Source organism: Siccirubricoccus deserti (genome assembly GCF_014283215.1).
GTDB classification, from domain to species: domain Bacteria; phylum Pseudomonadota; class Alphaproteobacteria; order Acetobacterales; family Acetobacteraceae; genus Siccirubricoccus; species Siccirubricoccus deserti.
The window spans coordinates 113647-168838 of the sequence record NZ_JACOMF010000009.1; the positions used below are offsets into that span (position 1 = coordinate 113647).

At 70.7% G+C, this 55192-nt stretch carries 56 protein-coding genes and 3 riboswitches (1 of these 59 cut by a window edge); of the genes, 31 read left to right on the forward strand and 25 right to left on the reverse strand.

All coding sequences use genetic code 11. The features are described from left to right. Nucleotides 1-285 precede the first annotated feature (285 nt). Nucleotides 286-1818, reverse strand: a complete 1533-nt coding sequence (locus H7965_RS10370; RefSeq protein ID WP_222440549.1) for a UxaA family hydrolase — start codon at nt 1816-1818, stop codon at nt 286-288. A gap of 61 nt (nt 1819-1879) precedes the next feature. Then, nucleotides 1880-2224 (reverse strand): phage holin family protein, encoded by a 345-nt coding sequence (locus H7965_RS10375; protein WP_186770501.1) that lies wholly within the window; start codon nt 2222-2224, stop codon nt 1880-1882. Between the two features lie 65 nt (nt 2225-2289). Here H7965_RS10375 and yddG point away from each other — a divergent pair, with 65 nt between their 5' ends. Further along, complete coding sequence (yddG, locus tag H7965_RS10380; protein WP_186770502.1) at nt 2290-3162, forward strand: aromatic amino acid exporter YddG; 873 nt, start codon at nt 2290-2292, stop codon at nt 3160-3162. 91 nt (nt 3163-3253) lie between these two features. Then, entirely contained in the window at nt 3254-3748 is a 495-nt protein-coding gene (locus H7965_RS10385) for a hypothetical protein (RefSeq protein WP_186770503.1), read from the forward strand. Nucleotides 3749-3838: 90 nt separating this feature from the next. Here H7965_RS10385 and H7965_RS10390 read toward each other — a convergent pair whose 3' ends face one another. Both H7965_RS10390 and H7965_RS10395 read right to left on the reverse strand, forming a co-directional pair. Next, entirely contained in the window at nt 3839-4678 is an 840-nt protein-coding gene (locus tag H7965_RS10390; protein WP_186770504.1) for an NADPH-dependent oxidoreductase, read from the reverse strand. Between the two features lie 71 nt (nt 4679-4749). Next, nucleotides 4750-5736 (reverse strand): Bug family tripartite tricarboxylate transporter substrate binding protein, encoded by a 987-nt coding sequence (locus H7965_RS10395; protein WP_186770505.1) that lies wholly within the window; start codon nt 5734-5736, stop codon nt 4750-4752. Between the two features lie 474 nt (nt 5737-6210). Between H7965_RS10395 and H7965_RS10400 the strand changes: the two genes are divergently transcribed. Next, complete coding sequence (locus tag H7965_RS10400) at nt 6211-6921, forward strand: transglycosylase (RefSeq protein ID WP_229682571.1); 711 nt, start codon at nt 6211-6213, stop codon at nt 6919-6921. Nucleotides 6922-6937: 16 nt separating this feature from the next. Here the strand turns inward: H7965_RS10400 and H7965_RS10405 are convergent, their stop codons facing one another. Beyond that, nucleotides 6938-8404, reverse strand: a complete 1467-nt coding sequence (locus H7965_RS10405) for a PAS domain-containing protein (RefSeq protein WP_186770506.1) — start codon at nt 8402-8404, stop codon at nt 6938-6940. Nucleotides 8405-8537: 133 nt separating this feature from the next. Between H7965_RS10405 and H7965_RS10410 the strand changes: the two genes are divergently transcribed. Continuing rightward, nucleotides 8538-8963 (forward strand): response regulator, encoded by a 426-nt coding sequence (locus H7965_RS10410; protein WP_186770507.1) that lies wholly within the window; start codon nt 8538-8540, stop codon nt 8961-8963. A gap of 134 nt (nt 8964-9097) precedes the next feature. Here the strand turns inward: H7965_RS10410 and H7965_RS10415 are convergent, their stop codons facing one another. After that, entirely contained in the window at nt 9098-9316 is a 219-nt protein-coding gene (locus H7965_RS10415; protein ID WP_186770508.1) for a hypothetical protein, read from the reverse strand. Nucleotides 9317-9741: 425 nt separating this feature from the next. Between H7965_RS10415 and H7965_RS10420 the strand changes: the two genes are divergently transcribed. From H7965_RS10420 to H7965_RS10440, 5 genes are all read left to right on the forward strand, one after another. Continuing rightward, entirely contained in the window at nt 9742-9966 is a 225-nt protein-coding gene (locus H7965_RS10420) for a hypothetical protein (RefSeq protein WP_186770509.1), read from the forward strand. A gap of 3 nt (nt 9967-9969) precedes the next feature. Beyond that, entirely contained in the window at nt 9970-10374 is a 405-nt protein-coding gene (locus H7965_RS10425) for a hypothetical protein (protein WP_186770510.1), read from the forward strand. A gap of 66 nt (nt 10375-10440) precedes the next feature. Beyond that, nucleotides 10441-11112 carry a glutathione S-transferase family protein gene (locus tag H7965_RS10430; RefSeq protein ID WP_186770511.1) on the forward strand — a complete coding sequence of 224 codons (672 nt, stop codon included), beginning with the start codon at nt 10441-10443 and terminating at the stop codon, nt 11110-11112. Between the two features lie 188 nt (nt 11113-11300). After that, on the forward strand, nt 11301-12104 hold the full coding sequence (locus H7965_RS10435) for an SDR family NAD(P)-dependent oxidoreductase (RefSeq protein ID WP_186770512.1): 804 nt from the start codon (nt 11301-11303) through the stop codon (nt 12102-12104). Then, complete coding sequence (locus tag H7965_RS10440; protein WP_186770513.1) at nt 12101-13093, forward strand: Bug family tripartite tricarboxylate transporter substrate binding protein; 993 nt, start codon at nt 12101-12103, stop codon at nt 13091-13093. The genes H7965_RS10435 and H7965_RS10440 overlap by 4 nt, the downstream gene beginning before the upstream one ends. Before the next feature lie 3 nt (nt 13094-13096). Here the strand turns inward: H7965_RS10440 and H7965_RS10445 are convergent, their stop codons facing one another. Then, nucleotides 13097-14263: an acyltransferase family protein gene (locus H7965_RS10445; protein WP_186770514.1), complete on the reverse strand. Its 1167-nt coding sequence runs from the start codon at nt 14261-14263 to the stop codon at nt 13097-13099. Between the two features lie 287 nt (nt 14264-14550). Then, nucleotides 14551-15264, reverse strand: coding sequence for a class I SAM-dependent methyltransferase (locus H7965_RS10450; RefSeq protein ID WP_186770515.1), 714 nt, complete (start codon nt 15262-15264; stop codon nt 14551-14553). Nucleotides 15265-15381: 117 nt separating this feature from the next. Here H7965_RS10450 and gloB point away from each other — a divergent pair, with 117 nt between their 5' ends. Together gloB and H7965_RS10460 are read left to right on the forward strand one after the other, a co-directional pair. Then, nucleotides 15382-16110 carry a hydroxyacylglutathione hydrolase gene (gloB, locus tag H7965_RS10455; RefSeq protein ID WP_186770516.1) on the forward strand — a complete coding sequence of 243 codons (729 nt, stop codon included), beginning with the start codon at nt 15382-15384 and terminating at the stop codon, nt 16108-16110. Further along, complete coding sequence (locus H7965_RS10460; RefSeq protein ID WP_186770563.1) at nt 16107-16583, forward strand: cupin domain-containing protein; 477 nt, start codon at nt 16107-16109, stop codon at nt 16581-16583. The genes gloB and H7965_RS10460 overlap by 4 nt, the downstream gene beginning before the upstream one ends. Before the next feature lie 91 nt (nt 16584-16674). Here the strand turns inward: H7965_RS10460 and H7965_RS10465 are convergent, their stop codons facing one another. Beyond that, complete coding sequence (locus H7965_RS10465) at nt 16675-18246, reverse strand: ABC transporter substrate-binding protein (protein ID WP_186770517.1); 1572 nt, start codon at nt 18244-18246, stop codon at nt 16675-16677. A 52-nt stretch (nt 18247-18298) separates the two neighbouring features. Beyond that, nucleotides 18299-18406: riboswitch (TPP riboswitch) on the reverse strand. Between the two features lie 147 nt (nt 18407-18553). Between H7965_RS10465 and H7965_RS10470 the strand changes: the two genes are divergently transcribed. Both H7965_RS10470 and H7965_RS10475 read left to right on the forward strand, forming a co-directional pair. Continuing rightward, the gene (locus H7965_RS10470) at nt 18554-19423 is read left to right on the forward strand and encodes a TauD/TfdA dioxygenase family protein (RefSeq protein ID WP_186770518.1); all 870 of its coding nucleotides are present in this window, start codon (nt 18554-18556) and stop codon (nt 19421-19423) included. A gap of 88 nt (nt 19424-19511) precedes the next feature. Further along, nucleotides 19512-21182 carry a Na/Pi cotransporter family protein gene (locus H7965_RS10475; RefSeq protein WP_186770519.1) on the forward strand — a complete coding sequence of 557 codons (1671 nt, stop codon included), beginning with the start codon at nt 19512-19514 and terminating at the stop codon, nt 21180-21182. Nucleotides 21183-21289: 107 nt separating this feature from the next. Here H7965_RS10475 and H7965_RS10480 read toward each other — a convergent pair whose 3' ends face one another. Next, nucleotides 21290-22063 carry an SDR family NAD(P)-dependent oxidoreductase gene (locus H7965_RS10480; protein WP_186770520.1) on the reverse strand — a complete coding sequence of 258 codons (774 nt, stop codon included), beginning with the start codon at nt 22061-22063 and terminating at the stop codon, nt 21290-21292. Nucleotides 22064-22357: 294 nt separating this feature from the next. On the opposite strand from H7965_RS10480, the gene H7965_RS10485 reads away from it, so the two are divergent. Beyond that, a complete protein-coding gene (locus H7965_RS10485) occupies nt 22358-22819 on the forward strand; it encodes a GNAT family N-acetyltransferase (protein ID WP_186770521.1) in 462 nt (153 codons plus the stop codon). A 165-nt stretch (nt 22820-22984) separates the two neighbouring features. On the opposite strand, the gene gcvP is transcribed toward H7965_RS10485, so the two are convergent. From gcvP to H7965_RS10505, 4 genes are all read right to left on the reverse strand, one after another. Next, the gene (gene gcvP / locus H7965_RS10490; protein WP_186770522.1) at nt 22985-25882 is read right to left on the reverse strand and encodes an aminomethyl-transferring glycine dehydrogenase; all 2898 of its coding nucleotides are present in this window, start codon (nt 25880-25882) and stop codon (nt 22985-22987) included. After that, nucleotides 25879-26256 carry a glycine cleavage system protein GcvH gene (gene gcvH, locus H7965_RS10495; protein ID WP_186770523.1) on the reverse strand — a complete coding sequence of 126 codons (378 nt, stop codon included), beginning with the start codon at nt 26254-26256 and terminating at the stop codon, nt 25879-25881. The genes gcvP and gcvH overlap by 4 nt, the downstream gene beginning before the upstream one ends. Before the next feature lie 13 nt (nt 26257-26269). Beyond that, the gene (gene gcvT / locus H7965_RS10500; RefSeq protein WP_186770524.1) at nt 26270-27376 is read right to left on the reverse strand and encodes a glycine cleavage system aminomethyltransferase GcvT; all 1107 of its coding nucleotides are present in this window, start codon (nt 27374-27376) and stop codon (nt 26270-26272) included. A gap of 47 nt (nt 27377-27423) precedes the next feature. After that, nucleotides 27424-27530, reverse strand: a riboswitch (glycine riboswitch). A 2-nt stretch (nt 27531-27532) separates the two neighbouring features. Beyond that, nucleotides 27533-27622: riboswitch (glycine riboswitch) on the reverse strand. Between the two features lie 294 nt (nt 27623-27916). Next, nucleotides 27917-28450, reverse strand: coding sequence for a hypothetical protein (locus tag H7965_RS10505; protein WP_186770525.1), 534 nt, complete (start codon nt 28448-28450; stop codon nt 27917-27919). Between the two features lie 107 nt (nt 28451-28557). Here H7965_RS10505 and ispH point away from each other — a divergent pair, with 107 nt between their 5' ends. The 6 genes from ispH to H7965_RS30340 all read left to right on the forward strand — a co-directional run bounded on the left by ispH (nt 28558) and on the right by H7965_RS30340 (nt 32937). After that, the gene (gene ispH / locus H7965_RS10510; protein WP_186770526.1) at nt 28558-29538 is read left to right on the forward strand and encodes a 4-hydroxy-3-methylbut-2-enyl diphosphate reductase; all 981 of its coding nucleotides are present in this window, start codon (nt 28558-28560) and stop codon (nt 29536-29538) included. A 154-nt stretch (nt 29539-29692) separates the two neighbouring features. Further along, complete coding sequence (locus H7965_RS10515) at nt 29693-30868, forward strand: DUF2235 domain-containing protein (RefSeq protein ID WP_186770527.1); 1176 nt, start codon at nt 29693-29695, stop codon at nt 30866-30868. A gap of 146 nt (nt 30869-31014) precedes the next feature. Continuing rightward, nucleotides 31015-31995 carry a homoserine kinase gene (locus H7965_RS10520; RefSeq protein WP_186770528.1) on the forward strand — a complete coding sequence of 327 codons (981 nt, stop codon included), beginning with the start codon at nt 31015-31017 and terminating at the stop codon, nt 31993-31995. Between the two features lie 19 nt (nt 31996-32014). Next, nucleotides 32015-32443 carry a ribonuclease HI gene (gene rnhA, locus H7965_RS10525; protein WP_390624560.1) on the forward strand — a complete coding sequence of 143 codons (429 nt, stop codon included), beginning with the start codon at nt 32015-32017 and terminating at the stop codon, nt 32441-32443. 86 nt (nt 32444-32529) lie between these two features. Further along, nucleotides 32530-32718 (forward strand): cupin domain-containing protein, encoded by a 189-nt coding sequence (locus tag H7965_RS30335; RefSeq protein WP_222440551.1) that lies wholly within the window; start codon nt 32530-32532, stop codon nt 32716-32718. Between the two features lie 39 nt (nt 32719-32757). After that, nucleotides 32758-32937, forward strand: coding sequence for a cupin domain-containing protein (locus H7965_RS30340; protein WP_222440552.1), 180 nt, complete (start codon nt 32758-32760; stop codon nt 32935-32937). A gap of 48 nt (nt 32938-32985) precedes the next feature. On the opposite strand, the gene cofH is transcribed toward H7965_RS30340, so the two are convergent. Next, nucleotides 32986-35340 (reverse strand): 5-amino-6-(D-ribitylamino)uracil--L-tyrosine 4-hydroxyphenyl transferase CofH, encoded by a 2355-nt coding sequence (gene cofH, locus H7965_RS10535; RefSeq protein ID WP_186770530.1) that lies wholly within the window; start codon nt 35338-35340, stop codon nt 32986-32988. 219 nt (nt 35341-35559) lie between these two features. Between cofH and H7965_RS10540 the strand changes: the two genes are divergently transcribed. Both H7965_RS10540 and H7965_RS10545 read left to right on the forward strand, forming a co-directional pair. Beyond that, complete coding sequence (locus H7965_RS10540) at nt 35560-36513, forward strand: LLM class F420-dependent oxidoreductase (protein ID WP_186770531.1); 954 nt, start codon at nt 35560-35562, stop codon at nt 36511-36513. A gap of 4 nt (nt 36514-36517) precedes the next feature. After that, the gene (locus H7965_RS10545) at nt 36518-37546 is read left to right on the forward strand and encodes an LLM class F420-dependent oxidoreductase (protein ID WP_186770532.1); all 1029 of its coding nucleotides are present in this window, start codon (nt 36518-36520) and stop codon (nt 37544-37546) included. Between the two features lie 264 nt (nt 37547-37810). On the opposite strand, the gene H7965_RS10550 is transcribed toward H7965_RS10545, so the two are convergent. Further along, on the reverse strand, nt 37811-38956 hold the full coding sequence (locus H7965_RS10550) for an LLM class flavin-dependent oxidoreductase (RefSeq protein ID WP_186770533.1): 1146 nt from the start codon (nt 38954-38956) through the stop codon (nt 37811-37813). A gap of 108 nt (nt 38957-39064) precedes the next feature. Further along, a complete protein-coding gene (locus H7965_RS10555) occupies nt 39065-39916 on the reverse strand; it encodes an LLM class F420-dependent oxidoreductase (RefSeq protein ID WP_186770534.1) in 852 nt (283 codons plus the stop codon). A gap of 124 nt (nt 39917-40040) precedes the next feature. Here H7965_RS10555 and H7965_RS10560 point away from each other — a divergent pair, with 124 nt between their 5' ends. From H7965_RS10560 to H7965_RS10580, 5 genes are all read left to right on the forward strand, one after another. Then, a complete protein-coding gene (locus tag H7965_RS10560) occupies nt 40041-41543 on the forward strand; it encodes an acetyl-CoA acetyltransferase (RefSeq protein WP_186770535.1) in 1503 nt (500 codons plus the stop codon). Between the two features lie 65 nt (nt 41544-41608). Continuing rightward, nucleotides 41609-42673 carry a ketopantoate reductase family protein gene (locus H7965_RS10565; protein WP_186770536.1) on the forward strand — a complete coding sequence of 355 codons (1065 nt, stop codon included), beginning with the start codon at nt 41609-41611 and terminating at the stop codon, nt 42671-42673. 232 nt (nt 42674-42905) lie between these two features. Beyond that, complete coding sequence (locus tag H7965_RS10570) at nt 42906-43874, forward strand: tripartite tricarboxylate transporter substrate-binding protein (protein ID WP_186770537.1); 969 nt, start codon at nt 42906-42908, stop codon at nt 43872-43874. A gap of 24 nt (nt 43875-43898) precedes the next feature. Further along, complete coding sequence (locus H7965_RS10575; RefSeq protein ID WP_186770538.1) at nt 43899-44879, forward strand: Bug family tripartite tricarboxylate transporter substrate binding protein; 981 nt, start codon at nt 43899-43901, stop codon at nt 44877-44879. Nucleotides 44880-44904: 25 nt separating this feature from the next. Further along, nucleotides 44905-45495 carry an HD domain-containing protein gene (locus tag H7965_RS10580; protein ID WP_186770539.1) on the forward strand — a complete coding sequence of 197 codons (591 nt, stop codon included), beginning with the start codon at nt 44905-44907 and terminating at the stop codon, nt 45493-45495. Nucleotides 45496-45544: 49 nt separating this feature from the next. Here H7965_RS10580 and H7965_RS10585 read toward each other — a convergent pair whose 3' ends face one another. Both H7965_RS10585 and H7965_RS10590 read right to left on the reverse strand, forming a co-directional pair. Next, entirely contained in the window at nt 45545-47566 is a 2022-nt protein-coding gene (locus H7965_RS10585; RefSeq protein ID WP_186770540.1) for a BTAD domain-containing putative transcriptional regulator, read from the reverse strand. A 44-nt stretch (nt 47567-47610) separates the two neighbouring features. Further along, the gene (locus H7965_RS10590; RefSeq protein ID WP_186770541.1) at nt 47611-47970 is read right to left on the reverse strand and encodes a hypothetical protein; all 360 of its coding nucleotides are present in this window, start codon (nt 47968-47970) and stop codon (nt 47611-47613) included. 286 nt (nt 47971-48256) lie between these two features. Between H7965_RS10590 and H7965_RS10595 the strand changes: the two genes are divergently transcribed. Next, nucleotides 48257-48457, forward strand: a complete 201-nt coding sequence (locus H7965_RS10595) for a hypothetical protein (protein ID WP_186770542.1) — start codon at nt 48257-48259, stop codon at nt 48455-48457. Nucleotides 48458-48575: 118 nt separating this feature from the next. Next, nucleotides 48576-49391 carry a DUF6065 family protein gene (locus H7965_RS10600; RefSeq protein ID WP_186770543.1) on the forward strand — a complete coding sequence of 272 codons (816 nt, stop codon included), beginning with the start codon at nt 48576-48578 and terminating at the stop codon, nt 49389-49391. Between the two features lie 65 nt (nt 49392-49456). Here H7965_RS10600 and H7965_RS10605 read toward each other — a convergent pair whose 3' ends face one another. The 4 genes from H7965_RS10605 to H7965_RS10620 form a co-directional block, all read right to left on the reverse strand. Further along, entirely contained in the window at nt 49457-50065 is a 609-nt protein-coding gene (locus H7965_RS10605) for a tripartite tricarboxylate transporter substrate-binding protein (protein WP_268239716.1), read from the reverse strand. Further along, entirely contained in the window at nt 49948-50436 is a 489-nt protein-coding gene (locus H7965_RS31710) for a tripartite tricarboxylate transporter substrate-binding protein (protein WP_268239715.1), read from the reverse strand. The genes H7965_RS10605 and H7965_RS31710 overlap by 118 nt, the downstream gene beginning before the upstream one ends. Before the next feature lie 72 nt (nt 50437-50508). Continuing rightward, nucleotides 50509-51468 carry an LLM class flavin-dependent oxidoreductase gene (locus tag H7965_RS10615; RefSeq protein WP_186770545.1) on the reverse strand — a complete coding sequence of 320 codons (960 nt, stop codon included), beginning with the start codon at nt 51466-51468 and terminating at the stop codon, nt 50509-50511. 132 nt (nt 51469-51600) lie between these two features. Then, nucleotides 51601-52488 carry a LysR family transcriptional regulator gene (locus H7965_RS10620; RefSeq protein WP_186770546.1) on the reverse strand — a complete coding sequence of 296 codons (888 nt, stop codon included), beginning with the start codon at nt 52486-52488 and terminating at the stop codon, nt 51601-51603. Nucleotides 52489-52579: 91 nt separating this feature from the next. Here H7965_RS10620 and H7965_RS10625 point away from each other — a divergent pair, with 91 nt between their 5' ends. Both H7965_RS10625 and H7965_RS10630 read left to right on the forward strand, forming a co-directional pair. Further along, nucleotides 52580-52816, forward strand: a complete 237-nt coding sequence (locus H7965_RS10625) for a DUF1127 domain-containing protein (protein WP_186770547.1) — start codon at nt 52580-52582, stop codon at nt 52814-52816. Nucleotides 52817-52866: 50 nt separating this feature from the next. Continuing rightward, nucleotides 52867-53709 carry a CmcJ/NvfI family oxidoreductase gene (locus H7965_RS10630; protein WP_186770548.1) on the forward strand — a complete coding sequence of 281 codons (843 nt, stop codon included), beginning with the start codon at nt 52867-52869 and terminating at the stop codon, nt 53707-53709. A gap of 83 nt (nt 53710-53792) precedes the next feature. Here the strand turns inward: H7965_RS10630 and H7965_RS10635 are convergent, their stop codons facing one another. Further along, nucleotides 53793-54926, reverse strand: a complete 1134-nt coding sequence (locus tag H7965_RS10635; RefSeq protein ID WP_186770549.1) for a CaiB/BaiF CoA transferase family protein — start codon at nt 54924-54926, stop codon at nt 53793-53795. A 3-nt stretch (nt 54927-54929) separates the two neighbouring features. Continuing rightward, nucleotides 54930-55192, reverse strand: the end of a protein-coding gene (locus H7965_RS10640; protein ID WP_186770550.1) for a malate/lactate/ureidoglycolate dehydrogenase. Its footprint extends 811 nt past the window's final position; 263 of the gene's 1074 nt are visible here — the last part of the coding sequence; its start codon lies beyond the right edge, outside the window; it ends in the stop codon at nt 54930-54932.

Below are 55192 nucleotides of genomic sequence, written 5' to 3' on the forward strand. Positions count from 1 at the left end.
CTGCCGCTGGCCGCTGTTCACCATGACCGCAGCCCCAGTCAGGCGGAAGCCGGCGTCCGGCTTGCGCTGGATCTGCCCTCCGGCTCCGCGAGGGTAATGCGAGCCATGACCAAGGGCTCCACGAGGTGTCAATTCCCGGAATGCCGGCGGCTTCCTGGTCGAACTCGACTACCGCGCCACCGACCAGGATGGGCAGTGGCCCTCCGGCCTGCTTCAGCATCGCGCAGGCGCGTGCCAGAAGTTCGAGTGCAGTGACGAATTCCACCTGATAAGGCAGCGCCTCCGTCACATCGTCGCGCCAAGCACCCAGGGCGCGAATTCCGCCGCGCCGAAATCGAAGCTCTCGCTCTTGGTCCGCTGGCCGCTCGCTGTCGCCAGCATCTGCCGGAAGATCCGCTCGCCCACCTGCTGCACGCTCTCCTCGCCGGTGAGGATGGTGCCGCAGTTGATGTCCATGTCGTCCTCCATCCGCTCATACATCGGCGTGTTGGTCGCCAGCTTGAGGGAGGGGGTCGGCTTGCAGCCGAAGACGCTGCCGCGACCGGTGGTGAAGCACAGCAGGTTGGCGCCGCCCGCCACCTGGCCGGTCGCCCCCACCGGGTCGTAGCCCGGCGTGTCCATGAAGACGAAGCCCTTGGCGGTGACGGGCTCCGCATAGCGCACCACATCCACCAGGTTGGTGGTGCCCGCCTTGGCCATGGCGCCGAGCGACTTCTCCAGGATGGTGGTCAGCCCGCCGAGCTTGTTGCCCGGAGACGGGTTGGCATTCATCTCGGCACCCTCGCGCTCGCAATAGGCTTCCCACCAGCGCATCACATCGACCAGCTTCTGGCCGACCTCGCGGGAGACCGCGCGGCGGGTCAGCAGATGCTCAGCGCCATAGGTCTCGGGAGATTCGGAGAGGATCACCGTGCCGCCGTGCCGCACCACCAGATCGCTCGCCGCGCCCAGCGCCGGGTTGGCGGTGATGCCGGAATAGCCGTCCGAGCCGCCGCATTGCAGGGCGACGCAAAGCTCGCTCGCCGGCACCGTCTTGCGCCGCACCTTATTGGCGTCGGCCAGCACCTCGCGCACGAAGTCGATGCCGGCGGCGACGGTCTTCCGCGTGCCGCCCATCTCCTGGATGTCCATGTTGCGCAGCCGTCCGGACAGCCGCTGCTCATCCAGCAGCCCGCCGATCTGGTTCACCTCGCAGCCGAGGCCGATGGCGATGACGTTGCTGAAATTCGCATGCCGGGCGAAGCCGCCGAGGGTCCGCCGCAGCAGCCGCAGCGGCTCGCCCTCGGTCATGCCGCAGCCGGTCTTATGGGTCAGCGCCACCACGCCATCCACATTGGGCCATTCGGCCAGCGGATCGTCGCCGGTGATCGGATTGCGGCGGAAGGCCTGGGCGATCAGCTCCGCCACATGCGCCGAGCAATTCACGCTGGTGACGATGCCGATGTAGTTGCGCGTGGCGACACGGCCATCGGCGCGGCGGATGCCCTCGAAGGTGGCTGGCTCGGCGACCGGCTCGGTGGGCCGCGCATCGACGCCCCAGGCGTAGTCGCGGGAGAAGTCGCCCATCGCCAGGTTATGCGTGTGCACCCATTGGCCGGGCGAGATGGCCTCCGTGGCGAAGCCGATGATCTGGCCGTAGCGGCGCACCGGCTCGCCCTGCGCATGCGCCACCACCGCCACCTTGTGCCCGGCCGGGATGCGCGCCGTGGCCAACACCTTCGGCGCCACCGGCGTGCCCGGCGGCAAGACCTGGCGGGCAATGACCACGCCATCCTCCGGGTGCAGTCGGATCACGGGCGGCTGGGTGATGGCGTCCATCGGGGTTCTCCCTGTCCGGCGGCATCCTAATCGGTTCCAGCCCCGCCGCGAGCCCCTGGAATCAGCGCTCCGCGGTGAACAGCCGTGCCGCCGCCCAGCTCACGATGGAGACGGCGATGGCGCCGAACAGCGCCGACCAGAAGCCCTCCACCCGGAAGCCCGGCAGCAGCAGCGCGGTCAGCCCGAGCATCGCCGCATTCACCACCAGCAGGAACAGCCCGAGGGTCACCAGGGTCAGCGGCAGTGACAGGATCACCGCCACCGGACGCACCACCGCATTCACCACCCCGAAGACCAGCGCCGCCAGCAGCAGGGTGCCGAAGCCACGCACCTCGAGGCCCGGCACCAGCTCCGTGGCGATCCAGAGCGCGAAAGCGTTGATGAACAGCCGTGCCAGAAACCCCATCCGTTCCCCTCCGCAATACCGCCGTGTCACCATACTCTGCCGCTTCCGTCCGGGAGCTGCATGAATTGTCGCCGAACCGCGCCACCCTCGCCGGCTGCGTCGCGCTGGCACTCTGGGCTTTTCTCGCCCCGCTGGCCCGGCTTGCCCAGCCACTGCCGCCGCTGCTGATCACCGCCCTCGGCTTCGCCGCGGGCGGACTGCTCGGACTGGCGGTGGTGGTGGCGCGCGGGCGGCTCGGGGCGCTGCGCCAGGATGCGCTGGCCTGGGCCCACGGCGTCGGCGGGCTGGCGGGCTTCCACGCCCTCTATTTCGCTGCCCTCGCCCTGGCGCCGCCGGTCGAGGCCAATCTGCTGAACTACACCTGGCCACTGCTGATCGTGTTGCTCTCGGCGCCGCTGCGCGGGCTGACGCTCGGGCCGCAACGGCTGGCGGGGGTGATGTTGGGGGCGGCGGGGGCGGCGCTGCTGCTCGGCGGCGGCGCCCGCTTTCCGGCGGAGGCAATGGCCGGCTTCGCCTGCGCCCTGGCGGCGGCGCTGACCTGGGCGCTGTATTCGGTGCTCTCCGCCCGCTTCACGAGGGTGCCGACCGAGGCGGTGGCCGGGTTCTGCCTGGTCTCCGCCCTGCTCGCCGGGCTTGGCCATTGGGCACTGGAGCCGGCCGCCACGCTGACGGCGCGCCACTGGCTGGCGGTGGCGCTGCTGGGCGCGGGGCCGATGGGGGCGGCCTTCTTCTTTTGGGATATCGGCATGAAGCGCGGCGACCCCAGGCTGCTGGGAACCCTGGGATATGCGACGCCGGTTGTCTCCACGCTGCTGCTCGTGGCCATGGGTGAGGGACGGCTGAGTTGGCAGGTGCTGGCGGCGACGGCGCTGGTGGCGGGCGGCGGGCTGCTGGCGGCGCTGGCCGGTGGCGGCGCATCTGCCGAACCATCGAAATAGCGATATTTTGTACCATTTTTTTAACAATTCGGAATAATTTTGCGCATTTGTGAATGAAGAGCAATCGGGTATCACAGCGTCCGGCTTCGCTGTGAAAGACCTTCGCCTGTCCTCCACCCCACCCGATGAGCTGCCCGCGCCCGGCAGGGGTCGCTTCGACATCCTGCCGCTGCCCGCCGATCGGCTGTTGCTGCTACGCTATCTTGGCGAGGTGAGAACCGATCAGGTGATGGACCTCCTGGGCGCCGCGTTGCGCGAGCAGCCGGAGATCGCCACCTGGGGTGTTGTCAGCGACCTGCGCCGCCACATCGGGCATCTGCCGGCGGCGGGGCTCAACGCCATCAGCGCATTGCGCCGCAACGCCTGGCCGGACCCGCCGCCGGCACGGGAGGTGCTGCTGTCCTTCGACCCCGGCATGATCTTCATCGCCCGCTACCTGGACCACCTGCTGCCGCACATCGCCCACAGCGTCGGCACCGACCCTGCGGCAGCCTGCCGGCTGGTGATGGGACCCAGCCGGGCGGTGCCGGAGGCGGCGCTGAAATTCCTGGCGACCGGCGCACCCTCCGGCACTGGCCACGGCTGATGCAGCGGCCTGAACCCCTGCAGGTTCAGGCCCCGGATACCGCTGTAGCTCGTTGCCGTGGAGCGGATTCAGGCCGCTCCGCGATCCGCTCTATTTCAACGGGAAGCCAAGCGTCCGCAGCGCCGACTTCAGCAGGTCCCGCCCGCGCAGTGCCTTCACCGTGCCGTTGCGGCTGACCACCCGCTGCGTCCAGGTGTCGGCCGACATCTCATTCCGCCGTGAATACGCGCCGAGCAGGGCGTCATAGGCGGCGCGATGCGCCGGCTCCTCCGACGCATCATAGGTGTCGTGGTGCAGGATCGCCGCCTGCGACAGCCGCGGCTTCACCTCGCTCTCCGCCCCCGGCAGCGCATAGCCGATGCACAGGCCGAAGACGCCGACTGCGCCGGGCGGCAGGCCGAGCGTCTGCGCCACCCGCACTACGTCATTGCGCAGCGCGCCGATGTAGACGGTGCCGAGGCCGAGCGTCTCCGCCGCTACCACCGCATTCTGCGCCGCCATCGCGGCATCGATCGACGCGACCAGGAAGGTTTCCAGATAGGGCAGCCCCTCCAGCGGATGGCCCGCCGCGATCCCCAGCCGCTCGTTGCGCGACACATCGGCGAGGAACACCAGGAACAGCGGGCATTGCAGGATGTGCTTCTGGTTGCCGGCGATCTCCGCCAGCACCGCCCGCTTCGCCGGATCCTCCACCACCACGACCGACCAGGTCTGCAGGTTGGAGGAGGTGGCGGCGGATTGCGCCGCGGCCAGCAGCGTCTCCAGCGTGCCGGGCGGCAGCGCATCCGGCCGGTAGCCGCGCACCGAGCGGTGGTCGAGCATGCCGGCGATCGCCGCATTCCACGGCCCCGCCGCCGGCACCGCATCGGTGCCGTAGCGGGCGATCAGCGCCGCCGTCTTGCCGCTGTCCGTCTGGGTGGTCCCGTCCATGCGTCTGTCTCCGTTTCGCCGGCAGGCTAGCTATCGCAGCGGTGATGACAAGCCAGAGAAGCGGGACCGGCTCAGATCAGCCCCAGCCGCCGCGCCAGGTCGCGGTACAGCGCCACCTGGGCGCGGACATAGTCCCGCGTCTCCTCGGGCGGCAGCAGCCGGGGGAAGGAGCCGACGCGGCGGGTCGCCGCCATCCAGCCCTGGTCCTGCCGCAGCGCCGCCAGCGCCTCCGCCCAGGCATCGATCAGCGGCTGCGGCAGCCCGGCGGGGGCGTAGAGCGCGTTCCAGCCGGTGATCTCGGCCAGCGCCTCGAACTCCGCCTCCCGCGCGGTGGGCACCTGGGGGATGGCGGCGTGGCGGTCCCGTCGCGTACCGACCACCAGGGCGCGCAGCCCGCCCTGGCTGATGGCGCCGATGGTATCGCTCAGGTTATTGCCGATGAATTGCACCTGGCCGGCGAGCAGCGCCGCCACCGCCTCCCCGCCGCCGCGGAAGGGCACCGCCACCCCGGCATCGATCGGCAGCCCGGCCGAGGCGAAGATGTGCCGTACCCCGAGGTCGAGGATCGTCGCCGGCCCGGTGGTGGCGAAGGTCAGCCGCCCGGGGTTCTCGCGCAGCGCGCCGAGCAGGTCGGACAGGCTCCGCCATGGCGCGTCGGCGCGGACGCAGACGACGAAGGGGTTCTCGTCCAGCAACCCGAGCATGGTGAAGCTGTCCCAGGCATAGGGCGTGCGCGGGTCGATCGCCGGCAGGATGGCGGCGGCGCTGACCCGGGCGATCAGCAGGGTGAACCCGTCCGGCGCTGCCCGCGCCACATATTGCGTGCCGATGGCGCCGGAGGCGCCGCTGCGGTTCTCCACCATGATGCTGGCGGCGGGGTTGGGCAGGTGGCGCGGTGCATACTGGGCCAGCGCCCGCGCCGCCAGATCCGCCGCGCCGCCGGCGGAGAAGGGCGCGACCAGGGTGATCGGGCGGTCGGGATAGACGGTCTGGGCCCGGGCGGCGCCCGCCAGCAATGGCAGGGTGGCCAGCAGGGCGCGGCGATGAGGGCGGCGCATGGCGGATTGTCCGGCGACGGTCTGGTACGGAGGTCTGGCGCGATGGGGTGAGGCAGGATGCGACGAGCAGGGGCCTGCCGCTCCGGCGTCCCGGCAGTGTGCCGGGCGCGGCGCCGCGCCGCCACCCCTTTCGGCCGAATGAATCCCGCTGGCGGGCGGAATGTCGCCGTCACGGCTTCGATACCTGAAGGCCAAGCATAGGCCTCGAATTCGTAAGATGAACTGGTCGATGGAACCGGGCGTATTGCCGGGTTTACTGTCGCGGCGCGGAGATCCGGCTGGCAATGCCGGCCGCACCCGGCCTGCCGCCCGCCGCATCGCCTCACGCCAGGTTGCAGGATTTTTCAGAACCGTGCTAACGCCAGCGGCATGACGTCCGCGAACGGCACGCCGGTGGGCAACCCCCGGCTACCCTCAGCGGCGTTCCTGCGCGTTGCGCGGGGCGCCCTTCACCCGGGGCAAGGAGCCAAGGCCGTGGTTACGGCCCGGCGTCGCCGGCCTGCCTGGATGGCAGCGCTGCTGGTGGCGCCACTGCTCCTGGCATCCGGGATCGCCAACGCCGCCTCCCCGGCAGCGAGTGGGGAAGCCGCGCGCCAGCCCCGTCTGCCCGATGCGCCGCAGGAGCTGTTGCCGCCGGCCCTGGCCGAAACCGGGCCAAAGCTCGGCCCGCGTGCCGCCTGCCTGGCCGCCGCACGCCGGGCGGAATCGATTCACGGCCTGCCGGACGGGCTGCTGGTGGCGATCGCGCTGTCGGAGAGCGGGCTGCATGCCCATGCCCTCAACATCGGCGGTCGCTCCTATTTCCCGGAGGAGCGGGCCGCCGCCCGGGCGCTGCTGCTCGGCGCCGGCTCCGGCCGCTCGGTAATGGCCGGCTGCGTGCAGGTGAATGCGCGGGTTCATGCCCGCGGCGCCGACTGGCCGCTGGACCCGGTGCGCTCGGCCGACTGGGCCGGCGGGCTGCTGCGCCGCTGGCACACCGAGACCGGCAGCTGGGCCGAGGCGCTGCGCCGCTGGCACGGTGGCTCCGCCGCCAGCACGCGGCGGGTCATGTGCCGGGTCAGGGCCAAGCTGGAGGTCACCGCGCCGGGGTCCGACCTGCTGCACGATCAGGGTTGCAGCCAGGGTGAGATCGCCCGGGTCCGCCGCAGCGGCACCACCTTGCTGGAGGTCGCTGAGGCGCCTTGAGGCGCTGCTGGCGAGGCTACTTCGCCGCGCCGTCCAGCGCCTGCCGTACCTGCTTCGGCAATGCCGCCAGCCCGCCGGGCCGCAGCAGCGCGGCCGCTTCGGTGATGAGCAGCCGCGGCCCGGGCTGACGCCCGGCCAGCGCGCCAGCCAGGCTGGCCCCGGCGCCGCCGTCGGCCACCACGGCAACGACCAGATCGACCGGCGTCGCCTCCAGCAGCGCCGTCGCCTCCGCCACCGAGGCCGCCGCCAGGGTCCGGTAGCCGAGGCCGGCGAGCAGCGCCCCAGCGGTGTCCAGCGCCTCCGGCGCATCGGCGAGCAGCAGCACCGTCTCGCCCCCGGGGGACGGCGGCGCGGCCTCCGGGCCGAGCACCGGCAACAGCAGCCGCGCCGTGGTGCCGCGCCCTGCCTGCGAGCTCAGCCGCAGTTGCCCGCGCGACTGCCGGGCGAAGCCGTAGACGGTCGCCAAGCCGAGGCCGACGCCGACGCCGGTCGATTTGGTGGTGAAGAAGGGTTCAGGGGCGCGGTGCAGCACCGCCGGGCTCATGCCGAGGCCGGTGTCGCGCACCTCGATCACGGCATAATCGCCGGGTGCCAGCCCATCTGGCGCGCCCGGCGGCACCATGGCACGGGCGGTGCAGACGCTCAGCGTTCCACCCTGCGGCATGGCCTCCGCGGCATTGGCGACGAGGCTGGCCAGCGCCTGCTCGATCCCGGTTGGATCGCCGTGGCAGGGTGCCAGCCCTTCGTCGAGCTGCTGTTCGAAGGCGATCCCGGGCGGCAGCGAGGGCCGCAGCCGCTCCGCCACCGCAGCGACCAGCGCGTTGAGGTCGACCGGCCGCGACTGCAGCGTCTGCCGTCGCCCGAAGCTGCGCAGCTGCCCGGTCAGCCGCTTCGCTCGCGCCACCGCTTCCTGTCCGCGCTCGATCAGCCGCTTGCGCCGCAGCCCGTCTTCCGCATGGCCGAGCATGTCAAGGCTGCCGGCGATGACCATCAGCAGGTTGTTGAAGTCATGCGCGATGCCGCTGGCGAGCTGGCCGAGCGCCTCCAGCGTCTGCGCCTGGCGCAGTTCCGCCTCCACTTCCCGCCGCTGGGTCACGTCAAGTTGGCTGCCGAGCATCCAGCGCGCCGAACCCTGCGCATCGAGCACCGGCGAGATGAACAGCGCATTCCAGAATGGCGAGCCGTCGCGGCGATAGTTCAACAATTCGGTGGCGATGCTGCGGCGTTCCTGCACCGCCTGGCGCAACGCCGCAACGGTTGCCGCATCCGTTGCCGGACCCTGCAGGAAGCGGCAATTGCGGCCGAGCACCTGGCTCGGCGGATAGCCGGTCATCGTCAGGAAACTGCGGTTGGCGAAGATGATCGGATTGTTCGGCTGACCGGGATCGGTGACGGTCATCGCCATCGGTGAGGCCGCGACCGCGGAGAACAGCAGCCCATCGTGCCTGAATTTCCCGACAGCAGCGACATCGGCGGTGGCCATGCGGCGCACCTCAGTCGCCGAATGCCACGATCGATGCGCCGGCGTGCCGGCGCGTCACGGAGTCGTCACGCCGGCCCACGGCAACGACCACCCCGATTGGTGATTGGAGGTGGCGGGGCAAGGAAGTTTGGTCATGCAGGGTGAAGTTCCGGTACTGCTTGTCGTTGAGGATGATTTCTTGGTGCGGCTGACGCTCGTCGATGCACTGAGCGACGGCGGGTTCGAAGTGCTTGAAGCGGCGGATGCGAAGGAAGCGCTCGGCCTGGTGTGCGACCGCGGCGACATCGCGGCGATGTTGACTGATATCAACCTGCCCGGCGGCTCGGACGGCTTCGCGCTCGCCCGCGCGGTGCGCGTCGTGCGGCCCGAGATGCCGGTGCTCTACGCCTCCGGCCGTTACTCCGGCGTCGAGGCCGGGCAAGCGGTCGATGGCGCGCGCTTCCTTGCGAAGCCCTTCACCCCGACCCTGGCGGCCACGATGATCCGCGAGCTGATGGCCGAAGGCACCCCGGCGCAAGCGGCTCCGCAACCGCCACCCAAGGCCGATCGCCACATCTGATGCAGCGATCCCGGCACCCGGTGTCAAGGTGCCGGGTGAAGTGTCCCGGCAGAGCAACCGCTGCCGTGCGGAGGTCACGCCAGGGCGTGCTCCGCCGGTGCGAGCGGGGATCGCTTCGGCATTCGCTTCGGGGCTTAGTTGACCGCCCGATCCACCGAGCGGCCGAGCCGCTCGACCGGCCCGCGCGGCGGATCGACGGCATCTCGCACGTTCTGCCCGGCGCGATCGAGGCTGCGACCGGCGCGCTCCGCCGGGCCTTCGCGCTCGCAGCCGGCGAGCCCGATCAGCAAGGCGGGCACCAGGGCGAGAAGGATCGGACGCATCATGATCTCCGGTTTCGGCTTCGCTGCCATCCCCATCGCGCGGCGAGGAGAATAGTTCGTTCACGGCATTGCTCATCCCTGGTCAGGCGCCGGCCCGCGTATCGGCCCGGCACGCCAAACAGCCTCCATCACCATCTGGTCCCGTAGCCCTTCCTCGCTTCGGCAGCTGCGGCTGCGGCCATTACGCACGCAGCGGGCCACGTGGTCGATCTCCAGGGCGGATTGGTGACGCGTCTGGATCTTCAGCACCTCCTGCACAACGCGATGGAAGAGGTGCCGCCGGTGGCGAACCGCGCTGCCACGATTCCGCCGGCCTGCACGATGCCGCACTGCCCAACGCGAAGCTGCGGCGCCTGTTGCTTGCGATGTTGACGCGATTTCCCGCAGGGAGGACGCTGCCGCTCGCCGCGCGCCAAAGGAAGCATCGAGCCGCCACAGTTTCGGGAGGAACCGCAATGTTCGAGTTGCTCGGTCGCCAGGAGGCGCTCGCCAGAAGCCAGAAGATCATCGCCGCCGCGGTCCTTGGCGGCATGCTGGTGTTCTCGGACTGGCTCGTACTGGCGGGCGCGGTCTACCTGTTCCTCGGCATCGAGCCCAGGGGCCGCTCGATCGAGCGGATAAACCGCGCGCTGCATGTCAGTGCGACTGTGCCGCGCGCGGCGCCGGTCGCGAGGGCATAGCGCGTGGAGGATGCAAGCCAGGCGGCGCCGGATGCCGCAGCGGTGGCAGCGTCGATGGCGGTGCTCGACCGCTTCATGGCGGCGCTGAATGCGCGCGACCAGCGGGCACTGGCGGCGACGATGCATTTCCCGCATCACCGTCTGGCCGGCAGCCGCTTCCAGGTGTGGGAGCGGCCGGAGGACTACACCATCGAAGGCTTCGTGGCGCGCGCCGGCGACGGCTGGGCGCGCTCCGACTGGGATTTCCGGCGGGTGGTCGCGGCCGGTCCGGCGAAGGTGCATCTCGACGTGCAATTCACCCGGCGGCGGGCCGATGGCAGCGCCATCGGCAGCTTCCGCTCGCTCTGGGTGGTCGCCTGCCTGGATGGCGTCTGGGGGGTGCAGGCGCGGTCGAGCTTTGCGTCCTGAGCCCGCCATGCCGCTTGCCGGGCCACGGCAAACCGGGTCCACTCCACCTCATCAAGGAGGAACGCCATGCTGAAATTCTACTACCACACGGCGCCGAACCCGATGAAGGTCGCGCTGTTCCTGGAGGAAAGCGGCCTGCCTTATGAGGCGGTGCCGGTCGACACCCGCAAGGGCGAGCAGCACACCCCGGAATTCCTCGCCATCAACCCCAACGCCAAGACGCCGGCGATCGATGATGACGGGGTGAAGGTCTTCGACAGCAACGCCATCCTGCTCTACCTCGCCGAGAAGACCGGCAAATTCCTGCCGCCCGCGGCACTGCGCGGCGAGACGCTGTCCTGGCTGATGTTCATCGCCAGTGGCATCGGCCCCTATTCCGGCCAGTCGGTGCATTTCGCCAACCATGCGCCGGAGAAGCTGGCCTACGCCATCAAGCGCTACGACTTCGAGGCGAAGCGCCACTGGGACATCCTGAACGACCGGTTGGCGACGCGCGAATGGCTGGTCGGCGACAGCTACTCCATCGTCGACATGGCGGCCTGGGGCTGGGAACGCGCCGCCGCCTATGTGCTTGGCGCCGAGGGCTGGGCGGCGGTGCCGCATGTGCAGCGCCACTTCGCCGCGATCAACGCCCGCCCGGCCGCGGCCAGGGCCACGGCGATCAAGGACCGTCATGCCTTCAAGACGGAGATGGATGACGAGGCGCGCCGAGCGATGTTCCGGCACATGGCGGCTTAGGCCGGTTCGACGGGAGCGCTGCCCCCGCCCCCCACCGGGCCAAGGCTTGGCCCCGGACCCGCCGTGAGTCGGCTGCTGGGACAACCTGACCCAAACTCACGCCGGAGCCGGGGAGACGCTTGTCTCCCCGATGGGGGCTCGGGGGCAAAGCCTCCGTGGTTCCGAATTTTCAAGACGGAGGGAAACGCATGTTCAGCCTGGCGGGCAAGGTCGCCGTCGTCACCGGCGCGGGGTCGGTGGGACCGGGATGGGGCAATGGCAAGGCGACGGCGGTGCTGCTGGCGCGGCAGGGCGCTTCGGTGTTCGGCATAGACGTGGTGCCGGCCGCGGTCGAGGAAACCCGCGGGCTGATCGAGGCCGAGGGCGGCACCTGCGTCGCCCATGCCTGCGACATGCTGGATGCCGCCGCGGTGGAAGCCGCGGTCGCCGCCTGCATGCAGCGCTTCGGCCGCATCGACATCCTGGTGAACAACGTCGGCGGCTCCGCCCCCGGCGGTCCGGCCGACATGCCGGAGGAGGTCTGGGACCGGCAGATCGACACCAATCTGAAAACCCCCTTCCTCGGCTGCAAATACGTGCTGCCGGTGATGGAAGCGCAGGGCAGCGGCGCGGTGGTGAACATCTCCTCCGTCGCCGGGCTGCGCATGGGCACGGGGCGGGTCCACACCGCCTATTCGGCCAGCAAGGCCGGCGTCATCGCCTTCAGCAAATCGGTCGCCATGGGCTATGCGAAGAAGGGCATCCGCTGCAACACGGTGGTGCCGGGGCTGATGCACACGCCGCTGGTCGAGCACCGGCTGGTCCGCCAGCTCGGCGCCAATGATGCCGAGGCGCTGATCGCCCGGCGCAACGCCAGCGTGCCGGTCGGCCACATGGGCACTGGCTGGGACATCGCCCATGCGGTGCTCTACCTGGTCTCCGACGAGGCGAAATATGTGACGGCGACGGAGATCGTCGTCGATGGCGGCTTCACCGCGGCGGGGCCGGTATGAGCGCGCCCGCCCGCGCGCTGCTGCGCCGCCGCGCGCTGCTGGCGGCGCCGGCGCTGCTGCCGGCGGCGCGGGCCGGGGCGCAGGAGGCCGCCTTCCCCTCGCGCGCCGTCACCATCATCGTCGCCTCGCCGGCTGGCGGCGGCACGGATTTCTCCGCCCGGCTGATCGCGGAGCCGCTGTCGCAGCGGCTCGGCGTGCCGGTGGTGGTGGAGAACCGTCCCGGTGGCAACGGCAGCATCGGCTTGCTGGCCACCGCCCGCGCCCGGCCGGACGGGCATACGCTGACGGTCGGCTATTCCGGAACGATGACCGGCCGGCCGGCGGTGGAAGGCATCGCCGACTTCGACCCGCAGAAGGATTTCGCGCCGATCGCGCTGCTGACCGACACGCCGCAGGTGATGATGGTGCACCCCTCGGTGCCGGTGCGGACGATGCAGGAGTTCATCGCCTATGCGAAGCAGCGGCCAGGGCAGCTCAACTACGCCTCGGCCGGCAATGGCTCGCTGCACCATCTGGGCACGGAGCTGCTGAAGCGGCGCACCGGGATCGATCTGGTGCATGTGCCGTACCGCGGCACCGGCGAGACCATCAGCGACCTGCTGGCCGGGCGGGTGCAATTCTACATGAACAGCCCGCCGCCGGTGATCGGCTTCATCCGCGACGGCAGGCTGCGCGGCATCGCCACCACCGGCCGGACCCGCCATCCCGCGCTGCCGGATGTGCCGAGCCTGCCGGAAAGCGGGCTGGACGACATGCCGGTGAACGTCTGGTACGCGCTCTACGCCCCCGCTCGCACGCCAGCGGCGGTGCAGGCGCGGCTGGCGCGGGAGGTGCAGGCGGTGCTGGCCGAGCCGGTGGTGCAGGCCCGCGCCGCCGAGGCCGGCACCTTCGTCAGCCACGCCGATGCCGCCACCGTCGCCGCCCGGCTGGCACGGGAGACGGCGGCGTGGTTCGAGGTGGTGCGGGCGGTCGGCATCAAGCCGGACTGACGCTCAAGCCCCGGCCAGGCCGCCCGGCTCGCCCGGCAATTTCCCCAGCGGCGACGCAACCGCCGCGGCCGGCTGCCGCTCCGCCGGCAGGATGGAGAAGGGCCGCTCGACGAACAGGTACAGCGGCACCGATCCCACGATCGTCACCAGCAGCGCCGGCAGCAGCAGCACCCAGTAGGATGCCTCGCCCGCCGCCTGCAGCAGCGGCCCCGCGCCACGCAGCGCGACGAAGAACAGCATCAGCATGAAGCCGTGCAGCAGGTAGTAGGAATAGCTCATGTTCCCGAGCCACCGCAGCGGTGTCAGCCGCAGCCCCCGCGCGACCGGCCCCTCACGCCCGAGGGCGGCGGCGCAGAGCAGGAAGCAGGCGATGAGGACGGCACTATCGGACACCACGGGCGGCACCTCGGCCAGGACCGCGGCAGCCATCAGCGGCAGCGCCGCCAGCGCCAGCCCATCAAGCCACGGCGCGTGCCGCAGCCTCTCCAGCAGCAGCCCGAGTATCTCGACCAGCAGCATGCCGCAGAGGAACATCCCCATGCGGCGATGCGCCCATTCCAGCAGCTGCATCAGCACCAGCGCCGCCAGCAGCAGCGCGATGCGGCGCGCCGGCGGCCATCGGCGCAGCCGGAGGCCGGTGACGACCAGCGGCACCACCAGATAGAAGGCCATCTCATAGCTCAGCGACCAGGCGACGACGACAATCCCCTGGATGTCGAATAGGCCAGGCAGCAGCAGCACGTTCGCCGCCACCAGCAGCAGCCGCTCCCGCATTCCGCTCGGCAGCCCGCCGCCGGAGGAGGAGAGCATCGCCGCCAGCAGGTGCAGCGCCAGCACCACCAGGAAGGCCGGATACAGCCGCTGCACCCGCCGTAGCAGGAAGCCGATGTAGGGCCGCGGCCGCTGGATCAGGGCGCCGTAGATCAGGTAACCGCTGAGCACGAAGAACAGGTCGACGCCGACATGGCCGATGTGCTCGAGCGCCGCCCCTACCGCCGGCAGCGGCAGGTGGAAGGCCTGCGCCAACTGGGAGGAGTAGTGGACGAAGAACACCAGCAGCACGGCCAGGCCACGCAGGCCCTCCATCGGCAGGAGCCGGCCGGCCTGGGCACGGCCGGACTCGAACTGGTCGGCGAATGCTGCGATCGACCCGAAACAAGGCGCTTCCATCTGCATTCCGCAACCGTGGTCATTCTGAAATGGGTAGGAAGACCATGCCAGGGTAGAGTGCCGGCCAGATAACCAAGAAGGCGTGACCGGCAGGCCAGGGCGATGCACGGCGGCTGCTGTGGCATGGAAGTTACACGCCACTCTACGGCCGGGTCATGTCAATGGCGGTTGATCACAACCGATCAACCGTCCCTCGGTCCTCGGGCGGTTTGCTCCTTGGCTACCCGCCCTGCGGCGCGGCGTCCCTGCGGGCGCTCGGCATGAACGGACTATTCATGCCGTTGGCATCAGACGCCCTCGGCCACCACCACCCGCCGCCGCTTCTTCAGCGCGCCGGCCGGGATCAGTTCGGAGAAATCCTTCACCGCCTCCATCAGCGTCACCCCGGCGAAGCGCGGAAACAACCCGCTGCCCACCCGTTCCCAGCCGCCGGCGCCGCGCAGCAGCAGCCTTGTCCGAAAGGGTGGGATGAACAGCGCCGCGTCGCGCCGCTCCACCTGGAACATCTGCCGCCGCAGCAGCGTCTCCAGCTGCCCGGAGGAATAGGGCTGGCCGTGGCCGAAGGGCGTGCGTTCCAGCTGCGCCCAGAGGCCCAGCCGGTTCGGCGCCACCACCAGGAGCCGTCCGTCATCCTTCAGCACACGCCACACCTCGCGCAGCATGCGGCGGGTGTTCTCGGAGTGCTCCAGCCCGTGCACCAGCAGGATGCGGTCGAACAGCAGGTCGGGGAAGGGCAGCGCATCCTCCGGCGCGACCGCGGTGCAGGAGGCGCGGCCGCGGGGCCAGCGCCAGCGCGGCAGCTGGTCCGGCACCATGGCGACGCAGCGGGTCGCCTCCGCCTGCCACAGCCTGAGGAAGGGGCTGGCATAGCCGAGGCCGAGCACCGCCTGCCCCGGCAGCCTCGGCCAGAGCGCGCGCAGCTTCGCCCGCAGCAGCCTGGCGGTCACCAGGCCGGCCGGGGTGGCGTAGAAATTCGCCAGACCGTGGACCTCGTGGCGCATGCGGGGGATATAGGGCGGCAGGCCCGGGAATGGATGGGCCGTCGCCGTCCGCGCCGCTTTTCCCCACCGGCGTTGCCGGGCGGCAGCACCCGCTTCATGTGATCGGAGGAGTTCCCCATGCCGGTAACCGCCACCGCCATCCCCTGCCTGTCCGACAACTATGCCTGGTTGCTGAAGGACCAGGCGACCGGCACGGTCGCGCTCTGCGACCCTGGTGAAGCGCCACCGATCATCGCCGCCCTGGAAGCGGCCGGTGGCCGCTGCGACCTGATCCTGCTGACCCACCACCATGGCGACCATGTCGGCGGCGTCGCCGAGGTGCAGGCGCGGTTCGGCGCCAAGGTGGTCGGCGCCGCCGCCGATGCGCACCGGCTGCCGAAGCTCGACATCGTGGTGAAGCCGGGCGAGAGCATCGCCGTGGGCGAGACGCGCGGCACGGTGATCGACACGCCCGGTCACACCGTCGGGCACATCGCCTTCCACTTCGCCGATGGCGGCGTGCTGCTATGCGGCGACACGCTGTTCTCGCTGGGCTGCGGCCGGCTGATCGAGGGCGACGCGGCGATGATGTTCCACTCGCTGGCGGCGCTGGCGGCGCTGCCGGATGCGACGCTGGTCTGCTGCGGCCATGAATACACCGAGAGCAATGCCCGCTTCGCCCTGACGGTGGAACCGCAGAACCCGGCGCTGATCGCCCGCGCCGCCGAGGTGAAGGCGCAGCGCGCCGCCGGACGCTTCACGGTGCCGACTACCATTGCCGAGGAGAAGGCAGCGAACCCCTTCGTGCGCGCCCCGGATGTGGCGCGGCTTGCGGCGGTGCGCAGCGCCAAGGACAGCTTCCGCTGAACCTGCGTGACCCGGGGCTCGACGCGGCGGCGCTGATCGCCGCGCTCGGGCTGCGGCCGCATCCGGAAGGCGGGCATTACCGCGAGTTGTGGCGGGACGCGCCGGCGAATGGCGGGCGCGGCGCCGGCACGGCGATCTACTTCCTGCTGGCCGCCGGGGAACGCAGCCACTGGCACCGGGTGGATGCCGCCGAGGCCTGGCACTGGTACGGCGGCAGCGGGCTCGAACTATCGCTCTCGCCGGATGGCCGGGCGATGGAAACCCGCCGCCTCGGCCCCGACCTCGGCGCCGGGGAGCAGCCTTTCGCCCTGGTCCCGGCCGGGGTGTGGCAAGCGGCACGGCCGCTGGGCGCCTGGGTGCTGGTGGGCTGCACCGTCAGCCCGGCCTTCGAGTTTGCCGGCTTCGAGTTGGCACCGCCGGGCAGGCTTCTGGACCCCGCCCGGGCCGAAGCTCGGCCCCTGCCCCCACCATGAGGCGGCCATTCGAACGGGTACACCCAAAACCCAGACCCGGGCCTGGAGGGACGCTCGTCCCCAACGGGGGTTTGGAGGCTGGGCCCCAACCTCACCCCCGTTTGAGGTTCCAAAGGAACGGGTTCGGCCCCTGCAACACACCCGATAGGTCGCTGCGGAAGGCGGTCCGCAGGCGGAACAGGCCAGTGGGTGCGAAGGGCACGCTTTCCCATGCGGCCTCCTGCAAGGCCGCCATGGCGTGCGCCTGGGCCGCCGCGTCGGGCGCGGCGATCCAGGCTTCCACCTGCGCCTCGCTGGCCGCATCGGTCGGCCAGCCGAACCAGGCGCGCTCGCCATTGCCGCGGATGATCGGGCTGACCGCCGGGTTGGCGATGGCGGCGGCGGGGAAGTTGGTGTTGTGCAGGTTCCAACCGCCCTGCGTCGGCGGTGCCTTGTTGGCGCGGCGGGCGATGGTGGTGGCCCAGTCGCTTTCCACCAGCTGGATGTTCACGCCGAGGCGCTTCATCAGATCCGCCGTCACCTGCCCCTGCTGGGTCACCGCGGGGAAGTCGGTCGGGTTGACATGGATGATCGGCTCGCCGCGGTAGCCAGCCTCGCGCAGTGCCGCGCGGGCACGCTCCATCGCCGCCGCGCCGCGCGGCGCGGGAGGGAATTCCTTCACCCCCGGCAGGCCGCAGGGGAACATGGCGTGGCATTCGCGCCAGTCGTCCGGCAGGGCGACCGCGGCCATGAAGTCGGGCTGCACCAGCACGTCGCGGATGGCGCGGCGGACCTCCACCCTGTCGAATGGCGGGTGCAGATGGTTGAAGCGCAGGAAGCCGAGGAAGCCGTTCGGGTCGTAGACCTGGGTGGTGACGTGGCGGTCGCGCGCCAGCACCGGCACAAGATCGGGCAGCGGGTATTCGATCCAGTCGATCTCACCCGTGCGCAGCGCCGCCGCGGCGGTGCCGCCATCCGGGATCCAGGTCAGTTCCAGCCGGTCGAAATGCACCCGCTTGCCGCCCGAGGCCGCCTCGGCCGGTTCGTCGCGCGGCCGGTAGTCGGGGTTGCGGGCATAGGCGGCGCGGCTGCCCTGGACGAACTCATCGGCCAGGAAGCGCCAGGGACCGCTGCCGGTCATCTCGGTGATCGGCTTGTCGGCGGGTGCCCGCGCCAGCCGTTCCGGCATGATGAAGGCAGGGCTGGCGGCGGGCTTGGCCAGGGCATCGACCAGCGCCGGAAAGGGCCGGTGCAGCCGGATCAGCAGGGTACGGTCGTCCGGCGCCGCCCATTCCGCCACGGCGCGGGCCAGCACCTGGCCGAAGCCGTCCCTGACCGCCCAGCGCTGCAGGGAGGCGACGCAATCCTTCGCCCGCACCGGCTCGCCGTCATGGAAGCGCAGCCCCTCACGCAGCCGGATGGTCCAGGCCAGGCCATCGGCGGAGACGCTGTGCCCCTCCGCCATCTGCGGTTTCGGGCGAAGCTGTGAATCGCAGCCATACAGCGTGTCGAAGACGCAGAAGCCATGGGTGGTGATGATGGTGGTCGGATTGAACACCGGGTCCAGCACCGCCAGCGCCGCCTGCGGCATGAAGCGCAGGGTGCGGGCGCGGGCGGTCTGCGCCAGCGCGGGTATCGGCAGCAGCGGCAGCGTGGCGGCAGCAAGCAGCGCGCGACGGCGCATAACGGTCCTCCCCAAGCAACGGCGGGGCACGGGACCGCCGTGCCGGGGATTCGGCCGCAGCTGGCACCGCTCCCTTCGCCGGTCCTAACCGGATCAGGTTCCAGGGGTCGCGGCTGCGCCGCCTCTCAGCCCCATTGCAGGGGCTCCCCCAGGTGTCCGTGCGCAGCATGGCGGGGGCCATGGGCGCGCGCAAGCCGGCGGGTTTGCCGGGCCGGGCCGGTTCCCGGCATACTGGGCGCGACGGCGCCCCGCGCCGCTCCAACGCCAGTTGCCCGGACATGCCAATCCAGCCCCGGGAGCCTTGCCCATGGATACCGCCCTCGCCGCGCCGCCGCTGCGCGAACGCCCGCTCGGCACCACCTTCGGTGCGGAACTCTCCGGCCTGCGCATCGCCGGCGACATCGGGGAGGCGGAGTTCGCCGGCTTCCTCGCTGCCTTCCACCGCCACCGCCTAATCCTGCTGCGCGATGTGCCGAACGACCCCGCGGCGCAGGTGGCGTTCAGCCGGCGGATGGGGCCGCTGGAGCTGCATTCCCAGGCCACGGCCACCCATCCGCAGCACCCGGAGATCTTCTGCGTCGGCAACTACGCACAGGACGGCATCCGGGCGAATTTCGCCAAGGGTGTCGAACAATGGCACGCCGACAGCAGCTTCCGTCCGGTGCCCAGCGCCGCCTCATTGTTCTACGGCGCGATCTGTCCGCCGGAGGGCGGCGAGACCTGGTTCCTCGACGCCGCGGCGGCCCATGCCGAGCTGTCGCCGGAGATGCGGGCGCGGATCGCCCCGCTGCGTGCGGTGCATGATTTGAACACCCTCTCCGAATGGAACCGCCGCCACACCCCGGACCGGCCGCCGCTGTCGGAGGAGGCACGGCGGCGCTTCCCGCCAGTTGCGCAGCCGCTGGTGCGGACCCATCCCGTCACCGGGGTGAAGTCGCTGTTCCTCTGCCCGGCGGTGATCAGCCATGTCGAGGGCATGGACCAGGCCGAGGGCCTGGCGCTAATCGAGGCGCTGATGGCTCATGCCTCGCAGGACCGCTACGTCTACCGCCATCGCTGGCGGGCGGGCGACCTGGTGATCTGGGACAACCGCTGCACCCTGCACACGGCGTCGCTGTTCGATCACGAGAGATACCTGCGGCTGATGTTCCGCACGACAGTCGCCGGAGCCGCCTGAGCGCGGCGGAGCCGCAACGCTTGTCCCCGGGCGGCGCAGCCCGTCACCATGCCAGTGCGTTGCGACGCGAGGAGGTGGCGGGACCACGATGGCCGAGCTGAGGCTGCTGCTGGAACTGGCAGGCGAGGCGGCCCTGCTGCTCTGGGGCCTGCACATGGTGCAGAGCGGCGTGGTCCGTGCCTTCGGCAGCCGGCTGCGGCATGCCCTTGGCCTGGCGCTGGGCGACCGGATCCGGGCCTTTCTCGCCGGCGTCGGGGTGACGGCGGCGTTGCAAAGCAGCACGGCGACGGCGCTGATGGTCGGCTCCTTCGCCGCCAGCGGCGCGGTGGCGCTGGCCCCGGCTCTGGCCGCCATGCTGGGCGCCAATGTCGGCACCGCGCTGATCGTGCAGTTGCTGTCCTTCGACGTGGCGGCGGTATTCCCGACCCTGGTGCTGGCCGGGGTGCTGGCCTTCCGGCACGGCCGGCGGGCGCGCACCCGTGACCTCGGCCGGGTCGGGATCGGCCTTGGGCTGATGCTGCTGGCGCTGCATCTGATGGCCGGCACCATGGCGCCGGTGGAGGCTTCGCCAACCCTCCGGGCACTGCTCGCCGCGGTCGCCGACCAGCCGCTGCCGAACCTGCTGCTGGCCGCGGCAGTCGCCTGGGCGGCGCATTCCAGCGTCGCCGGGGTGCTGTTCGTCGCCTCGCTGGCCGGCAGCGGGGTGGCGGCGCCGGCGGCGGCCTTCGCCATGGTGCTCGGCGCCAACCTCGGCAGCGCGCTGAACCCGTTGCTGGAAGCCGGCGGCGACCGTGCCGATGTGGCGCGGCTGCGGGTGCCGGCCGGCAATCTGCTGAACCGCGTGGTGGGCGTGGTGCTCGGGCTGGCCTTCCTGCCACAGGCGGTAGGCTGGCTGACGGCGCTGGACCCGGCGCCGGCGCGGCTGGTGGCGAATGCGCATCTGATCTTCAACCTGGCCACCGCGGCGCTGGCGTTGCCGCTGCTGCCGGCGCTGGCCGGGCTGCTGCGCCGGCTGCTGCCGGACCGCAGCGCCGCCGACGATCCCGCCGCGCCGCGCTACCTGGATGAAGCGGCGCTCGACATGCCCTCGGTCGCGCTGGCGAATGCGTCGCGGGAGGTACTGCGCATCGCAGACCAGGTGGAAGCGATGCTGCGTGGCTCGGCCGAAGCCTTCCGCGCTGGCGACCGCGACGCCGCCCGCGCCGCCGCCCGGCTGGACAACGTGATCGACCGGCTGCACCGCGCGGTGCATGGCTACCTCGCCCGCATCCCGCGCGAGAGCCTGGGCGAGGAGGAGAGCCGCCGGCTGGAGGAGGTGCAGGCTTTCGCCATCGCTCTGGAACACGCCGCGGATGTGCTGGAGCGCGACCTGCTGCGGCACGCCGCCCGCCGGCTGCGCCGCGGCGTGACGCTGGAGGAGGCGGCGCAGCGCGAGATCGCCGCGCTGCATGCGGCATTGCAGGATCAGCTGCGGCTGGCGATCGCGGTGTTCATGCTGGAGGATGCCGAGGCGGCTCGCCGCCTGGTCCTCGGCAAGGAGGCGCTGCGCGGGGCGGAGCGCGATGCGGCGCGGCGGGTGGCCTCGGGCGAAGATGGCGCGGCCGGGCTGCTGCTGGATGCGGTGCGGGATCTGCGCCGGGTCGGTGGCCATCTGGCGGTGGTCGCCCACCCGCTGCTAGAACGGCGCGGCGAGCTGCTGTCGAGCCGGCTCGCCAGCGATCCGGCGTTGGCGGAAGGGAATGGGCGCGACGGCCAGTAGGCTGACTGGTATCCTTCCGGCTTTGCCGCGGAAGGCATGCCGAAGCGCCGATCGGGAGGGATCAGCCAGCCCCCTGCGAAAGCGCCAAGCGGTTTCATGGGGAGTGCTTATGCTCCCTGGCCCCAGTTCATCTCCAGCCCGCCATCGATGGTGAAGCTCTGGCCGGTGACGTAGTCCGCCTCATCCGAGGCCAGGTAGAGCGCCAGCTTCGCCACCTCATCCGGGTAGCCGGGGCGGCCCCAGGGGATGTGCGGCAGCTGCTTGCGCATGACCGCCGGATCCTCGACCCGTGCCCTGGTCATGTCGGTGTGGATCAGCCCAGGCGCTATGGCGTTCACGTTGATGCGGTCCGGCGCCACCTCCAGGCACAGGCTGCGGGTGAAGGTCAGCAGCCCGCCCTTGGCGGCGCCATAGGCGGCGGCCCCGGGGCTCGGGATCGCCTCATGCACCGAGGTGATGTTGATGATCCGGCCATGCCCGCCGAGGTTGCGGCGGCAACGGACGAAGGCACGGCAACAGAGGAAGGGCCCGCGCAGGTCGGTGCGCAGGATGCGGTCGAACTCCGCCGGGCCCAGCTCGGCCACCTGGCTGCCGGATTGGCCGATGCCGGCGTTGTTCACCAGGATGTCGGGCTCGCCCAGCTCGGACTCGGTTTCCTCGAACAGGCGGGTGACGGTCGCCTCCTCGGCGACATCGCCCTGGACCAGCACGGCGCGGCGGCCGGCGGCCTCGACCCGGCGGCGGGTCTCCTCGGCGCCAGCCTGGTCGGTATGGAACAGGATGGCGATATCGGCACCGGCCTTGGCGAATTCAGTGGCAATGGCCTGGCCGATGCCGGAATCGGCGCCGGTGACGATGGCGGTGCGGTCGCAAAGGCGCATGGCGGAACCCTGCCGGAAGCTGCGGCGGGAACGCGCGGCCCGGCGGGGTGGTTCAGGCCCCGCGATGGCCGTTGACAGCCGCGGCAATTCGCCCCGCAATCCCTGCATGCACATCCCGGCCCGCCGCCCGCGACCTCGCCCCCGCACCAGGCTGCGGCGTGGCATGCCGACCATGGGGCGCGCGGGAGCGTAGCAACCTCCGGTTCCCGAAAGCCCGACCGCCCTGCCTGCCCCTGCGGTCGGCAGGGTTTTTCATGTCCGCGCTCGAACGCACGTGACCAAGGAGGCCAAAGGGTGACTGAAGCCTTGTCCCTGCGGCCGGCGACCCCGGCCGACGCCGATGCCATCCGGGCGCTGACCCGGGAAGCCTATGCCAAATGGGTGCCGGTCATCGGCCGCGAGCCGAAGCCGATGACCGCCGATTACGCCGCGGCAGTGCGGCGCCACCGCATCGACCTGTTGCATCTGGACGGCAGGCTGGCGGCGCTGATCGAGATGATCCCCGGGACCGACCACCTGCTCATCGAGAATGTCGCGGTTGCCCCGGCATATCAGGGGAGCGGCCTCGGCCGGCGGCTGCTGGCCCACGCCGAGGCGCTTGCCGCATCGCTCGGGCATGCGGAGATCCGGCTCTACACCAACAGCCTCTTTGCCGAAAACCTGCGGCTCTACCGGCGGCTCGGCTACCGGACCGACCGGGAGGAGGTCTTCCCCGGCGGGACCGTGGTGCATATGAGCAAGCCGGTCAGCGGCTGACCGCTGGCGCGGCACGCCCCATGGCAGGGCATGGCCCGGAGTGCCGTCAACACCCGGCACTTCCTGTTGGCCTTCCACGGCCTTGCCGCGGAAGGCGCGCCGAAGCGCCGGTCGGCAGGGATCAGCGTCCCCCCCGCGGAACGCAAAGCGGTTTCGCGGGGCGCTCTACTCCGCCGCCTGCAACTGCATCGCCTGGGCGTATTCCTCCAGCGGCGCGCAGGTGCAGACCAGGTTGCGATCGCCATGGACGTTGTCCACGCGCTTCACCGGCGGCCAGTACTTGTGCGCCCGCACGAAGCGCAGCGGGAAGGCGGCCTCCTCGCGGCTGTAGGGATGCCGCCATTCGGTCGCCATCACCTCGGCCGCGGTATGCGGCGCGTTCTTCAGCGGGTTGTCCGCCTTGTCCGACCGCCCCTGCTCCACCGCGCGGATCTCGGCGCGGATGGCGATCATGGCGTCGCAGAAGCGGTCCAGCTCCTCCTTCGGCTCGCTCTCGGTCGGCTCCACCATCAGCGTGCCGGCAACCGGCCAGGACATGGTCGGCGCGTGGTAGCCGTAGTCCTGGAGCCGCTTGGCGATGTCCTCGACCAGCACGCCGCCGCCCTGCTGGAAGCCGCGGCAGTCGAGGATGCATTCATGCGCCACCATGCCGCGCAGCCCGCGGTAGAGCACGGGGTAATGCGCCTCCAGCCGCCTCGCCACGTAATTGGCGCTGAGGATCGCCACCTGGGTGGCGCGGGTCAGCCCCTCGGCGCCCATCATGCGGATATAGGCGTAGGAGATCGGCAGGATGGCGGCGCTGCCGAAGGGCGCGGCGGAGACCGGGCCGTAGCCGCTGGCCGGGCCGGCGCCGGGGTGCAGCGGATGGTTCGGCAGATGCGGCGCCAGATGCGCGGCGACGCCGATCGGCCCCACCCCTGGCCCGCCGCCGCCATGCGGGATGCAGAAGGTCTTGTGCAGGTTGAGGTGGCAGACATCGGCGCCGATGGCGGCGGGCGAGGTCAGCCCGACCTGCGCGTTCATGTTGGCGCCATCCATGTAGACCTGGCCGCCGTGGCGATGCACCAGGGCGCAGATCTCGCGGATGCTCTCCTCGAAGACGCCATGGGTGCTGGGGTAGGTCACCATCAGCGCCGAGAGCCGGTCGGCATGCTGCGCCGTCTTGGCTTCGAGATCGGCGAGGTCGACGTTGCCGTCGCGGTCGCAGCCGACCACCACCACGCGCATGCCGGCCATCACCGCGCTCGCCGGATTGGTGCCATGCGCCGAGGAGGGAATGAGGCAGACGTCGCGGTGCGTCTCCCCATTGGCGTGATGGAAGGCGCGGATGGCCAGCAGCCCGGCATACTCGCCCTGGCTGCCGGCATTCGGCTGCAGCGAGACGGCGGCGAAGCCGGTGACGGCGCAGAGCCAGCCTTCCAGCCGCTTGACCAGCTCGAAATAGCCCTCCGCCTGCGCCGCAGGCACGAAGGGATGAATGTTGGCGAAGCCGGGGAAGGTGACCGGGATCATCTCCGCCGTCGCGTTCAGCTTCATCGTGCAGGACCCCAGCGGGATCATGCTGCGGTTCAGCGCGACGTCCTTGTCCTCCAGCCGCTTCAGGTAGCGGAGCATCGCATGCTCCGAATGGTGGCTGTTGAACACCTCGGCAGCGCAGAAGGGGGTCGTGCGCGCCAGCGCCTCCGGCAGCCCGCCCCAGGGGGAGAGCGACGCCAGATCGCCACCGCCGAGCAGATCGGCCAGCGAGGCCAGCTCCGCCCGCGTCACCGTCTCGTCGAGCGCGATGGAGACGCAGCCGGCATCGGCGCGCCAGAGGTTGAAGCCGCGCTCCAGCGCCGCGGCCATCAGCGCATCGGCGCGGTCGCCGGCCTCGATGGCGATGGTGTCGAAGAAACCCGCGTGCCGCAGCGCGTAGCCGCCGCGCCGCGCCGCATCGGCCAGCAGCCGGGCCTGGAGCGAGACGCGGCGGGCGATGCGCTTCAGCCCCTCCGGCCCGTGCCACACCGCATACATGCCGGCGATCACTGCCAGCAGCACCTGCGCGGTGCAGATGTTGCTGGTCGCCTTCTCCCGCCGGATGTGCTGCTCGCGCGTTTGAAGCGCCAGGCGCATCGCCGGGTTGCCGGCGGCATCGATGGAAACGCCGACCAGCCGCCCCGGCAGCAGCCGCTTCAGCCCGTCCTTCACCGCCATATAGGCAGCATGCGGCCCGCCGTAGCCGAGCGGCACGCCGAAGCGCTGGCTGCTGCCGACAACGACATCCGCACCCATCTCGCCGGGCGGGGTCAGCAGGGTCAGCGCCAGCGGATCGGCGGCGACGATGGCAAGGCCGCCCGCCGCCTGCACCGCGGCGATCTCGGCGGTGAGGTCACGCACCTCGCCGGTGGTGCCGGGGTATTGCAGCAGCAGGGCGAAGGGCTTCTCCGCCGCGGCGGCGGCGATCACCCCGGCCGGCGGGACGACGACCACGCGGATGCCGACCGGCGCCGCCCGCACCCGCACCACGGCCAGGGTCTGTGGATGGAGGTCGGCGGCGACCAGCAGCGTGTCGCCCTTCCCCTTATGCGCGGCATGGGCCAGGGTCACCGCCTCGGCTGCGGCCGTTGCCTCATCCAGCAGGGAGGCATTGGCCACCGGCAGGCCGGTGAGGTCGGTGATCATGGTCTGGAAATTCACCAGCGCTTCCAGCCGGCCCTGGGCGATCTCCGCCTGGTAGGGAGTGTAGGCGGTGTACCAGCCGGGGTTCTCCAGCACATTGCGCAGGATCACCGGCGGCGTGTGGGTACCATGGTAGCCGAGGCCGATCAGCGATTTGGTGCGGGCATTCCGCTCCGACAGGGCACGCAGCTCGGCGATCGCCTCCGCCTCGGTCGCCGGCGGCGGCAGGCCGGCAAGGTCGGCGCCGGCGATGGCCGCCGGCACGGTGCGGGCGGCCATCGCCTCCAGGCTGTCGGCGCCGACCAGCTTCAGCATCTCCACGATGTCGTCCGGGCCGGGGCCGATGTGGCGGCGGGCGAATTCGGCGCTGTCCTCCAGCCTGGACAGCTCGTCGAGGTGGCTCACGCCTGGCTCTCCACGAAGGCGGCATAGGCGCTGTCGTCGAGCAGCGCGTCGATCTCCGCCGGGTCCTTCGGCTCGATCTTGAAGAACCAGCCCTCGCCGGTCGGCTCGCGGTTGATCAGGCCGGGGTCTTCGGACAGCGCGCTGTTCACCTCGACGATACGGCCGGCGATGGGCGCGTAGACATCCGAGGCCGCCTTGACGCTTTCGACCACCGCCACCGCCTCGCCGGCGGCGACCTCGCGGCCGACCTCGGGCAGATCGACGAAGACCACGTCGCCCAGCGCGTTCTGCGCATGGTCGGTGATGCCGATGGTGGCGGCGTCACCCTCTGGACGCACCCATTCATGGTCCTTGGTGTAACGGAGCTCGGACATCGGAGCGCGATCCTTATCGGGCGTAGCGGTGGGGAATGAAGGGCAGCGGGGAGACGCGGGCGGGCAGCGGCTTGCCGCGCACCAGCAGTTCGAGCGGCGTCGCATCCGCGGCGAAGGGGCGGGCGACATAGCCCATGGCCATCGGGCCATTGAGCGAGGGGCCGAAGCCGCCGGAGGTGATCTCGCCAACCGCCGCGCCGCCGGGGGCGTGGATGGCGGTATGGCCGCGGGCCGGCTGGCGGCCTTCCGGCCGCAGCCCGACGCGCAGCCGGGCGGGGCCATTGGCCAGTTCCTCCCGCACCCGCTCGGCGCCTGGGAAGTTCCATTCCATGCGGCGGCGCTTGCCGAGGGTCCAGGTGAGCGCCGCCTCGACCGGGCTGGTGGTCTCATCGATGTCGGAGCCGTAGAGGCAGAGCCCGGCCTCCAGCCGCAGCGAATCGCGGGCGCCGAGGCCGGCGGGCTGAACCCCGGGCAGCGCCAGCAGGGCCTTGGCCAGGGTCTCGGCGGCTTCGGCCGGGGCACTGATTTCCCAACCATCCTCGCCGGTGTAGCCGCTGCGGCTGGCCAGCACCGGCACGCCGGCGATCTCGGCCTGCGCCACCCCCATGAAGGAGAGCGCCGCCAGCGCCGGCGCCAGCGGCGCCAGCACGGCCGCCGCCGCCGGGCCCTGCAGCGCCAGCAGCGCCCGGTCGGGCAGGGGCTGCAGCCGCACCCCGGCCGGCAACGCCGCCTCGATGCGGGCGAAATCCTCCTGCTTGCGGCTGGCGTTGACCACCAGGAACAGCCGGTCGCCGAGGTTGGCGACCATGAAATCATCGAAGATGCCGCCCGATTCGGTGGTCAGCAGCCCGTAGCGCTGGCGGCCGGGCTTCAGCCCCTGGACATCGGCCGGGGTCAGCCGCTCCAGCGCCGCCGCCGCACCCTCCCCCACCAGCTCCGCCTGGCCCATATGGGAGACGTCGAATAGCGCCGCGGCACTGCGGGTGTGCAGGTGTTCGGCCAGGATGCCGGTGGGGTATTGTACCGGCATGGCATAGCCGGCGAAGGGGACCATGCGGGCCCCGAGGCTGCGGTGCAGCCGGTCCAGCGGGGTGTCAAGCAGCAATTCGGTTTCGGCCACGGGTCCCCCGACCACCTGTGGTGGCGTGAGTTGAAGTCCGTGGCCCCCCTCTGTCCTGTGACCTGAGAGATTCAGCTCGCTTCCGCGCCTTGCGGCGCTGCGAGGCCTTACTCCGTCGGTGCCTGGGGCCAGGCGGCCCAAGGCTTTCCAGAGGTCCCTACCCGCGCGGTCCTTCTGCCTGAGCGTTTCCGGGGGCCGGTTGCGCCTTCGGCGGGGGCGGAAGCCCCTCTCTCCCGCGCGGGATCTGCGGGTGCGGTGGGTCTAACCCGGAACCGGGCGCCCGCGCAATCATCGCTTGCGCAAAGATCATGCACCGAGCTTGAGACCGCCCGACCGCTTCCGGCCGGGCAAAGCCGGCGGAGAGGGGCAGCCTGCCGGCAGCCGGCGATGCCCCCTCTGCCGTAAGGTCTCTGTCATGCGCGGACTTGATCCGCGCATTTGGACTTTCAGTAAAAACAGGTGCTTGGGGATGGCAGGGTCAAGCCCGGCCACGACGGTGGGGCGGCACGGCGCCGCCGCATCCGGCGTTCCCGCAACCTGCTACCGCGGCCCGCGTCGCCGGTTCAGCGCCAGCTCCTCGGCCGACAGCTCGAAGGACACCAGGATGCGGTAATCACCGCCGCGGCGATGCTCGCTCACCGGCAGGCTGATGGTCACCGGCTCGCTTTCTCCGCTGGCCCGCGTCTCGTTGCGGGCGAAGGCGATGCGGTCGACGAAGCTGTGCCGGCTCAGCACCTGATCGTCCCGCCGGTCGAGGACCGCGACGAACCACGGCAGGTCGAATACCCGCCCCTCGGCCCCGGCCCCACGGTCGACGGTGAAGTTGGCGACCAGGCGCATGTCGATGCTGCGGTCGCCACGGCCGGCGTTGCAGCCGCCGCTCAGCCCGGCGAGCCGGGCATCGAATTCCAGCGTGGTCAGATCCCGCACTTCACCCGGCCGGTAGCGCGTGAGATCGGCCCCTTCGGCCAGGAGCCCCGGGGTTGGGCAGGCCAGCGGCAGCCGGGCCGGCGCCGATTCGCACCCCGCCAGCAGTGCCGTGAGCACCGCGGCCAGGACAACTCCACTGCGCATCCCCATCTTCCCCCTTGAGCCAACCCCGGCGGCGGCTAGTGTGCGCCCGCACTCTGCCCGCCGGCGCCACGGCACGGCAACCCAACGCCCGCGAGCACACCCAATCCATGGATCAGACCACCCGCCTCCGCCTTCCCGACCAGCCTGCCCCGCCCCGGCTCCACGTGCTGCTGGCCGGGCCGCGCGGCTTCTGTGCCGGCGTGGACCGCGCCATCAAGATCGTCGAGGAGGCGATTCGCCGCTACGGCGCGCCTGTGTATGTCCGGCATGAGATCGTGCACAACCGATTCGTCGTCGAGAGCCTGGAACGCCAGGGCGCGGTCTTCGTCGAGAATCTCGACGAGGTGCCGAATGACGCGCCGGTGGTGTTCTCGGCGCATGGCGTGCCGAAATCGGTGCCGGCCGAGGCCAGCCGGCGGAAGCTGTTCTACCTCGACGCCACCTGCCCGCTGGTCAGCAAGGTGCATCGGGAGGCCGAGCAGCATTTCGCCCGCGGCCGCCACATCCTGCTGATCGGTCATGCCGGCCACCCGGAGGTGGTCGGCACCATGGGCCAATTGCCCGAGGGCACGGTGACTTTGATCGAGGATGAGGAGCAGGCCCGCCTTGCCTCGGTGCCGGAAGGGATGCCGCTGGCCTTCATCACCCAGACCACGCTGTCGGTGGATGACACCACCGACATCGTCGCCGTGCTGCGCAGCCGCTTCCCCGAAATCCACGCGCCGGCGAAGGAGGACATCTGCTACGCCACCACCAACCGCCAAGCGGCGGTGAAGGCGATCGCCGGTCAGGCGGCGCTGATGGTGGTGGTCGGGGCGCCGAACTCCTCCAACTCGCTGCGGCTGGTGGAGGTGGCGGAGCGCGCCGGCTGCCCGCGCGCAGTGATGGTGCAGCGCGGGCGCGACCTGGATCTGGCGCTGACGGAGGGACTTTCGACCATCGGCATTACCGCCGGCGCCAGCGCGCCGGAAGTGCTGGTCGAGGAAGTGCTGGCGCGGCTGCGGGAACGCTTCGCCCTGACCATCGAGGAGGTGGTGGTCGCCGAGGAGACCATCACCTTCAAGCTGCCGGCGGCGCTGAACGCCTGATCTCCGGGGCCTGAACCTCGCGGCCCCTGGCGCGAAGCCGACCGGCGGTGAACCGATCAGTGTCACTGATTCCGCCGATTCTGACCGTGCGATTTCTCACTGCATCGATACGAAGCCGTTGCTATCCTGCCCTATCGGTACGAGAAAGCAACGCATGGCCAAGCGGATCATCCTCTGTTTCGATGGCACCTGGAACACGCCCGCGGAGAAATTCGCCGGGCTGAGGGCCCTGCACGCGCGCTTCGAGACGCTTGGCGCGCGGGGCGACGAAGCGCTGCGGCGGGCGCTGGATGCCATCGACCCCGGTCCCGACGCGGTCGAGACGAATGTGTGCCGCCTCTACCGCTCGATCCGCCGGCTCGCACCCGGCGAGGTTGCGCCGGACAGCATGGGGCAGATCAAATGGTACGATGCCGGTGTCGGCACCAGCTGGTACGACCGGCTGGCGGGCGGCACCTTCGGCCTCGGCCTCTCGCGCAACATCCGCGAGGGCTACCATTTTCTGGCGAAGCACTGGGAGCCGGGCGACGAGGTCTACGTCTTCGGCTTCAGTCGCGGCGCCTATACGGCGCGCAGCCTGGTCGGGATGATCCGCAATTGCTGGCTGTTGCCACCCGGGGCGATCGACGGCGGGCCGCATGAGGGGACGATCCTCGATGCCTATGAACTCTACCGCACCCGCGACGACAGCGCCGACAGCCAGCATGCCCGCGCCTTCCGCAAGCAGCATGGGGCGCGCAGCATCCACATCAAATTCCTCGGTGTCTGGGACACGGTCGGCGCGCTGGGCATCCCGGTCCAGTCCTTCGACGCCTTCAACCGCGCCCGCTACGAATTCCATGACACCGAGCTCAGCGCCATCGTGCAGAACGCCTACCACGCCATCGCCGTGGACGAGCACCGCAAGCCCTATGCGCCGACCCTCTGGGACCCGAAGGCGAAGCCGTCGCAGACCCTGGAGCAGCGGTGGTTCATCGGCGCGCATTGCGACGTGGGCGGCGGCTACGAGGACCGCCGGCTGTCCGATGTGACCCTGGCCTGGATGCAGGCGAAGGCGCAGGGCTGCGGTCTGGTGCTGCACCCGGAAGGCGTGCCGCGGCTGCGGCCCGAGGATGCGCAGGCGGGCATCGTTGCCGACAGCTTCGGCGCCTTCCTCGGCGGGCTGTTCCAGCTGTTCCAGGAACGCCATTTCCGCCCGGTCGGCACCACGCCCTTCGGCCAGGAGGCGGTGCACCCCACGGTGTTCGAGCGGATGCGCCACGATCCCGGCTACCGCCCGGGCAACAAGGGATTGCGCGATTTCGAGACCATCGCGGATGGCATGGTCTGACGGACGGGGCGGATCGTAGGCTGAAAGCCTGGAGGCGTGAATCCGCTCTGGAACCATGGCCGGGGCGCAGCCTGATCCGCACGCCCGGCCAACAAACTGCCGCCTGGCCGCTTCAAGCCGAGGCGATCCGGCTCTAGAAGCCGCGCATGGCGGTCTACACCGAAGTCACCGACGAAGCCCTGCGCGCCTTCCTGGCCGATTACCCGCTGGGGGAGCTGATTGCCTTCCGCGGCATCGCCGAAGGGGTCGAGAACTCCAATTACGCGCTGAAGACGACCGCCGGGGACTTCATCCTGACGCTCTACGAACGCCGCGTTGACCCGGCGGAGCTGCCGTACTTCCTCGGGCTGATGGAGCATCTGGCGGGGCAGGGGCTGGCCTGCCCCCAGCCGGTGCAGGCCCGCGACGGTCAGGCGCTGCGCCGACTCGCCGGGCGACCGGCGGCGATCTGCACCTTCCTGCCCGGCGTCTGGCCGCGCCGGGTCCGGCCGGAGCATTGCGGCCCGCTGGGCGAGGCGCTGGCCCGGCTGCATGCGGCGGGGGCGGATTTCCCGGCAACCCGGCGCAATGCGCTCGGCCCGCCCGGCTGGGCGCCGCTGCTGGACCGCTGCCGCGCCGCGGGCGACGCGGTGCAGCCCGGGCTGGTGGCGCAGCTGGATGCCGCGCTGGCTGGCATCCTCGCCGCCTGGCCGAAGCCGGGTGCGCTGCCGGTCGGGCAGATCCACGCCGACCTCTTCCCCGACAACGTCTTCTTCCTGGACGGGCCCGACCGCCGGCCGGCGGTCTCCGGGCTGATCGACTTCTACTTCGCCTGCACCGACCTGCTGGCCTATGACATCGCCGTCTGCCTCAACGCCTGGTGCTTTGAGGCTGATGGCTCCTACAATGTGACAAAGGCGCATGCGCTGCTGACGGCCTACCAGCGGCTGCGGCCGCTTGGCGCGGCAGAGCGGGGCGCGCTGCCGGTGCTCTGCCGCGGCGCCGCGCTGCGCTTCCTGCTGACCCGGCTGCATGACTGGACGGCGACTCCGGCGGGGGCGCTGGTGACGCGGAAGGATCCGCTGGAGTACCTCCGCAAGCTGCGCTTCTTCAGCACCGCCGAAGGGCCCGCCGCCCTTGGCTTCTGACCCCGCGGCGGACCGTCCTTTGGTCGAGATCTGGACCGATGGCGGCTGCAAGCCCAACCCCGGCCCCGGTGGCTGGGCGGCGATCCTGCGCTTCGGCGAGGTGGAGAAGGAGCTTACCGGCAGCGACCTGGCCACCACCAACAACCGCATGGAGCTGATCGCCGCCTGCGCCGCGCTTGAGGCGCTGAAGCGCCCATGCCGCGTCGTCCTGCACACCGACAGCGAATACGTCCGCAACGGTATCAGCCGCTGGATCAACGGCTGGGTTCGGAACAATTGGCGCAATGCGGCGAAGGACCCGGTGGCGAACATGGAGCTGTGGCAGCGGCTGCTGGCCGCGGCGAAGCCGCATGAAGTCGATTGGCGCTGGGTGCGCGGCCATGCCGGCGACCCGATGAACGAGCGGGCGGACCGGCTGGCGACGGCGGCGCGGCTCAGCCTCGGGTAAAGCCGGCCGGCGGCGCGTAGCACGCCGCGGCACCGTTGCTATGTGGCCTCCCAGAGATCCCACCAAACACCAGGAGGACCATGGCCATGAAAGTCGTCCGTGCGGCCGATCGCGCCACCAAGCCCGCGCCCGCCAGCAATTTCACCGGCGTCGTCCTGCTGGATGAGGTGGTCACCGGCGTCGCACCTTCCCGGCTGCGCGCCAGCGTCGTCTCCTTCACCCCCGGCGCCCGCACCAACTGGCATTCGCATCCGGTGGGGCAGACGCTCTACTGACTCTCCGGCGTCGGCCGGGTGTAGCGGGAGGGCAAGCCGGTGCGGCAGCTGAACCCGGGCGACACCGTGCTGATCCCGCTGCAGGTGCGGCACTGGCATGGCGCTGCGCCGGACCGGCTGTTCGCCTATCTCGCCATCTCGGAGAACGGCGAGAATGGCGAGGGCACGGCGTGGTTCGAGCCCGTGTCGGACAGGGACTACACCGCCACGCCGGCCTGAACCTCGCCCCGGCGCCACCCTGCGCCGGGACCTGCACTCCAGGCGCGGTCAGCCCACCGCCGCCCGCCGCCGCGGCGCGGTCTGCACCACCGGCGCCAGTTCCGCCGCGCCGAAGGACGCCGCCCGCCGCTCCGCCGGTATTTCCCCGTACAGCGTGCTGCGCTGCTGCGGTACGCGGCCGATGGAGCGGATCAGCTCCTCCATCGCCTCGGGCGGGAACTCCTGGCCATGCTGGGTGCCGGCGGCGCGGCTGATGCTCTCGTTCATCAGCGTCCCGCCGAGGTCGTTGGCCCCGGCCCGCAGCGCCAGCGCCGCACCCTGCGGCCCCATCTTCACCCAACTGGTCTGGATGTTGGTGATATGCGGGTGCAGCACCAGCCGCGCGACGCTGTGCATCAGCAACGCCTCGCGGAAGGTCGGCCCCCTGCGCGCCTGGCCGCGCAGGTACATCGGCGCTTCCATATGGACGAAGGGCAGCGGCACAAATTCGGTAAAGCCGCCGCTCGCCGCCTGCTGGTCGCGCAGCGCCAGCAGGTGGCGCGCCCAATTCACCGGCCCTTCGACATGGCCGTACATGATGGTGGAGGTGGTGCGCAGCCCGAGCGCATGGGCGGCCCGTGCCACCGCCATCCACTCCTCGGTGTTCACCTTGTCCGGGCAGATGATGGCGCGGATCTCATCGTCGAGGATTTCCGCCGCCGTTCCCGGCAGGGTGCCGAGCCCGGCCGCCTTCAGCCGCGCCAGGAACTCGCCGAGCGAGATGCCGAGCGTCGCCGCGCCCTGCGTCACCTCCAGCGGCGAGAAGGCGTGGATATGCATCCCCGGCACGGCGGCGCGGATCGCCTCGCAGATGCGGATGTAGGTCTCGCCGGTGTAGTCGGGATGGATGCCGCCCTGCAGGCACACCTCGGTCGCGCCGCGCGCCCAGGCTTCCTCGGCACGGCGGGTGATCTCGCCGAGGTCGAGGTCATAGGCCGGGCCGCGCAGCGCCTCATGCGTCTTGCCCTTGCTGAAAGCGCAGAACCGGCAGCGATAGGTGCAGATGTTGGTGTAGTTGATGTTGCGGTTGACCACATAGCGCACGGTGTCGCCGCTCACCGCCTGGCGCAGCGCATCCGCCGCCGCGGTCAGATGCGCCTGGTCGGCGTCGCGCGCGGCGAACAGCCGCATGATCTCCGGCGGGTCCAGCCGGTCGCCGCCCGCGGCGCGCTCCACCAGCCGGGCCAGCGCCGCATCGGCCCTTGCGATGCGCGGGGTGCGGATCGCCGGCGGCACCGTCTCCCCCGGCGACCAATTATCCTCGCGCGCGAAGCCCTCGGCGTCGCTCTCCTGGCGCAACCGGGTCGCCAGCGCCGGCACATGCCAGGCCTCCGGCGCACGGACATAGGCCGGGTAGCTCGGCAGCCGCTGGACCAGCACGCGCCCGGCCTCGGCGGTGCGGCGGGCCAGATCCTCCAGATGCGGCCAGGGCGCTTCCGGGTTCACATGGTCGATGGTGACCGGGGAGACGCCGCCCCAGTCATTCAGCCCGGCATCGACCAGCTTCTGGTAGACCCCCGGCGAGAGGTTGGGCGGCGCCTGGATGTTCATCGCCGGCCCCAGCACCAGCCGCGCCACGGCGATGGTCCAGAGCAGGTCGTCCAGGTCGGGCTCCTCCGCACCGGCCCGCTTGGTGCCGGGCTTGGCGCGGAAATTCTGGATGATGACTTCCTGGATATGGCCGTATTCGGCGTGCAGGGCGGCGATGGCCCGCAGCGCGTCCAGCCGTTCCGCGCGGGTCTCGCCGATGCCGATCAGGATGCCGGTGGTGAAGGGCACCCGCAGTTCGCCGGCCAGGCGCAGCATTTCCAGCCGTGCCGCCGGGTGCTTGTCCGGGCTGCCGTAATGCACCCCACCGGGCTCGCAGAGCCTGGTGCTGGTGCTTTCCAGCATGATGCCCTGGCTGGCCGTCACTTCCCGCAACGCAGCGATCTCGTCACGCGTCATCACCCCAGGGTTGGCGTGGGGCAGCAGGCTGGTCTCCTTCAGCACCAGCGCGCACATCGCCCGCAGGTAGTCGATGGTGGTGGCGTATCCCAAGGAGGCCAGCGCCTCCCGCGCCTGGTCCCAGCGCAGTTCTGGCTTGTCGCCCAGGGTGAACAGTGCCTCGGTGCAGCCGGCGGCGGCACCGGCGCGGGCGATCGCCAGCACCTCCTCCGGCGAGAGGAAGGGCGCGCGGCCGGGCCGTGGCTTCTCGGCGAAGGTGCAGTAATGGCAGACGTCGCGACAGAGCTTCGTCAGCGGAATGAACACCTTGCGCGAATAGCTGATGACCCGGCCGTGGCCGGCGTCGCGCAGCGCCGCCGCCTCGGCCATCAGCCCGGCCAGCGACCTATCCAGAAGCCGATCCTGCACCGCTTCCATATCCCTGTATTCCTCCGCCCGCTCGCGCGGGCTGCGGCGGAATGCGTCATGCCTGAACGCCGATCCGCTGCAGCCTGTGATTTGCAGAGCCGACCGACCCTCCGGGCATCCAAGCCTCCCGGCGATCCGCTCCAGCCCTTGCCCGCCCTCCCGGGAGGCCGCATCGTGTGGCAGAGCCCGGCGGGATGCAATGCGCGCGGCAGAGGAGGAAAGTCCACCATGCAGATCGGCTTCAGCGCACCGTCCGGCGGCCCGATGTCGCTGCCCGGTCCCCTTACCCGCATCGTCCAGGAAGCCGAGGCCATGGGCTTCGACTACGCCACCATCAGCGACCATGTGGTCATCCCGAAGGCCATCCAGGCCAAATACCCCTATACGGACAGCGGCGAATTCCCCGCCTCCTCCCGCGGGGAGCGGCAGGAGCAGCTGACCGAGGTGGCCTTCCTCGCCGCCAAGACGAAGACGCTGCGGCTGGTGACCTCGGTGACGGTGGTGCCGCACCGGCCGGCGGTGCTGCTGGCGAAGATGCTCTCGACCATCGATGTGCTGTCGGAAGGGCGGCTGACCCTTGGCATCGGCGCCGGCTGGCTGCAGGAGGAATTCGAGGCGCTGCAGCTGCCGGATTTCGCCGCCCGCGGCCGGGTGACCGACGAGTACATCATGGCCTGCAAGGCGCTGTGGACCCAGGCGGAGCCGAGCTTCGCCGGCGAGCATGTCCGCTTCGGCAATATCAGCTTCGAGCCGAAGCCGGTGCAGAAGCCCCACCCGCCGATCTGGGTTGGCGGCGAGAGCGGCCCGGCGCTGCGCCGCACCGCCCGGCTGGGCGATGGCTGGTACCCGATCGGCACCAACCCCGCCTTCCCGATGGACAGCCTGGCGCGCTACCAGGCCGGCATCACGAAGCTGCGCAAGCTGGTGACCGAGGCCGGGCGCGACCCCGCCGACGTCGCCCTCGCGCTCCGCGTCCAGCGCTTCGGGCCGGAGCTGCCGGCCAAGGCGGGCGACGGCGAGCGGCGGCTGTTCTCCGGCAGCGCCGAGGATATCGCGGCCGACCTGCGCACGCTGAAATCCCTCGGCGTCGCCGCGGTCGACCTCAACTTCCCCGGCAATGATGCGACGGCGGTGCTCGGCGCCCTGCGCCGTTTTGCCGACACCGTCCTGACGAAAGTGTAATCCCATGAAGCTCGGCATTACCCTCGGCATGAACGCCGGCATCGACATGGAACTGGTGCTGGAGGCGGAGCGGCTCGGCTTCGACAGCGTCTGGTGCGGCGAGGCCTATGGCAGCGACGCGGTCAGCCCGGTCGCCTGGGTGCTGGCACGGACCACGCGCATCAAGGCCGGCACCGGCATATTGCAGATGCCGGCGCGCACCCCGACCTGCGCGGCGATGACGGCGATGACCTTGCAATCCCTCTCGGGCGACCGCTTCCTCTGCGGCATCGGACCCTCCGGGCCGCAGGTGGTGGAAGGCTGGCACGGCACCGCCTATGGCAAGCCGATCGAGCGGACCCGCGAGTACATCTCGATCATCAAGACGATCATCGCCCGGGAGGCACCGCTGGTGCACAAGGGCGAGCATTACTCCATCCCCTATGACGGGCCGGATGCGACCGGGCTCGGCAAGCCGCTGAAGAGCATCATCCACGGCAAGCCGATGAAGTTCTACACCGCCTCCATCACCCCGGGCGGGATGCGCCTCTCGGGCGAAATCGCCGACGGCAACCTGCCGATCTTCATGTCGCCGGAAGGTGCCGGGGCGGTGCTGAAGCCGACCCTCGAAGGTCGCGCCAAGGCAGGGCGCCCGGCGGACCTCGGCGACTACGACATCGCCCCCTACACCAAGATCCGCGTCGGGCCGGATGTGCAGGCCTGCCGGGATGCGGTGAAGCCGGAGCTTGCGCTTTACATCGGCGGTATGGGCGCGCGGGGGAAGAATTTCTACAACGACTACTGCAAGCGGCTTGGCTACCCGGATGCGGCGGTGGCGATCCAGGACCTCTACCTCGCCGGCAAGAAGAAGGAGGCGGCGGCGGCGGTGCCGGATGCGCTGGTGGACCAGATCGCACTGGTCGGTCCCGCCGACCGTATCCGCGGCCGGCTGCAGGATTGGAAGGCGGTGGCGAAGGAGGGCAAGGTCGGCACGCTGGTGCTGACCGGCGCCACGACCGAGGCGCTGCGGGTGGCGGCGGAGGCGGTGCTTTAGCTGCGGAGAAAAGCGGCGCGCCGCCATTCCCGTCATGCGCGGGCCTGACCCGCGCGTCCGGATATTCAGCAAGATCAGCCGATCAGGGATGGCCGGGCCAAGCCTGGCCGTGACGAGGAGGTGGCGGTCAGGAGCGTTGCCTGCGCTTTTCCGCAGCCAGCTCAAGCCCGATCGCGGTAGCACAAGGCGGTCAGGCTTCAGCCCTGCCGAATAAGGGCGGGTACTTGCCGTGATCCAGCGACCGCGGCACCTGATTCCGCGACCTCACTCCGCCGCGACCGGCCCGCGCAACCCGGCGCGCTCCAGCCGCGGCAGCACTTCCTGCACGAAGTACGGGATCTCCTTCAGATAATCGAGGAAGGCGATGGAGGTGCCCGCGAGGCCCGCCTCGCTCATCGCCGCCAGCTCGGCGGCGATGTCGTCGGGCGTGCCGACCAGCGGGAAGGCGCCGGGATAGCCGCCGGCATAGCGCTTGCCGGTCGCCAGGTGGAAGCGGTTGTCGAAGAGTCGGGCGATGGTGCCCTGGCCGCTGCCGACCGTGGTGCCGCGCATCCGGCGGTAATACTCCTGGCCCTCCTCATCGGCCATCTCCTCGGCGAAGTAGTGGAAGAATTCCTCCGCCTCACGCCGGGTCGGGCGGCAGACCACATGCGACATGGTGAAGACCGAGATGCTGCGGCCCCGCGCCGCCATATAAGCGCGGATATCGCCGAGCACGCCAGGAATCTGCGCCAGCTGGGTCAGGTTGGTGAAGAGTACGTCGGCGGCCTGGGCGGCGAAGTCGCGGCCCTTGGGCGAGAAGCCGGCGGACATCACCGCCGGCCAGGGGCGCTGGATGGACAGCGGATCCGTCTGCAGCCGCTTCAGCTTGAAGAAGCGGCCATCCCAGTCGAATTCCGGCCCGCCGGCCAGCAGCTTCGACCAGATCTGGAACCACTCCAGCCCATGGTCGTAGCGGGCGTCCTGATCGATGGTGACGCCGTGGAGGTCGAACTCCTCCTGGTTCCAGCCGCAGACGATGTTCAGCCCGGCGCGGCCATTGGTCACATGGTCGATCGTCGCCATGGCCTTGGCGGCGAAGGCCGGGGTGACCAGCGGCACATGCACGGTGCAGAAGATGGCGATGCGCCGGGTCAGCGCGCCCAGTGCCGCGCCATGGGTCAGGGTCTCGAAGGACCGGCCATAGATCTTCGCCTTGCCCTGATAGGCGCGCCACTTGGCCACCGGCAGGATGAATTCCAGCCCGGCATCGTCGGCGATGCGGGTCATGGCGGCGATATCGGCCCATTCCGCCTTCCAGCGGTCCGGGGCCAGGCTCATGGTCAGGCCGCCGTCGCAATTGGCGCTGAAGATGCCCAGCTTGAACCGGTTCGGCCCGAACAGCGGGTTGCGGCGGCGGTCGGTTTCCATGGCGTCCTCCAGCTTGGCTGGCGCAGAAGGCAGCGGTCGGCGGCGAAAAAGCCGCGCGCGAAAAGCACTCTCGCCGGCGCCGCCATGTCAGGAAGCGGCGATGAACCGCTAGCCCAGCCGCCGGATCAGCTCCGCCCAACGGTCGAGTTGCGGCAGGATCACATCCGCCTTCGCCGCCTCCAGGCTGAGCACCACCCGCTGCACGCCCAGGTCGCGGTCGGCGCAGAGCGCATCGTATTCCTCCTTCGCCCCCCAGATGGTGATCGGCAGTTCGGCCGGGTCGCGCCCCGCCTCCTGCGCCATCTGCCGGAATTGCGGGATGAAGGCCGCCACATCCGGGTAGTGCGGCCGCGCCCGATGCGGCAGCCAGCCATTGCCGTAGCGGATCGCCCGCCGCGCGCCATGCGGAAAGGAGCCGCCGACGATCACCGGCGGGTGCGGCTTCTGCACCGGCTTCGGCCAGGTCATCATCGGGTCGAAATTGACGAATTCGCCGTGGTACTCGGGCTTCGGCTTCGTCCAGATCGCCCGCATCGCCTCGATCCGTTCGCGCGCCAGCTTGTGCCGGCTCTCGAATATGGTGCCGTGATCCTCGATCTCGTCGCGGTTCCAGCCATTGCCGACGCCGAACAGGAAGCGGCCACCCGAAAGCAGGTCCAGCGAAGCGACGGTCTTGGCGGTCTGGATCGGATCGCGCTGCACCACCAGACAGATGCCGGTGCCGACCAGCAGGGTCTTCGTCGCCATCGCCGCCGCGGTCAGCGAGACGAAGGGATCCATCACGTCGTAGTACATCTTCGGCAGCTCGCCGCCGCTTGGCCAGGGCGATTTCCGGCTGAGCGGGATGTGCGAATGCTCCGGCGCCCAGAGGCTGTCGAAGCCACGGTCCTCCGCCGCGCGCGCCAGCTCATCCGGGCGCATCGAGTAGTCGGTGAAGAACATCGCCAGGCCGATCTTCATGGTCCGTCTCCCCAGTCTTTCGCCGATGGTGGCACGATCCCGCCGCCATGGACAAACCGTCCCGGCCGGGCTTGGCTTGCCGCAGGCCACCGGGGGCAGCGCTGGCGGCACGGGAGAGTTGAGCATGGACGACCGCACCCCTGTCCTCATCGGCGCCGGCGAGGTGGTGGAACGCCCGGCCGAGCCGCTGCTGGCGCGGGAACCCGTGGCGCTGATGGCCGAGGCGCTGCGCCGCGCCGCCGAGGATGCCGGCGCGCCCGCACTACTCGCGGCGCTGGACAGCCTGGACATCGTGAACTCCGTCTCCTGGCCCTACCCGGATGTGCCGGAAGCTTTCGTGCGGGAATTCGGCCAGCGGCCGGCGCGACTGGTCTACGGCCCGGTCGGTGGCGAGAGCCCGGTGCGCTTCCTGCACGAGGCCGCCAACCGCATCGCCCGCGGCGAGGCCCGGGTGGCGGCGGTGGTCGGCGGCGAGGCGACGCATGCGGTGGCGCAGGCGCAGAAGGCCGGCATCACCCTGCCCTGGACCACCCCCGATCCGAATTGGCGGCGCACCCGCGGCCGGGACTACCTGCACCCGCTGGCGGTCCGCCTCAACGTCGCCGATCCGGTGCATGTCTACCCCTTCTACGAGAACGCCACGGCGGCGCACTGGGGCCAGACCCCGGCCGAGGGGCAGGCGGCCTCGGCGGCGCTGTGGTCGCGCTTCTCCGCCGTCGCCGCCGCCAACCCCACCGCCTGGATCCGCCGCGCCGCGGCGCCGGAGGAGATCGCCACCCCGAACGAGCGCAATCGGCCGATCGCCTTCCCCTACAACAAGCTGATGGTCGCCAACCCGATGGTGAACCAGGCCGCCGCCATCCTGCTGTGCAGCCTGGCCACCGCCCGCGCCGCCGGGGTGCCGGAGGAGCGCATCGCCTATCTCTGGGGCGGCGCCGCCGCGGTGGAGCCGCGCGACTACCTCAACCGCGACCACTACCACGGAGCGCATGCGCAGGAGGCGGTGCTGGACGCCTGCAACGCCATCGCCACCGAGGAAGCCGCCGGCTTCGCCGCCTTCGAGCTCTACAGCTGCTTCCCCTGCGTGCCGAAGATGGCCGGGCGGCACCTCGGCCTGCCGGCCGATGCGGTGCCGACCACCACCGGCGGCCTGACCTTCTTCGGTGCGCCGCTGAACAATTACATGACCCATGCGGCGGCGGGAATGCTGCGGGCGCTGCGCCAGCGCCCGGGCCGCGCCGCGCTGCTCTACGGCCAGGGCGAGTTCGTCACCAAGCACCATGCGGTGGTCCTCGCCAGCCGCCCGCCCCGCGTCCCACGGCTGCCGCAGGACTATAGCGTGCAGGCCGAGGCGGATGGCCGTCGCGGCCCGGTACCGGCGTTCACCGAAACCGCCGAGGGCGCCGCCGCCATCGAGACCCACACCGTGCTGCATGACCGCGATGGCCGTCCGCACCATGGCGTGGTGATTCTGCGGCTGGCGGATGGCAGGCGCGCCCTGGCGCGGGTGCCGGCAAGCGATGCCGCGACCATCGCCCTGCTGAAGCGCCCCGGCCGCACGCCGATCGGCACGCCGGGCATTGTCGCCCCCGCCGCCGACGGCATCCTGGAATGGCGCCCGGCCTGAGCCGGGTTTGCCGAGACACCGGCACCGCGCCCATACTGCCAGCCAACGCTTAGAGGAGACGTCCCATGGGACAGCGCATCGCCATCATCGGGGCCGGCGCGGTCGGCTGCTATGCCGGCTCATACATGGCGCAGGCCGGCGAGGATGTGACCTTCGTCGACATGTGGCCCGAGCATGTGGAGACGATGCGGGCCAAGGGGTTGCGCATCACCCACATCAAGGACGTGCCGGAGTTCACCGTGCCGGTCCGCGCCATCCACCTGACGGAGCTGCAGCACGTCAGCAAGGAACGGCCCTTCGACATCGCCTTCGTCTGCGTCAAATCCTACGACACCGCCTGGGCGACCCTGATGGTGAAGCAGTATCTGGCGCCGGGCGGCTTCGTCGTCTCCCTGCAGAATTGCATGAATGAGGAGACGGTGGCCGAGATCGTCGGCTGGGGCCGTACCCTTGGTTCCATCGCCTCCTCCATCACCGTCGACCTCTGCGAGCCGGGGCACGTCCGCCGCGCCTCGGGCAAGGGCGGGGCGGCGCATACCGTCTACCGGGTCGGCGAGGTGCATGGCCGCATCACCGACCGCGCGAAGGAGGTCTGCCGCCTCGTCGGCCTGTCCGACAGCGCCAAGGTGACGGAGAACCTCTGGGGCGAGCGCTGGTCGAAGCTCGTCACCAACGGCATGGCGAACGGTCTTTCCGCCTGCACCGGTCTGGTCAGCAAGGAGATCCTGACCGACGACGTGCTGCGCCACTTCACCGCCCGCCTCGGCTCCGAGGCCATCCGGGTCGGCCAGGCGCTGGGCTACACGCTGGAAGAGATCCACCACATCGACCCCGAGGTGATCGCCCGCGCCGGCGAGGGCGATGCCGCGGCGAAGCGCGAATACGACGAGCACCGGCTGGAAGAAGCGCGGAAGCCCGGCGGTGGCGCGCACCGGCCCTCCATGGGCCAGGACATGGTCAAGGGCCGCCGCACCGAGATCGAGTTCATCAACGGCTTCATTGTCGACAAGGCCAAGGCCATCGGCATCGCCACCCCGGCCAATGCCGCGCTGACCGACATCGTCAAGCGCGTCGAGAAGGGCGAGCTGCAGCCCGACCCGAAGCACATCAAGGAGCTGCGCCTGAACTGAAATCAGCGGCATGAATCGTCCATTCATGCCGAGCGCCCGAAGGGCACCATGCCGCGTGGCGCGTCGCCAAGATTTGCGGCGCAGACCGCCCGCGATCGAGAGGGGCCGCCGATCGGTCGCGATCAGCGGCCGTTCGTATAACGCCTGACCTTGTGGGGCATAGCCAGGCCCCGCAGGCTGAGAATCGTCGCCGCACCGTGCAGCAAGCGCGGGCGGCCAGGAGGAGACGCGTATGATTCAGTCCCGCCGTGCCGTGCTGGCCGGAATAGCCACCACCCTTGCGGCGCCCGCGTTGGCGCAGGAGTTTCCAACCAGGCCGATCACCCTGATCGCGGCCGGCGCGGCGGGTGGGCCGACCGACACCATCACCCGCATCCTCGCCGATGCGCTGAGCCGCAGCAGCGGCCATCAATTCGTGGTCGAGAGCATCGGCGGCGCGACCGTCGGACCGCAGCGCGGCGCCACGGCGCGGCCGGATGGCTATACCCTGCTCTGCAACAACATCGGCTTCGCCGCCAGCGCCACGCTCTATCGGCGGCTGCCCTACAGCGTGCTGGAAAGCTTCGCGCCGCTCGGCCTGGTTTCCGATTCGGCGATGACCTTGATCGCCAAACCCGGCTATCCGGCGCGCGACCTGGCCGGCTACATGGCGATGCTGCGCGAGCAGGGGGACAAGCTGAACCTGGCGCATGCCGGCCTCGGCTCGGCGGCGCATCTCTGCGGCATGCTGGTGCAACAGGCGGCCGGCGCCCAGGCGACGACAGTGGTGTTCCGCGGCACCGCCCCGGCGATCGCCGAGCTGATGGCGGGACGCATCGACCTGCTCTGCGACCAGGCGACCAACACCCTGCCCTACATCCGGGACGGCCGGGTGAAGGTCTACGCCGTCACCTCCCCGGTGCGGGTGGCGGAGCTGCCGGATGTGCCAACCACGGCAGAGGCTGGATTCCCGAGCATCGCCATGTCCACCTGGCATGCCGTCTACGCCCCGGCCGGAACGCCGCAGCCGATACAGGAACAGCTCTCCGCCATGATCCGGGCAGCGATGGGCGACGAGAAGCTGCGCCAGCGCTTCGCCGAGCTGGCGACCGCACCGGCGACGGAGGAGCGTGCCAGCATCGCCTTCCACAAGCGCTTCCTGGCGGAGGAGGTGGCGCGGTGGCGGCCAATCATCCAGTCAGCCGGCACCTTCGCGGATTGAATGCCAGGGGGGAAAGGAATGATCATGGACACGGGATATGGCCGGCGCCGCGTGCTGGCGCTGGCGGGCGGCATGCTGGCGGCACCGGGGCTGCTGCGGGCGCAGGGCGCCTACCCGTCGCGCAGCGTGCGGGTGATCAACGCCTACAGCCCGGGCGGCACGGCGGATGTCGTCTCCCGCATCATCCTCTCCGGGCTCTCGGCGCGGATCGGACAGCAATTCGTGGTGGAGAACCGGCCGGGCGCCGCCGGCACCATCGCTGCCCAGGCGGTCGCCCGGGCGCCGGCGGATGGCTACACGCTGCTGTACGACGCGACGGCGCATTCGGTGAACCCGTCGCTGTTCGGCAGCCGGCTTGCCTATGACACGCGGCGGGACCTGCTGCCGGTCTTCCTCACCATGGTCTCGCCCAACACGCTGCACGCCACCAATGCCTTCGCGCCGAAGGCCATCCCGGAGCTGATCGCGCTCGCCAAGGCAAGCCCCGGCAAGCTCGATTGCGCCTCGACCGGCATCGGCACGGTGCAGCATGTCTCGCTCGAGTTCTTCAACCACCGGGCCGGCGTGCAGATCAATCACGTCGTCTACCGCGACATCGCCGCGGCGCGGAGCGACCTGATCTCCGGCCGGGTGCCGCTGCAATTCAGCAATGTGCCGGGCTCGGTGCCGATCTTCGCCTCGAAGGAAGCCCGGGTGATGGCGCATTGCGGCCCGGAGCCTATTCCCGTGCTGCCCGGCGTGCCGGCCATGGTGGAGACCCTGCCCGGCTTTGAAACCTATGAATGGAACGGCCTCTTCGCCCCCGCCGGCACGCCGCGCGAGGTGATCCAGCGGCTGAGCACGGAGCTGAACGCGACCATCCGCGACGCCGCGGTGCTGGAGCGGCTGCACACCCTCGGCGCCCTGCCGCGCGCCAACACGCCCGAGGAATTCGCCACCTTCCGCGAGCAGCAGATCACTTTCTTCGCCGATATGGTGCGCATGGCGAATATCCGGATCGACTGAGCGCCTTTCACCTGGAGCCACTCCGATGACCGAGCCCTACCACATCGACACCGGCAGCAATTGGCGGCGCCAGGCAGTGGAAGACTGGCTGTTCGGCCTCGACCTGCTCTCGCCGCCGGTGCGGGAGAAGGTGGTGACCGCCTGGGTCAGCGCCTGGGCCTCCTCCAGCCATGAGAAGCTGGAGGACATGCCCTTCTCGCCCGGCTCGCCGACCTACCCGCTGATGCGGCATGTGAACGAGGTGACGCGCGCCGGCGTCGACCTCGGCAAGCGCGCCGCCGCCGATTGGGGCGTGGAATTCGACCCCGACGTGCTGGTCTCCATCCTTATCCTGCATGATGTCGACAAGCCGCTGCTCTATGCGAAGGAAGGCGACGGTGCCGGCCATACGCCGCTGTTCCACGAGCTGCCGCATGGCGTCATCGGCGGGATGCTGCTGAAGGAGCTGGGCTTCCCGCACACGGTTGTCAGCACGGTGGCGACGCATGCGACCAATGCGCCCTTCCACGGCCGCAACCTGGAAGCGCAGGTGCTGCACTACGCCGACCTCTTCGCCGCCGACCACGCCTTCCGCCAGATGGGAAAGACGCCGATCTACCTGCGGCACGGCAAGTAGCAGGAGCGTATTCACGCCTCCGGGCGTTTCCGCCCTCTGGCGATCCGCTCTAGTCGAACCCGGCCGCCCGCAGCCCCGCCTCGTAATGCGCCAGGTCCTCGGCGCGGCGCAGCGGGGTGCGGCGCAGCGCCCGGCCCAGGGTGAAATCCGGCTCGATCACCAGCAGCCGCGCCCGCACCGCTGCGGCCTCCTCCGCCTGGCCGAGATGGCCGAGCGCCGAGAGCAGCGTCTTGTATGGGTAGCTTAGCCCGGCGTGTAGCGCGGTTGCCTTGCGGCCCACCTTCACCGCCTCGGCATGGCGGCCCAGGCACAGCAGCGGAATGCCGCGCGCCGCATCGAAGAAGAATGCGTGCGGATGGCAAGGCGCGAGCTGGGCGTAGCGGTCCAGCCGGCGCAACGCCGCCTCATGCTGCCCGAGGTAGCTGAGCGCCATGCCGGAGAAGACCCAGGCCATCGCCAGATTGGGGTTCAGCGCCAGCGCCCGCTCATGCAGCGCGATGCCTTCGTCCAGCCGGTGGTGCAGGAAGGCGCGGACATGGCCGAAGATGGTCAGCGCCTGGGCGTCCAGCGGATCCAGCGCGATGGCCCGCTGCGCCAGCCGCTCGGCCTCGGTCATGGAGCCAGCCTCGTCGCTGGCCCAGCCCTGGCCTACTAGGAATAAATGCCAGTAGGCATGCCAAGCATGCGCCGAGGCATTCTCCGGCTCCAGCGCCACCGCCTCCCGCAGCCAGCCATCGGCGGCGAGGAAGCCGCTGCGGTCCAGCCGGTGGATCGCCGCGATCGCCCGCAGCAGCAGATCATAGGCCGAGGCATTAACGGCGCCGCGGGCGCTGGCGCGGCTTGCCTCGATCAGCAGGATTTCCGGGTCGATGCGGGCGACCACCTCGGCCGCGACCTGATCCTGCAGGGCGAGGATGTCGCTGGCGTCGCGGTCGAAGCGGCCGGTCCAGACCAGCCCGGCATTGTCGTGCAGGTCGGTCAGCCGCAGCAGCACGCGCACCCGGTCGCCCGACCGCTGCACTGTCCCGGCCAGCAGGAAGTCGAGCCCCAGGGCATTCGCCGCCAGCTCCTCGCCACGCTCGGCGGCGGCCTGGGCGAGGGAGGCGCTGTCGACCACGAAGATCCAGCGGAAGCGTGCAAGAGCGGCGGTGATCTCCTCGGCCAGGCCGATCGAAAGATGCTGTTCCACCGCGCCGATCACCCGCAGCGGCGGCACGCCGAGCCGGGCGCCGCGCGACCCGCTGCGCGGCGCCGGTGGCTGCGGCGGCGCGCGCAGCACCGGCGGGAATAGGCCGGCCATCCGCAGCGCCTCGGCCAGCGCCTCGGTTTCCGGCGAGGGCGTGGCGCCGAAGCGCTCCGCCAGCAGGCCACGGCAGGATTCGAAGGCCGCCAGCGCGGCGCCACGGTCACCACGGCCGGCCTCGGCGCGGATCAGTGCCCGCCAGGCGCCCTCATTGGCCGGATCGAATCCGAGCAGCCGGCGGGCCGCCGCCGCCGCGGCGGCCGGCGCTTCGGCCTGGTCCAGCAGCAGCGCCGCCTGGGCGATGGCGGCATCGTGCAGCCGGCGGCGCTGGTCGGCCAGCCATATGTCGAAGGCGGGGTCGAGGCCGTCGAGGTCGGCCAGCAGCTCCCCGGTCAGCAGATCGAGGCCCTCCGGCCGCCCCTGGCCGGTGCGCGCCGCCTCGATGGCATCGACCCAGACCTGACCGGCACGCAGCATCACCGCCTCGCGCGTCGACTCGAGCAGCGGCACGCCGACCGGGGAAAGTGCTTCCTGCAGTTCGTGCAGTGCTTGGCGCAGCGAGCCACGCTGCTGCTCAATCGCGCGGCGCGACCACAGCAGTTCGGCAAGCCGCAGGCGAGGCACCGGCGTGCCCAGCGCCATGCCGAGCACCGCCAGCAGCGCCCGCGCCTTCCGGGTCCGCGGCAGCACCTGCACGCTGGCGAGGCTCCAGGCCTCCATGCGGCCGATCAGCACGAGGCGCAGGCAGGGGCCTGCCTTCGGGGGCGGCGCCAGGGCCGGCGCGGGCGGAGCATCGGCGTGCAGAGTCGCGGTGAGAGATACGCCCATGCAACGGAGCTTAACCGAAGTGGAGGGCGCGTCACCTGCAGACTTCACATCGTCGCGATATCGGCCATGGCTCTGGCGCAGGCGGGCCGACGCCAGGGGCAGCCGGGAGTCGCGGCATCGTCCGGCGCTGCCAGGCAGCCCGCTCCGATGGTGCCGGCGAAGGCAAAATCCGGATCGATGGCAATCACCGCTTCGCGCAGCGCACGCTCGGCGCGTGGCAGGTCGAAAGCCAGGACGTCGCGCTCGATCGCCGCGGCAAGGCTGCCTACCGGGATGCTGCCATCGGCGAGGGCGGCGGCGCGGGCGCGGCAGGCGAGGAAGCACCTGGCGGTCTCGAACACCCGCAGCAACCCGGTCCCGCAGCCGGGAATGGAGAGCGTGGTCTCGGTGGTGCGGTGCAGCATGGCAGGTTTCCGGCGATTGGTGCGCCTTGCAGCCATAACGCTGGTCGCGGGCAGCGGCGCGTGAGTTTCACGGCAAAGGCGTCAAGGCGACGTAAAATCAACCGGGCGGCGTGGTGGCGGCGGGCTGCCAGGACGCAAGCCAGGGATGCTGCGAGACTTCAAGGAAAATTCGCCTGAACAGGAAAAGTATCTTGCAACTTTCGTTATGTTCCTATAATGTTCCCCCGGGCAGCGAGTTGAGCGTCCGCCGCCCCTGGCCCCCCAACGCTCATGACCGGAGACCTCCATGCGCCCCATCCTCCCCGCCCATATCGCCGATGCCGGTCTGGTTCGCCTCGGCGCTGGCATGCTGCGCTCCGCCCGCCCGGCCCCGCCGGTCGCCCCGGGCCAGACCCGCTTCGGCGCTGGCATGAAGGGCGGCACCCGGCCGACGGCGATCGCCGATGCCGGGCGGGTGCGCCTCGGCGCCGGCATGCGCCGCGGCTGATCGGGCGGCGGGTGAAGGTGGGCCACCCCTTCACCCGCCGTAGCCCATTGTTTGTGGAGCGGTTTCACGCCCCTCGCGATCCGCTCCTGCTTTCCCCTGGAGGAAGAGAGAGTCCCGCATGACTGCCGCCGCCAGCCCGATCGTCACCTTCTACCGGCTGATCGACACGCTGCGCCCGCCCGAGCGGGCCGACCGCAGCGGCCTCGGTAGCCTGCCGACCCGTGCCTTCCGCTACTGCGACGCGGTGACCTCGGCAGCGGGCTTTGGCTGGCACGTCTATCCGGCAATGGATTTCAGCCTGCTGTGGGATGGCGCGCAGCTCTGGTGGCATTGCGAGGGGCTGGACGACTGGTCTCCGCTCGGTGCCGCGCAATTTCCGCATTTCGCCGAACGCTTCGATGCCGCGGCGCCGGCCGAAGTCCGGCGCTACTCGCCGCCCTTCCTGACCGCGCTGCAGGAGCCCGGCGTGGTGCAGCTGTGGTCGGGCCTCGCCGCCCGCACCGCTCCGGGCTGGAGCCTGCTGGTGCGGCCGCTGGCCAACCTGCCACGCCACCCCGGCTATGAACCCTATGAGGGCGTGATCGAGACCGACCGCTGGTTCGGCCCACTGTTCACCAACCTGCGGCTGACCCGCACCGACACGCCGATCCGGTTCCACGCCAATGAGCCGATCCTGCAGGTCCAGCCGATCCCGCAGGTCGCCTATGCCGATGCGGTGCTGAACGGTGCCGGGCTGGTCGCCGGCCTTGCGGGCTTCAGCGCCGGCGACTGGGCCGACTACCACCGCGACATCGTCGCCCCGAACCAGGACCCGGCGCACCAGCCGGGCCACTATGCCGCCGAGGCACGGCGCCGGCGGCGCGGCGGCGGCTGCCCACACAGGGCAGCGACGATGGCGGCCCAGGCGGTGGGTGCCGGGCTTCGGGAGCGGTGAGGTGCCCGGAGTAGGAAACGCCCGGCTTGCATTCATGTGGCTGGCTCACCCACCGTCCGCTCAGGTCAGTTGGCGCGGCCACTGCCCACCACCTCCCGTACCAACGGCGCCAGCTTCGCTTCCTCGGCGGACCAATAGGCGCTGAACTCGGCCGGGGGCATGAAGCGGACCGGCAGCCCCAGCTCCTGCATCTTCCGCTGGTGCTCGGCGCCGGTGATGGCGCGCGCCAGTGCCTCGGCCAGCGTGCTGCCCACCGTCGGAGGCAGCCCGGCCGGGCCGACGAAGCCGCGCGCGGAGCCGGTCACGATGCGCGTGCCCTGCGATGCGGCGGTCGGCACGCCGGGTAGGAAGGCGCTCTCCTGATCGTCCAGAAGCGCGAGGGTGCGGGTGGCGCCGGCACGGCTCTGGGCCATGGCGGTGCCGGCGGCAACCAGCGCGACATCGGTCTCGCCGGCGAGCAGCGCGAGCTGGGCCGGCGCCGAGCCCTGGTAGTGGATCTGGTTGACGCTGAGCCCGTGTTGTTTCTGCAGCGCCAGGGAGGCGAGATGCTCCCAGCTCAGGATGCCGGGGTCGGAAACGCGCAACGCACCCGGCCGCGCCCGCGCCTCGGCGATGAGGTCGGCCAGCGTGCGCAGCGGGTTGTCGGCGCGAACGATGATGCTGCCAGGGTCGATGACATGCATCGCCAGCGGCGTGAAGCTGTCCCGGGTGAAGCCGCGTTGCGCGACGGGTCGAGGTAGAGGGTGATGGTCGAGGGCCAGAGCCCGTAGCACAAGGTGTAGCCGTCCGGCCGGGCCCGCGCGGTCTGCGCCAGGCCGATCTGCGAATTCGCGCCGGGCCGGTTCACGATCACCACCGGCACGCCCAGCTCGCGTTCAAGCACCGGCGCCAGGGCACGGGCGGAGATGTCGCTGCCGCCGCCCGGCGGGTAGGGCACGATGACGGTCACCGGGCGGCCCGGCTCGGGGAACTGCGCGCTCGCCTGGGGTGTCAGCAGCAGCAGCAGCAGCAGCAGCAGCAGCAGGATCAGCAGGAAGCGGGGCATCGCGACTCTCCGGTTGTGCGGCGACCCCATCTCCCGGCCCTGCGGCGGCCTATGACGGAACCGTCCGGGCGATCATCCCGCATGCCTCGGCGCTGGCAAACGGAGATCGTCACGGAGCCTGGCCAGCAGTTCGAGTTGCCGTTCATGCTCGCCGGCGAAGCGCAGCGCGAAATGCGTCACCCCGGCCTCGGCATAGGCCGCGAGCCATTCCCGCGCGGCGGCGAGCGGGCCGGCGAAACAGGCCTGGCGCTTGCGCATCACATCGGGTCGCTGGCCATAGTATTGCGCCAGGAAGCGGTCCATCCGCTCATGCGCGCGGGCGGCATTCTCATCCACCGCCAGGGTCAGGTAGGCGGCGCCGGTGATGGCGCCCGGGGGCCGCCCGGCGGCCTGCGCGGCGGCCTGCATGGCGCGCCAGGTCTCGGCATACTGCGCCGGGGTCGGCCCATTGGGGAACCAGCCGTCGAAGTGGCGGCCGACCCGCTCGATCGTCGGCTCGGCATTGCCGGCGACCCAGATCGGCGGCCCGCCGGGGCGGTGCGGCGTCGGCCCGAGCGTGCCCGCCTTCACCCGCCAGCGGCCGTCCCATTCCACCGGCTCCCCGGTCCAGAGAGCACGGCAAAGGCGCAGCCCTTCCAGCATCCGGCCGAGGCGCTTGTCCCAGGGCACGCCCGCAGCCTCGAATTCATCGCGGATGTTCTGCACGTTGGAGGCGATGCCGACACCGAGGATCATCCGTCCCTCGGCGAGCCGGTCCAGCGTGGCCCATTGATGCGCCAGCAGCACCGGGTTGCGCAGCGCCGGCAGCAGCACCGCGGTGCCCATCTCAACGCGCCGGGTGCGGGCGGCGACAGCGGCCAGCAGGGTCATCGGGTCATGCCGTGGGCGGGCGAGCAGGCTGTCGCCGACCCAGATGGAATCATAGCCCAGCGCCTCCGCCCGCTCCGCCAGGGCCAGCAGCGGGCCGGTTTCGTGCTGGCCTTCCATGACGCGCTCACGCGTCGGCAGCAGGTATCCAATGCGTGGCGCCACCATCCCGCCTCTCCTCGCCTGTTTCACGGCAGCATAGGACGCGGTGCCGGGATGGCGAATGGGATGTGGAGGCTGGCCATTGGGACGACCCGCCAGCTTCGCTTGGTGTGCAGGCGCACGCCGCCACGCCGGCTACTCGCCAGCCTGCGCCGCGACGAAATCGATGAAGGCCTGGATGCGGGGCATGCGGTGTCGCCCCGGCGCGGTGAGCGCCCAGACCGGCACCTCCTCCGAGGCGTGATACGCCTCCAGCAGCGGGAGCAGCCGGCCGTCCCGGATGGCGTCGCGCACCAGGAACTCGCTCACCCGGATGATTCCGAGGCCGGTCAGCGCCATGTCACGCAACGCCTCGGCACTGTCGGTGGTCAGCGGCCCACGCACGAGCAGGGTCACGATCCCGGTGGCGCTGCGGAACGGCCAGGCCGTCAGGCGGGCGAGGCCGTGCAGCACGATGCAGTCGTGCCGCAGCAGATCCTCCGGCCGTTGCGGCGCACCGCGGCGGGCAAGGTAGGCGGGCGCGGCGCAGATCACGCGGCGGCCGTCGGCGATCTTGCGGGCGACCAGCGAGGAGTCCTCGAGCGCTCCGGTGCGCAGCACCACATCGGCGCCATCCTCCAACAGATCCACGCGCCTGTCGGTCAGCGCGAGGTCGAGGGTGATGTCGGGGTAGCGTTCGAAGAAGGCCGGAAGGATGGGGATCAGCCGCTGCCGCGCATAGGCCGTGCCGGTGTTCACCCGTAGATGCCCGCGTGGCCGGCCGCGGGCGGCGGTCACCTCGGCCTCCGCAGCCTCGATCATCGCCAGGATGTCGCGGGCGCGCGCGACATAGGTCTCGCCCTCCGCCGTCAGGGCGATCCGGCGCGTGGTGCGGGTCAGCAGCCGGACGCCAAGCCGCGCCTCGAGCCGCTGCACGAGCTTGGAAAGGGCCGAGGGCGTCAGGGGCGAGCCTCTGGCGGCCGCGGCGAAGCCGCCTCGATCAATGATGCGCAGGAAGGCGGCCATCTCGTCGGACTGGCCCATTCAGGACTCCAGTTCAGCAATCCGGATCCTCGATAGCGGATTATCGTCCCCCGCGGCACGGCCAAGATGGGCAGCAAAGGAGAAACCGACCGTGTCCCACATTCGTACCAGCTTTCCCGAAATTGCCCTGTCTCATCCCGCCGGTGGGCTGGCGCGCCTCCAGGCCAGCGACTCTGGCGGGCGCTGGCGCGGGGCGCTCGCCCGCTGGCTGGGCCGGATCCGCGAGCGCGACGAATTGCGCGGGCTGAGCGGGCGGGAGCGGCGGGACGCCGGCATCACCGCCTACGACGTCGCCATCGAGTCCCGGAAGCTCCCCTGGCGCGACTGAGCGGCATCGCCTTCGCACCAGCGGCAACACCCTGAGAGGACGAGAAAGCAATGAGCACGACGCTGATAAGCCAGCCCGAGGCCGGCACCCTGCGGGCGGTCCTGAACTACGTCGCACCCTCCGTGACCAGGCTGCGGAACTTCACCTATGACCCGCCGGACGGCGAGCCGCGCAGCAACGCCGTCCCTGACCCGCGCGAGGTGCCGATCCACGACCTGCGCCCGATCGCCGAGGAGGTTTCCCTGGACGAGCACGGCTTCGGCATCGTCCGTCACCGCTCCTCGGTGCCGGGCTATGAGGATGACGCGGACATCCGCGAGGTGGTCTACCCGGAGGCGACGCGCCTGCTGCAGGAGATCACCGGGGCCGACCGCGTCCATGTCTTCGACCACACGCTGCGCCGCAGGGTCCCGGGCCAGGAGGACCGCAGCGGCGGGCAGCGCCAGCCGGTGACGCGCGTTCATGTGGACCAGACCGAGCGATCAGGGCCGCAGCGCGTCCGCGACCTGCTGCCCGCGGAGGCCGACACCCTGCTGCGCGGCCGCGTGCAGATCATCAACCTCTGGCGGCCAATCCGGGGTCCGGTCCTTGATGCGCCACTCGCGATGGCGGATGCCCGGAGCGTTGCCGCCAGGGATCTGGTGCCCGCCGACCTCATCTACCCGGACCGGGTCGGGGAACTCTACTATGCGCGCTACAATCCGGCGCATCGCTGGTTCTACATGCCCGCGATGCAGCCAGATGAGGTGCTGCTGCTGAAGTGCTTCGACAGCGCCACCGACGGGCGCGCCCGCTTCGTGCCGCACACCGCCTTCATCGACCCATCCGCCCCGGCCGACGCCCCGCCGCGCGAAAGCATCGAGCTCCGGGCATTGGTGTTCCACCGCGCGTGATGGTGTGGTCCGGATTCGTCCGGGCGCATGCTGCAGCGGGTCGCGTTGATATCCGCAAGCCGATCCGCCGCAGCCTTTCGGTCCTATTTCCTGTTCAGCACCTGCTGGTTGTCCTGGCCAAGGCTGGGCGCCGCCGTGCGCGGGCGTGGCCTTTCGCGGTCGAAGGAGATCGGCACGCCGACCACGCGCAGATCGGTCCCCGGCAGCGTCCGCAGCAGATCCATCGCGGCAAGCTGCGGCGTTTCCGCCAGCTCCGCCAGGTTGTTCACCGGCGCGCAGGGCACGCCGGCGCGGGTGAAGGCCTCCATCCAATGCTCGCGCGTCCGCTCCAGCAGCACCGGGCTGATGGCGGCGACCAGCGGGGCGCGGTTGGCGGTGCGGTCGCGGCCGGTGCGGAAGCGCGGATCCTCGGCCCACTCCGGATGGCCCACGGCCTGGGTGAACTTCACCCATAGGCGCTGGTTGCCAGCGGCGACGCAGATTGGCCGGTCGGCGGTGTCGAAGGTCTGGTAGGGCACCAGATTGGGGCTGCCGGTGCCGTGCCGCGGCGGCATCCGGCCGCTGGCGAGGTAGCCGTTCAACGGCGTCTCCACCAGGGCGACCGCGCTTTCGAAGAGCGAGGTATCCACGACGCAGCCCTGGCCCGTCGCGTCGCGCTGGCGAAGCGCCGCCAGCGCGCCGATCACGCACCACATCGCCGTCGTCTTGTCGTTGATCGCCGCCCCGGCGAAGGTGGGCGGATCATCGGGCCCGCCGGTCACGCTCATCATCGCGCCATAGGCCTGCAGCAGCGGGTCGAAGCCCGGCGCGAGGCGCAGCGGCCCGGTGTAGCCGAAGGCCCAGATGGAGCAGTAGATCAGCCGCGGATTGGCGGCGAGCATGTCCTCCGGCCCGATACCCAGCTCCTCCACCACGCCGGGTCGGAGGTTCTGGATCAGGATGTCCGCGTCCTTGGCCAGCGTCTTCAGCTGCGCGACATCGGCGGGTGATTTCAGATCGAGCGTCACGCCTCGCTTGCCACGGTTGTAGGCGTGGAAGCTCAGCCCCGTCTCGCCAACCCAGGGCGGACCCCAGAGGCGCGCGTCGTCGCCGCCCTCCGGCTTCTCCACCTTGATCACTTCGGCGCCGAGTTCGGCCAGGATGACGCCGGCGAGCGGCGCGGCCACGGCCTGCCCCACCTCGACCACCTTCAGCCCGGCAAGCGGTGTCGTGCCCATTGCTCAGATTCCTGCCAGGGCGGCGAGGTCGCCGCGCGTGATGCCGACCCGCCCGGCGGCGTCGCAGAGTTCTTCCCAGGTCGCATCGGGCACCGGGATGCCCTTGCGCAGCCGCTCGGCCTTGGTGAGCTGTTCCTGCTCGCCGGCCACCAGCACCGGCTGGTCGCCGCCGGGGGCGGAGGTCTTGACATGCGCGACCATCGCCGCGGTCTCCGCCCGGAAGGCCTCGATGTTGCCGAAGCGGGTGGGATCGAGAATGATGGTGA

What these genes read in the sequence shown, in the direction of transcription:
- H7965_RS10370 (WP_222440549.1), bottom strand. Translation starts at nt 1,818, where the DNA reads ATGGACGCCATCACCCAGCCGCCCGTGATCCGACTGCACCCGGAGGAT.
- H7965_RS10375 (WP_186770501.1), bottom strand. Translation starts at nt 2,224, where the DNA reads ATGGGGTTTCTGGCACGGCTGTTCATCAACGCTTTCGCGCTCTGGATC.
- H7965_RS10390 (WP_186770504.1), bottom strand. Translation starts at nt 4,678, where the DNA reads ATGGACGGGACCACCCAGACGGACAGCGGCAAGACGGCGGCGCTGATC.
- H7965_RS10395 (WP_186770505.1), bottom strand. Translation starts at nt 5,736, where the DNA reads ATGCGCCGCCCTCATCGCCGCGCCCTGCTGGCCACCCTGCCATTGCTG.
- H7965_RS10405 (WP_186770506.1), bottom strand. Translation starts at nt 8,404, where the DNA reads ATGGCCACCGCCGATGTCGCTGCTGTCGGGAAATTCAGGCACGATGGG.
- H7965_RS10410 (WP_186770507.1), top strand. Translation starts at nt 8,538, where the DNA reads ATGCAGGGTGAAGTTCCGGTACTGCTTGTCGTTGAGGATGATTTCTTG.
- H7965_RS10415 (WP_186770508.1), bottom strand. Translation starts at nt 9,316, where the DNA reads ATGGCAGCGAAGCCGAAACCGGAGATCATGATGCGTCCGATCCTTCTC.
- H7965_RS10420 (WP_186770509.1), top strand. Translation starts at nt 9,742, where the DNA reads ATGTTCGAGTTGCTCGGTCGCCAGGAGGCGCTCGCCAGAAGCCAGAAG.
- H7965_RS10430 (WP_186770511.1), top strand. Translation starts at nt 10,441, where the DNA reads ATGCTGAAATTCTACTACCACACGGCGCCGAACCCGATGAAGGTCGCG.
- H7965_RS10435 (WP_186770512.1), top strand. Translation starts at nt 11,301, where the DNA reads ATGTTCAGCCTGGCGGGCAAGGTCGCCGTCGTCACCGGCGCGGGGTCG.
- H7965_RS10440 (WP_186770513.1), top strand. Translation starts at nt 12,101, where the DNA reads ATGAGCGCGCCCGCCCGCGCGCTGCTGCGCCGCCGCGCGCTGCTGGCG.
- H7965_RS10445 (WP_186770514.1), bottom strand. Translation starts at nt 14,263, where the DNA reads ATGGAAGCGCCTTGTTTCGGGTCGATCGCAGCATTCGCCGACCAGTTC.
- H7965_RS10450 (WP_186770515.1), bottom strand. Translation starts at nt 15,264, where the DNA reads ATGCGCCACGAGGTCCACGGTCTGGCGAATTTCTACGCCACCCCGGCC.
- gloB (WP_186770516.1), top strand. Translation starts at nt 15,382, where the DNA reads ATGCCGGTAACCGCCACCGCCATCCCCTGCCTGTCCGACAACTATGCC.
- H7965_RS10465 (WP_186770517.1), bottom strand. Translation starts at nt 18,246, where the DNA reads ATGCGCCGTCGCGCGCTGCTTGCTGCCGCCACGCTGCCGCTGCTGCCG.
- H7965_RS10470 (WP_186770518.1), top strand. Translation starts at nt 18,554, where the DNA reads ATGGATACCGCCCTCGCCGCGCCGCCGCTGCGCGAACGCCCGCTCGGC.
- H7965_RS10475 (WP_186770519.1), top strand. Translation starts at nt 19,512, where the DNA reads ATGGCCGAGCTGAGGCTGCTGCTGGAACTGGCAGGCGAGGCGGCCCTG.
- H7965_RS10480 (WP_186770520.1), bottom strand. Translation starts at nt 22,063, where the DNA reads ATGCGCCTTTGCGACCGCACCGCCATCGTCACCGGCGCCGATTCCGGC.
- gcvH (WP_186770523.1), bottom strand. Translation starts at nt 26,256, where the DNA reads ATGTCCGAGCTCCGTTACACCAAGGACCATGAATGGGTGCGTCCAGAG.
- H7965_RS10505 (WP_186770525.1), bottom strand. Translation starts at nt 28,450, where the DNA reads ATGCGCAGTGGAGTTGTCCTGGCCGCGGTGCTCACGGCACTGCTGGCG.
- ispH (WP_186770526.1), top strand. Translation starts at nt 28,558, where the DNA reads ATGGATCAGACCACCCGCCTCCGCCTTCCCGACCAGCCTGCCCCGCCC.
- H7965_RS10515 (WP_186770527.1), top strand. Translation starts at nt 29,693, where the DNA reads ATGGCCAAGCGGATCATCCTCTGTTTCGATGGCACCTGGAACACGCCC.
- H7965_RS10520 (WP_186770528.1), top strand. Translation starts at nt 31,015, where the DNA reads ATGGCGGTCTACACCGAAGTCACCGACGAAGCCCTGCGCGCCTTCCTG.
- H7965_RS30335 (WP_222440551.1), top strand. Translation starts at nt 32,530, where the DNA reads ATGAAAGTCGTCCGTGCGGCCGATCGCGCCACCAAGCCCGCGCCCGCC.
- cofH (WP_186770530.1), bottom strand. Translation starts at nt 35,340, where the DNA reads ATGGAAGCGGTGCAGGATCGGCTTCTGGATAGGTCGCTGGCCGGGCTG.
- H7965_RS10540 (WP_186770531.1), top strand. Translation starts at nt 35,560, where the DNA reads ATGCAGATCGGCTTCAGCGCACCGTCCGGCGGCCCGATGTCGCTGCCC.
- H7965_RS10545 (WP_186770532.1), top strand. Translation starts at nt 36,518, where the DNA reads ATGAAGCTCGGCATTACCCTCGGCATGAACGCCGGCATCGACATGGAA.
- H7965_RS10550 (WP_186770533.1), bottom strand. Translation starts at nt 38,956, where the DNA reads ATGGAAACCGACCGCCGCCGCAACCCGCTGTTCGGGCCGAACCGGTTC.
- H7965_RS10555 (WP_186770534.1), bottom strand. Translation starts at nt 39,916, where the DNA reads ATGAAGATCGGCCTGGCGATGTTCTTCACCGACTACTCGATGCGCCCG.
- H7965_RS10560 (WP_186770535.1), top strand. Translation starts at nt 40,041, where the DNA reads ATGGACGACCGCACCCCTGTCCTCATCGGCGCCGGCGAGGTGGTGGAA.
- H7965_RS10565 (WP_186770536.1), top strand. Translation starts at nt 41,609, where the DNA reads ATGGGACAGCGCATCGCCATCATCGGGGCCGGCGCGGTCGGCTGCTAT.
- H7965_RS10570 (WP_186770537.1), top strand. Translation starts at nt 42,906, where the DNA reads ATGATTCAGTCCCGCCGTGCCGTGCTGGCCGGAATAGCCACCACCCTT.
- H7965_RS10575 (WP_186770538.1), top strand. Translation starts at nt 43,899, where the DNA reads ATGGACACGGGATATGGCCGGCGCCGCGTGCTGGCGCTGGCGGGCGGC.
- H7965_RS10580 (WP_186770539.1), top strand. Translation starts at nt 44,905, where the DNA reads ATGACCGAGCCCTACCACATCGACACCGGCAGCAATTGGCGGCGCCAG.
- H7965_RS10585 (WP_186770540.1), bottom strand. Translation starts at nt 47,566, where the DNA reads ATGGGCGTATCTCTCACCGCGACTCTGCACGCCGATGCTCCGCCCGCG.
- H7965_RS10590 (WP_186770541.1), bottom strand. Translation starts at nt 47,970, where the DNA reads ATGCTGCACCGCACCACCGAGACCACGCTCTCCATTCCCGGCTGCGGG.
- H7965_RS10595 (WP_186770542.1), top strand. Translation starts at nt 48,257, where the DNA reads ATGCGCCCCATCCTCCCCGCCCATATCGCCGATGCCGGTCTGGTTCGC.
- H7965_RS10600 (WP_186770543.1), top strand. Translation starts at nt 48,576, where the DNA reads ATGACTGCCGCCGCCAGCCCGATCGTCACCTTCTACCGGCTGATCGAC.
- H7965_RS31710 (WP_268239715.1), bottom strand. Translation starts at nt 50,436, where the DNA reads ATGCCCCGCTTCCTGCTGATCCTGCTGCTGCTGCTGCTGCTGCTGCTG.
- H7965_RS10620 (WP_186770546.1), bottom strand. Translation starts at nt 52,488, where the DNA reads ATGGGCCAGTCCGACGAGATGGCCGCCTTCCTGCGCATCATTGATCGA.
- H7965_RS10630 (WP_186770548.1), top strand. Translation starts at nt 52,867, where the DNA reads ATGAGCACGACGCTGATAAGCCAGCCCGAGGCCGGCACCCTGCGGGCG.
- H7965_RS10635 (WP_186770549.1), bottom strand. Translation starts at nt 54,926, where the DNA reads ATGGGCACGACACCGCTTGCCGGGCTGAAGGTGGTCGAGGTGGGGCAG.